At 57.8% G+C, this 57671-nt stretch carries 50 protein-coding genes (2 of these 50 only partly in view); 6 read left to right on the top strand and 44 right to left on the bottom strand.

The window, feature by feature from the left end:
• Positions 1-67, bottom strand: partial view of a bis(5'-nucleosyl)-tetraphosphatase (symmetrical) YqeK gene (gene yqeK, locus MWL89_RS06700; RefSeq protein ID WP_102378427.1) — the start only. Its footprint begins 578 nt before the window's first position; the window shows 67 of its 645 coding nt (coding positions 1-67); the start codon lies at positions 65-67; its stop codon lies off the left edge, out of view.
• Between the two features lie 113 nt (positions 68-180).
• The gene (locus tag MWL89_RS16310; protein WP_279611963.1) at positions 181-1635 is read right to left on the bottom strand and encodes a helix-turn-helix transcriptional regulator; all 1455 of its coding nucleotides are present in this window, start codon (positions 1633-1635) and stop codon (positions 181-183) included.
• 195 nt (positions 1636-1830) lie between these two features.
• On the opposite strand from MWL89_RS16310, the gene MWL89_RS06690 reads away from it, so the two are divergent.
• A complete protein-coding gene (locus tag MWL89_RS06690; protein ID WP_244412279.1) occupies positions 1831-3519 on the top strand; it encodes an FAD-dependent oxidoreductase in 1689 nt (562 codons plus the stop codon).
• A 51-nt stretch (positions 3520-3570) separates the two neighbouring features.
• On the opposite strand, the gene nadD is transcribed toward MWL89_RS06690, so the two are convergent.
• From nadD to MWL89_RS06605, 17 genes are all read right to left on the bottom strand, one after another.
• Positions 3571-4227 (bottom strand): nicotinate-nucleotide adenylyltransferase, encoded by a 657-nt coding sequence (gene nadD, locus MWL89_RS06685; protein ID WP_244412277.1) that lies wholly within the window; start codon positions 4225-4227, stop codon positions 3571-3573.
• A 1-nt stretch (position 4228) separates the two neighbouring features.
• Complete coding sequence (locus tag MWL89_RS06680; RefSeq protein WP_244412275.1) at positions 4229-5518, bottom strand: glutamate-5-semialdehyde dehydrogenase; 1290 nt, start codon at positions 5516-5518, stop codon at positions 4229-4231.
• Positions 5519-5532: 14 nt separating this feature from the next.
• A complete protein-coding gene (gene proB / locus MWL89_RS06675) occupies positions 5533-6648 on the bottom strand; it encodes a glutamate 5-kinase (protein WP_102378432.1) in 1116 nt (371 codons plus the stop codon).
• Between the two features lie 12 nt (positions 6649-6660).
• Positions 6661-8055, bottom strand: coding sequence for a GTPase ObgE (gene obgE, locus MWL89_RS06670; RefSeq protein WP_102378433.1), 1395 nt, complete (start codon positions 8053-8055; stop codon positions 6661-6663).
• A 128-nt stretch (positions 8056-8183) separates the two neighbouring features.
• The gene (gene rpmA, locus MWL89_RS06665; protein ID WP_102378434.1) at positions 8184-8435 is read right to left on the bottom strand and encodes a 50S ribosomal protein L27; all 252 of its coding nucleotides are present in this window, start codon (positions 8433-8435) and stop codon (positions 8184-8186) included.
• A gap of 19 nt (positions 8436-8454) precedes the next feature.
• Positions 8455-9024 carry a 50S ribosomal protein L21 gene (gene rplU, locus MWL89_RS06660; protein WP_102378435.1) on the bottom strand — a complete coding sequence of 190 codons (570 nt, stop codon included), beginning with the start codon at positions 9022-9024 and terminating at the stop codon, positions 8455-8457.
• 370 nt (positions 9025-9394) lie between these two features.
• Positions 9395-12016 carry a DNA polymerase I gene (polA, locus tag MWL89_RS06655; protein WP_244412274.1) on the bottom strand — a complete coding sequence of 874 codons (2622 nt, stop codon included), beginning with the start codon at positions 12014-12016 and terminating at the stop codon, positions 9395-9397.
• A 184-nt stretch (positions 12017-12200) separates the two neighbouring features.
• Positions 12201-12875 (bottom strand): winged helix family transcriptional regulator, encoded by a 675-nt coding sequence (locus tag MWL89_RS06650; RefSeq protein ID WP_102378437.1) that lies wholly within the window; start codon positions 12873-12875, stop codon positions 12201-12203.
• Between the two features lie 9 nt (positions 12876-12884).
• Positions 12885-14228, bottom strand: a complete 1344-nt coding sequence (locus tag MWL89_RS06645) for a glutamine synthetase family protein (protein ID WP_102378438.1) — start codon at positions 14226-14228, stop codon at positions 12885-12887.
• A gap of 585 nt (positions 14229-14813) precedes the next feature.
• Entirely contained in the window at positions 14814-15665 is an 852-nt protein-coding gene (locus tag MWL89_RS06640; RefSeq protein ID WP_244412273.1) for a MetQ/NlpA family ABC transporter substrate-binding protein, read from the bottom strand.
• Between the two features lie 116 nt (positions 15666-15781).
• Positions 15782-16459: a methionine ABC transporter permease gene (locus MWL89_RS06635; RefSeq protein ID WP_244412272.1), complete on the bottom strand. Its 678-nt coding sequence runs from the start codon at positions 16457-16459 to the stop codon at positions 15782-15784.
• Between the two features lies 1 nt (position 16460).
• Complete coding sequence (locus tag MWL89_RS06630) at positions 16461-17378, bottom strand: methionine ABC transporter ATP-binding protein (protein ID WP_102378441.1); 918 nt, start codon at positions 17376-17378, stop codon at positions 16461-16463.
• Between the two features lie 362 nt (positions 17379-17740).
• Positions 17741-18979: a LysR family transcriptional regulator gene (locus MWL89_RS06625; RefSeq protein ID WP_244412270.1), complete on the bottom strand. Its 1239-nt coding sequence runs from the start codon at positions 18977-18979 to the stop codon at positions 17741-17743.
• A 187-nt stretch (positions 18980-19166) separates the two neighbouring features.
• Entirely contained in the window at positions 19167-20579 is a 1413-nt protein-coding gene (locus MWL89_RS06620) for an SLC13 family permease (RefSeq protein ID WP_244412268.1), read from the bottom strand.
• 44 nt (positions 20580-20623) lie between these two features.
• Complete coding sequence (locus tag MWL89_RS06615; protein WP_244412266.1) at positions 20624-21439, bottom strand: 4Fe-4S dicluster domain-containing protein; 816 nt, start codon at positions 21437-21439, stop codon at positions 20624-20626.
• A gap of 5 nt (positions 21440-21444) precedes the next feature.
• Positions 21445-24054, bottom strand: a complete 2610-nt coding sequence (locus MWL89_RS06610; RefSeq protein WP_244412265.1) for a molybdopterin-dependent oxidoreductase — start codon at positions 24052-24054, stop codon at positions 21445-21447.
• A 45-nt stretch (positions 24055-24099) separates the two neighbouring features.
• A complete protein-coding gene (locus MWL89_RS06605; protein WP_102378446.1) occupies positions 24100-25398 on the bottom strand; it encodes an MFS transporter in 1299 nt (432 codons plus the stop codon).
• A 269-nt stretch (positions 25399-25667) separates the two neighbouring features.
• Here MWL89_RS06605 and MWL89_RS06600 point away from each other — a divergent pair, with 269 nt between their 5' ends.
• The 3 genes from MWL89_RS06600 to MWL89_RS06590 are packed head-to-tail and all read left to right on the top strand — an operon-like array spanning position 25668 to position 28784.
• On the top strand, positions 25668-26894 hold the full coding sequence (locus tag MWL89_RS06600) for a glycosyltransferase (RefSeq protein WP_244412263.1): 1227 nt from the start codon (positions 25668-25670) through the stop codon (positions 26892-26894).
• A gap of 52 nt (positions 26895-26946) precedes the next feature.
• Positions 26947-28182: a DegT/DnrJ/EryC1/StrS family aminotransferase gene (locus tag MWL89_RS06595; RefSeq protein ID WP_244412262.1), complete on the top strand. Its 1236-nt coding sequence runs from the start codon at positions 26947-26949 to the stop codon at positions 28180-28182.
• Positions 28182-28784 carry a sugar transferase gene (locus tag MWL89_RS06590; protein WP_244412260.1) on the top strand — a complete coding sequence of 201 codons (603 nt, stop codon included), beginning with the start codon at positions 28182-28184 and terminating at the stop codon, positions 28782-28784. Before MWL89_RS06595 ends, MWL89_RS06590 begins: the two co-directional genes overlap by 1 nt.
• Before the next feature lie 8 nt (positions 28785-28792).
• On the opposite strand, the gene eutH is transcribed toward MWL89_RS06590, so the two are convergent.
• The 12 genes from eutH to MWL89_RS06530 form a co-directional block, all read right to left on the bottom strand.
• Positions 28793-30046 carry an ethanolamine utilization protein EutH gene (gene eutH / locus MWL89_RS06585; RefSeq protein ID WP_102378450.1) on the bottom strand — a complete coding sequence of 418 codons (1254 nt, stop codon included), beginning with the start codon at positions 30044-30046 and terminating at the stop codon, positions 28793-28795.
• Positions 30047-30147: 101 nt separating this feature from the next.
• Positions 30148-31920 (bottom strand): NTP transferase domain-containing protein, encoded by a 1773-nt coding sequence (locus MWL89_RS06580; protein ID WP_102378451.1) that lies wholly within the window; start codon positions 31918-31920, stop codon positions 30148-30150.
• A 119-nt stretch (positions 31921-32039) separates the two neighbouring features.
• Entirely contained in the window at positions 32040-32936 is an 897-nt protein-coding gene (locus MWL89_RS06575; protein ID WP_102378452.1) for a sugar phosphate nucleotidyltransferase, read from the bottom strand.
• Entirely contained in the window at positions 32921-34519 is a 1599-nt protein-coding gene (locus MWL89_RS06570; protein WP_244412258.1) for an ABC transporter permease subunit, read from the bottom strand. Before MWL89_RS06570 ends, MWL89_RS06575 begins: the two co-directional genes overlap by 16 nt.
• 6 nt (positions 34520-34525) lie before the next feature.
• On the bottom strand, positions 34526-35290 hold the full coding sequence (locus MWL89_RS06565; protein WP_102378454.1) for an ABC transporter ATP-binding protein: 765 nt from the start codon (positions 35288-35290) through the stop codon (positions 34526-34528).
• 3 nt (positions 35291-35293) lie between these two features.
• Positions 35294-36298 carry an extracellular solute-binding protein gene (locus MWL89_RS06560; RefSeq protein WP_102378455.1) on the bottom strand — a complete coding sequence of 335 codons (1005 nt, stop codon included), beginning with the start codon at positions 36296-36298 and terminating at the stop codon, positions 35294-35296.
• 161 nt (positions 36299-36459) lie between these two features.
• Positions 36460-37596, bottom strand: coding sequence for a glycosyltransferase (locus MWL89_RS06555; protein WP_102378456.1), 1137 nt, complete (start codon positions 37594-37596; stop codon positions 36460-36462).
• Positions 37593-38906, bottom strand: a complete 1314-nt coding sequence (locus MWL89_RS06550) for a lipopolysaccharide biosynthesis protein (protein ID WP_244412256.1) — start codon at positions 38904-38906, stop codon at positions 37593-37595. Before MWL89_RS06550 ends, MWL89_RS06555 begins: the two co-directional genes overlap by 4 nt.
• A gap of 57 nt (positions 38907-38963) precedes the next feature.
• Positions 38964-39755, bottom strand: coding sequence for a LicD family protein (locus tag MWL89_RS06545; protein WP_102378457.1), 792 nt, complete (start codon positions 39753-39755; stop codon positions 38964-38966).
• Between the two features lie 13 nt (positions 39756-39768).
• A complete protein-coding gene (locus MWL89_RS06540; RefSeq protein WP_279611962.1) occupies positions 39769-40668 on the bottom strand; it encodes a LicD family protein in 900 nt (299 codons plus the stop codon).
• The gene (locus MWL89_RS06535) at positions 40619-40999 is read right to left on the bottom strand and encodes a DUF2304 domain-containing protein (protein ID WP_102378459.1); all 381 of its coding nucleotides are present in this window, start codon (positions 40997-40999) and stop codon (positions 40619-40621) included. The genes MWL89_RS06540 and MWL89_RS06535 overlap by 50 nt, the downstream gene beginning before the upstream one ends.
• 7 nt (positions 41000-41006) lie before the next feature.
• Positions 41007-41687 carry a glycosyltransferase gene (locus tag MWL89_RS06530; RefSeq protein ID WP_244412254.1) on the bottom strand — a complete coding sequence of 227 codons (681 nt, stop codon included), beginning with the start codon at positions 41685-41687 and terminating at the stop codon, positions 41007-41009.
• Between the two features lie 158 nt (positions 41688-41845).
• Between MWL89_RS06530 and MWL89_RS06525 the strand changes: the two genes are divergently transcribed.
• Positions 41846-43027, top strand: a complete 1182-nt coding sequence (locus tag MWL89_RS06525) for a glycosyltransferase family 4 protein (RefSeq protein ID WP_244412253.1) — start codon at positions 41846-41848, stop codon at positions 43025-43027.
• Between the two features lies 1 nt (position 43028).
• Here the strand turns inward: MWL89_RS06525 and MWL89_RS06520 are convergent, their stop codons facing one another.
• The 13 genes from MWL89_RS06520 to MWL89_RS06460 all read right to left on the bottom strand — a co-directional run bounded on the left by MWL89_RS06520 (position 43029) and on the right by MWL89_RS06460 (position 57392).
• Positions 43029-44342 carry a UDP-glucose dehydrogenase family protein gene (locus tag MWL89_RS06520; RefSeq protein WP_244412251.1) on the bottom strand — a complete coding sequence of 438 codons (1314 nt, stop codon included), beginning with the start codon at positions 44340-44342 and terminating at the stop codon, positions 43029-43031.
• The gene (locus tag MWL89_RS06515) at positions 44339-45556 is read right to left on the bottom strand and encodes a glycosyltransferase family 2 protein (protein ID WP_102378463.1); all 1218 of its coding nucleotides are present in this window, start codon (positions 45554-45556) and stop codon (positions 44339-44341) included. Before MWL89_RS06515 ends, MWL89_RS06520 begins: the two co-directional genes overlap by 4 nt.
• Positions 45557-45560: 4 nt before the next feature.
• Positions 45561-46694: a glycosyltransferase family 2 protein gene (locus tag MWL89_RS06510; protein WP_180995058.1), complete on the bottom strand. Its 1134-nt coding sequence runs from the start codon at positions 46692-46694 to the stop codon at positions 45561-45563.
• Positions 46681-47907, bottom strand: coding sequence for a glycosyltransferase family 2 protein (locus tag MWL89_RS06505; RefSeq protein ID WP_102378465.1), 1227 nt, complete (start codon positions 47905-47907; stop codon positions 46681-46683). Before MWL89_RS06505 ends, MWL89_RS06510 begins: the two co-directional genes overlap by 14 nt.
• Positions 47908-48020: 113 nt before the next feature.
• Entirely contained in the window at positions 48021-49154 is a 1134-nt protein-coding gene (locus MWL89_RS06500) for a glycosyltransferase (RefSeq protein ID WP_244412250.1), read from the bottom strand.
• Between the two features lies 1 nt (position 49155).
• Positions 49156-50148: a glycosyltransferase family 2 protein gene (locus MWL89_RS06495; protein WP_102378467.1), complete on the bottom strand. Its 993-nt coding sequence runs from the start codon at positions 50146-50148 to the stop codon at positions 49156-49158.
• A gap of 2 nt (positions 50149-50150) precedes the next feature.
• Positions 50151-51161, bottom strand: a complete 1011-nt coding sequence (locus MWL89_RS06490; protein WP_244412249.1) for a glycosyltransferase — start codon at positions 51159-51161, stop codon at positions 50151-50153.
• A gap of 1 nt (position 51162) precedes the next feature.
• Complete coding sequence (locus tag MWL89_RS06485) at positions 51163-51954, bottom strand: ABC transporter ATP-binding protein (RefSeq protein ID WP_102378469.1); 792 nt, start codon at positions 51952-51954, stop codon at positions 51163-51165.
• An 18-nt stretch (positions 51955-51972) separates the two neighbouring features.
• A complete protein-coding gene (locus MWL89_RS06480; protein ID WP_102378470.1) occupies positions 51973-52749 on the bottom strand; it encodes an ABC transporter permease in 777 nt (258 codons plus the stop codon).
• A 180-nt stretch (positions 52750-52929) separates the two neighbouring features.
• Positions 52930-54423, bottom strand: a complete 1494-nt coding sequence (locus MWL89_RS06475; protein WP_146040614.1) for a DUF2142 domain-containing protein — start codon at positions 54421-54423, stop codon at positions 52930-52932.
• Positions 54424-54543: 120 nt separating this feature from the next.
• A complete protein-coding gene (locus MWL89_RS06470) occupies positions 54544-55683 on the bottom strand; it encodes an HAD-IIIA family hydrolase (RefSeq protein ID WP_244412247.1) in 1140 nt (379 codons plus the stop codon).
• Between the two features lie 78 nt (positions 55684-55761).
• Positions 55762-56346 carry a D-sedoheptulose-7-phosphate isomerase gene (locus MWL89_RS06465; protein ID WP_244412246.1) on the bottom strand — a complete coding sequence of 195 codons (585 nt, stop codon included), beginning with the start codon at positions 56344-56346 and terminating at the stop codon, positions 55762-55764.
• A gap of 8 nt (positions 56347-56354) precedes the next feature.
• The gene (locus tag MWL89_RS06460; protein ID WP_244412245.1) at positions 56355-57392 is read right to left on the bottom strand and encodes a GHMP family kinase ATP-binding protein; all 1038 of its coding nucleotides are present in this window, start codon (positions 57390-57392) and stop codon (positions 56355-56357) included.
• Between the two features lie 163 nt (positions 57393-57555).
• Here MWL89_RS06460 and MWL89_RS06455 point away from each other — a divergent pair, with 163 nt between their 5' ends.
• Positions 57556-57671, top strand: partial view of a hypothetical protein gene (locus MWL89_RS06455; protein WP_244412244.1) — the 5' end (the start) only. 724 nt of this gene lie beyond the right edge of the window; 116 of the gene's 840 nt are visible here — the first part of the coding sequence; it begins with the start codon at positions 57556-57558; its stop codon lies beyond the right edge, outside the window.

Here is a 57671-nt window from a genome sequence, read left to right as displayed (position 1 = left end):
CAAGGCGCTGCCTCAGGCTCTTTTTCGCCTGTTCGTAAAACTCATCGGTCAGAGATTCTTCGGCCACGGGATCCTCCTTCCTCGCCGATCGCGCATCTGCCCAGTATCGGGCAATCGTGCGATTCCCGCAAGCAGGCTCACGACATGTTCGCAAGAATGTTCCCCGTTCGCAACCGCGTTTCAGTCAACGCGAGATTCGATATCCTCGCCTGCATCAACGACTGAAACGTCAAGCGATTCGATAGCATCGATCATTTCCTGTCGGCTCTCGACTCCTATCTTCTGGTAAATACGCGTGATATGGGTCTTTACGGTACTCCGCGCAATATAGAGCCGCTCGGCGATATGAGGTACGCTTCTCCCCCGAACCAAAAGGCTCAACACCTCCGCTTCCCGAGCCGAAAGAGCATACACGTCTATCGCCTTCTCGCATTGGCGCGCGAAAACGATAACTTCCGCCCGAGGATACTCAATCGAGGGATTCAGGTGCGCACGCTCGAATATGCCGTTTTTCTCCAGTATTACAGAAGCGCTCATGACGACGATGCAGGCGATTGCAAAGAGATAGATGAGGGTGTTCTCTTCGACTCCGAATACGTTCTGGGCAATGAAGATTATGCCGATCGAGAGCAGGGGAAGGCTGCTCTCGATCGCGCGGCACCAACCAAATACCCTGATAGGGTTTGCTTTCGTTTTGTTAGCGGCATCGGCAATCATGACAAAGCAAAACAAATCGAAGCAGGTAAACCCCGTAGATACGAAGGCTGGTCCTATGCTCCGCTCGAAGCTGAACACGATAATCAGGGCAACCCCGGCCATCACCATCGGCAGAACCAGTTTGTAGATATAGGAAAGGGAGAATGTCGATCCGAGAACCAGCGAGACGACGAGAAGCACGAAAACGACGGCAAAGCTCGCCATCGCAACAATCGAGCCCATCGGTTCACCGTACCCAAGTCGAGCTTGCGAGTTCAAGATCACTATCCAGGTAACAACACCGAACATGTAGAACACGAGAAGAACTCGCCATGTCGTGGAGATGAAGGAACGAGGATGCTCTAGATCGGTAGCCTTCGGAGCGGAAGATCGTTGAACCCTGAAAAGCAGAACCATCGATGCGGGGAGCAATAGGGAGATAAGCGCTACCCTCAGAAATCCCTCCGTCGCATCAACGGCAAGGTACGCTACGCAGGCTATGAGAAACGAAGCGAGCGTGAATACGGTTATGCGTACCGAACCGAGCGAGCTGAACTTCGATCCCCATACCACGATCACGCATGCGGCGCAGATCCTGCTGATCCCCCGATATCCGAAGAAAAACGCCTCACCGTACTCGGGAAGCCCCATCGACAGCGCATACACCGCAATTCCGCTGATTCCCGCAATAAAGGCAGCCGCGAGCGCAATCACCTTGAAACGTCTCGCGCGGAACAGCAGCAGGGCTATGGCTACGTACCCCGCAGTATTGCAAACCGACGAGACCACCGTCGATCCCCATAGGCTCCAGCCAGCGCCAATCGTTGAAACGGCTATGGGCTGAGCGTAGATATCGATCAGGTTCCATGCGTAGAACGAAGCGAGGCCAAAAATATAAAGCAAAGCGTTTCCGCTGATGAGAAGCTTATGAATTTCCATTCCTACCTTTTGGTGGACAGGAATGCCCTCATGTTTGGCCGTTTCGTAGGATGCCATTGTACGCACTCGCTTTCTATACTCGCTACGCCCGGTAAGCAGGGCGGGGGCAATGCGAAACGACTTTTTCGGCGACAAACGAAAGTATAGCACCGATCGCATTGCCCTCTCAGCTCATACTACAAGGAGGGTGGCACCATGAAACGAAACGAATCAGACAAGCCAAAGCACCGCAGCGCAAAGAGCATATCGCGCCGTGGGTTTGTCGGCGCAACCGCCATCGCGGCAATGTCACTTGCGGGAGGATTGTCGGGATGCTCGTCGCAAGCGAATTCGCAAGGAGGAGCATCCGAAACGCCAGTTAATGACAGCACCCAAACAAGCAGCTCCGGTTCGAACGAGACGTTGCTCCCCAATCCTTGCGGCTTGGAGTTTTCCCGACCGCAAGGATCCGAGGTGTCGTTCGTTTCGCAAGAAATCGACCCTAGCGAGATTACGGAAACCATCGAATGCGACGTAGTTGTTTGCGGGGCCGGCATCTCCGGATCGACGGTCGCCGCCTCAGCGGCTCAAAACGGGCTCAAGGTGGTTGTCCTCGAAAAAGGCAACACGTTTGCCGCCCGTGGAACCGAAATCGGGGCGATAGGCGACCGGGCGCACAAAGCAGCCGGGATTGAACTTGACGGCAATGATTTCCTCAACGATGCGCTCGAGACGGCGCATTTTCGCTGCGATCGCACCGTTTGGGAAACATGGGTCGAACGATCGGGCGAAGCGCTCGACTGGGGCATGGACACGGTAGGCGACGCATGCGGCGATTTTTATTGTACCAGCAACAATTCGGTATTCGCCGGAGTAACCACATGGGGGACCGGCGTACGCGTCGAAAAGGGCATCGCCTCATTCGTCGAAGCAATGGTGTCGTCAGCCGAGGAAGCTGGTGCCGAGTTCCGTTACCAAACCCCAGCGTGCAAACTCGCAAGCGATGATTCCGGCGCCGTCGCAGGAGTCGTTGCCAAGACATCCGACGGCTACGTTCAGTTCACCGCATCGAAAGGCGTCGTGCTCGCCACGGGCGGCTACGAGTACAACTGGGACATCATGAGCAAGACCATCCGCCCCCGCGATTTAGCTGTTTATGCCTGGATCAATCCGACGCTGACCAACACTGGCGACGGCCATCTTATGGGCCTCGAGGCGGGTGCCGCAGAAGACGACTACCCGCATATCCTCATGAACGATCCCGCTGGAGCGAAAACCGGCAACCGAGCAAACGGAGCCATGCTTGCGTTTCTGAGAGTGAACGAGAACGGAGAGCGCTTTGTGAACGAAAACCTTTCTTTCGAGTACATGTCAAACGCAATCATGTACCAGCCCGGAGCGCATGGATTCGTCATTATGTCCGGAGACATCCTCTCGGCGCTCGACAAAGCAAAAGGCGGCGCCCCCTGGACGCCCGAGGACATGTACGACTCGATCAAGGACGTGCTCATCGAAGGCGATTCCCTCGAAGACCTTGCAAGCAAGTGCGGTATTGATTACGAAAACCTCGAGAAGACCGTAGCCCGGTACAACGAACTATGCGAACTCGGAGAAGATGTCGATTTCGGCAAGAACCCAACCGCGCTTCTGCCCATCGAAGAGGGGCCCTACTATGCGGTTGACGAAAGCGGGTGCTGCCTCGTCAGCGTCAACGGACTGAGAACGAATGCTCGCGCGCAAGTCCTCGGCGTGGACGGTTCGGTCATCCCGAACCTCTACGCGCTCGGAAACGTCAGCGGGAGCATGTTCAACGGAACGTATCCGCATCACTTAAGCGCTGTCAGCCACGGGCGGTGCGTCACATGGGGTTACCTCGTGGGACGCGAGCTCGCCGGATTGGAATAAACCGGCACGATACGACGCAAGGGAAGCCCGGCCATCGTCGGGCTTCCCCATTCAGCTCCGGTAGAGCCCGTGCTCGGCGACGTAATCGAATACGGACTGCATGGTGAGGTAGCGAATGGACCTGCCATCGCGCACGCGAGCGCGCAGATCGCTCGAGGATATCGCGAGCGCCGTGATTTCGGTGTAGGACACCGAGAAATCGGACTGCTCGGCGAGGAAGCGCTTCTTCTCATCCGAGAGCGCGTACCCCGGCCTCGTCACGCCGATCAGCTTAGCAAGCTTGGCGATCTTTGAGCTTTCCCGCCACTTCACGATACTGAACACCGCATCGGCACCCGTAATGAAGTACAGCTCGACGTTGTCGGGATAGTGGGATCGAAGCTGCCTGAGAGTGTCGACCGTGTAGGTGTCGCCGCCCCGTTCGATCTCGATCGCGCTCGCATCGAACGCGGGGTTGCTGCGCACCGCAAGGCGGCACATCTCCAAACGGTCGGCCGCCGCGGTCACCTTCTGATTGCGCTTGAACACCGGGTTTCCCGCGGGAACGAAGATGACGGCGTCGAGGCCGTACGCCTCGCGCACCTGCTCCGCGCAAGCAAGATGTCCGATATGGATGGGGTCGAACGTGCCGCCCATGACACCGAGGCGAAACGTCTTCTCGGGATCGTCGAGTCCGAGCCCATCGAAGCGCTCTGATACGACCGCCATGCTACGCACGCACCTGCCCCGAGCCGTTGAGTACGTATTTGTACGAGGTAAGGGCCTCGAGTGCGAACGGGCCGCGCGCATGAAGCTTCTGCGTGGAAATGCCGATTTCGGCACCCATGCCGAACTCTCCCCCGTCAGTGAAAGCCGTCGAAGCGTTCACGTACACCGCCGCCGCATCGACGCCGGCCGTAAAGCGATTCGCAGCGTTCTCGTCGGTTGCGACGATGGCCTCAGAATGCATGGTTCCGTACCGGTTGATGTGCTCGATCGCCTCATCGACGCCCTCGACGCACTTAACCGCGATCTCAGGGGCTAAATACTCGGTCGCCCAATCGTCGTCGGTCGCCTCGACGAAACGTATCCCCGCGTCTGCTCGGCCGTCCGCATCCCGAAGCTGCACCGCGCAGTCGTACGACTCCCTGTCACAGTGCAGCAGCACGTTTTCGTTTGCCAAAGCAGTGAACAGTCCAGGCAGGAAATCGTGCGCGATCGAGCGATCCACGAGCAGCGTCTCAGCGGCGTTGCACACCCCGTAGCGGCGGCATTTCGCATTCAGCACGATAGCGCGGGCCATAGCCGAATCGGCCGATTCGTGCACGTATACGTGGCAGTTGCCCGTTCCCGTTTCGATGACGGGCACCTTGGAATGCTCGACGCAGTGCCGAATAAGGCCTGCTCCCCCGCGGGGAATGAGCACGTCGACGATACCGTGAAGTGCCATGAGCTCATCGGTTGCCGCACGGTCGGTCGTCTCTATCGCGCGGATGCAGTTTGCAGGCATGCCCGCACCGATCGCCGCATCATGGAGTACGTGCGCAATGATCGCATTGGAGCGGGCTGCAAGGGATCCGCCGCGAAGCACGCAGGCGTTGCCCGTTTTGATGCAGATGCCCGCAGCGTCAGCCGTCACGTTCGGACGCGCTTCGTATACCATGCCGACCACCCCGAGCGGTACGCTCACGCGCTTCAAATCGATGCCGCTTTCCAGTTCTCTCTGCATCTGCACCGCACCCAACGGATCCGGCAGGCGCATGAGATCCTCGAGCGCCGCCGCCATCGCCTCGATGCGCGAAGCGTCGAGCATGAGGCGATCGAGCAGGCTCTCGCTCGTATTCGCCCTGCGCGCCGCATCCATATCGGCTTCGTTCTCGGCCACGATCTCGCCTGTATGCTCGCGCAGCGCGCGAGCCATGGCATCGAGCGCGGCGTTGCGCTCGACTCCCGATGTCGTCGCGAGCTTCTGCGCGGCAGCCTTCGCCGCAAGGGCGATGTCGCGCACCGATTCCGCCATACACATCTGATCCGTCATTCGAACACCACCAATTCATCTCGATGAACCACCGGTTTATGGGAAAGACCGGCAAGCAACCGGTTCGCTTTGAGCGCCTGCTGGGACAGGCCCTGCGCAAGCTCGAGTTCGTCGCTTGAGGCCGACACCTTGCCGCGGGCGAACAGATGGCCCGCCACATCTTTGATATCCACGATGTCGCCCGCTTCGAAGCCCCCCTCGACCGCAGCGATGCCGACGGGAAGAAGAGAGCTGCCTCTTTCGATGAGCGCCGTTTTCGCACCCGCATCGACGATAAGCGCGCCGCGCGCGGAATCGCCGAGCGCAATCCAGAGCTTCTTAGGTGTGATCTCATGCGGCTTTTTCGCCGCCACGAATCTCGTCCCCACCGATTCGCCGCCGACGATGCGAGGCAGCGCTTCGGGCTCCCGCCCGTTGCAGATGACCATCTGGATACCCGCAACCATGAGCACGCGCGCCGCTTTGATCTTGGTTATCATCCCGCCGGACCCGACGGTGGTTCCCGCCTCGCCGGCAACGCCCATGATCGACTCGTCGATCTTCTCGACGCACTCGATGAGCTTCGCATCGCTGTTGAAATGCGGGTTCGCATCGTAGAGTCCGTCGATATCGGAGAGGATCACCATGAGGTCGGCATTGACCAGGCAGGCTACGAGCGCCGCGAGCGTGTCGTTATCGCCGAAACGTATCTGCTCGACCGACACCGTATCGTTCTCGTTCACGATCGGTACGACATCGAGTTCGAGCAGGCGCGACAGCGTATCGCGAGCATGGAGGTACGCGCTTCGATCGGCCGTATCGCGCCTGGTTAAAAGCACGATAGACGTCGTGATGCCGTAGGCCCGAAACGCCTCCGCGTACGCGGTTGAAAGAACGCTCTGCCCCACCGAAGCCGCCGCCTGCAAGCTCGGCATGTCGCTCGGCCGCCGCTTGATCCCGAGCGCCTCGAGTCCGCAGGCGATCGCGGCAGAGGTCACCACGATGGGCTGCCAGCCGCGTGCGCGCACGCGGGCAACTTGGTCGACGAGCGCGTTCATGAACTCGTAGTCGATCGAGCTTTCGCTTGTGGTCAGCGTCGACGATCCGATTTTTATGACGACTTTCCTACCCACGCAAACCGCATCCTAAATATCGAGGTCCCTGTATATATCTTCCGCGGTCTGCGCCGATTCGAACTCGAAGGAACGCCCGACGATCCGGATCTCGTCTCCGTCGACGGCGCCTGCGCGCTCGAGCGCCTTTTCAACGCCCGCCCGCTTGAGACGATGCTGGAGAAACGCGATCGCCTCGTCGTTTTCCCAGTCGGTCTGCACGACCATGCGCTCGATCATGGGGCCCTGCACGCGGAAGATGTTATCGGAGAGCTTGACCGCCTCGAAGCGCTTATCGCGCTCCTCCCGCCTATGCTCCCAGATATGATCGTACTGGATCTCGCCGGCAAGCTCCTCGCGAGCCGCTTCGCGCAAAGCATGGACCTTCGCCGCGATAGCCGCCTTGAGCTGCTCAACGCCCTCGCCGGTAAGCGCACTGATGCGGTACAGCTTCGGATCGACGGGGCTCGGGGCAAACTCATCGCCGCCCGCAGCCTCGATCGAATCAGCCCTCACCAGGTCCGCAAGCCGGTCGGCCGCCTCTTCGGTACCTGCAACGTCGATCTTGTTCGCAACAACGATACGCGGGCGCTTCGCAAGCTCGTCGGCGTATAAAGCGAGCTCCTCGTTGATGACGCGGTAGTCTTCGAGCGGATCGCGCCCCTCGTAGTCGCCCGTCAGATCGACCACGTGTACGATGAGCGCCGTACGCTCGATATGGCGGAGGAATTCATGGCCGAGCCCCTTGCCTTCGTGCGCGCCTTCGATGAGGCCGGGAATGTCGGCAACGACGAAACTGTAATCTCCGCTGCGCGCCACACCGAGATTGGGCACCAGCGTTGTGAACGGGTAATCCGCAACCTTCGGGCGCGCCGCGCTCAGCTTGGAGATGAGCGACGACTTGCCCGCAGACGGCATGCCTACGAGCGCAGCATCGGCCATGAGCTTCATCTCGAGCTCGATCCAACCCTCCTGGGCCGGCTCTCCGAGTTCGGCGAACGCAGGGGCACGACGGGTCGGCGTTACGAAGTGGATGTTGCCGCGACCGCCGATGCCGCCGCTCGCCACAACGACCCGCTCGCCATCGTGGGTAAGATCGGCGATCAATTCGCCCGTCTCCCGCGCATCTTCGAAGTATTCGCGGACGACAGTGCCCACCGGCACCTTGAGCACCAGGTCATCGCCGTTCGCGCCGTGCATCTTCGACCCTTTGCCATGCGTGCCGCGCGTCGCCTTGAAGTGGTGTTTGAAGCGGTAGTCGATGAGCGAGGAGACGCCGGCGTCGGCTTCGACGATCACATTGCCGCCGTGGCCGCCGTCGCCGCCGTCGGGACCGCCCTTGGGAACATGGGCCTCGCGGCGAAACGACATGCAGCCGGCGCCTCCGTTGCCGCCCTTTACGAATATACGTACCTTATCGATAAACATGGATGTGCTGTACTCCTCGGATGCGTGCGAATGCCTGCAGATGTTTCTTCCATTGTATATGAAAATGCCCCCTGCGAAGCAGGGGGCACAAAGTACACGGTCAATGTACGCTGCCGTTGCGCCTTGAGCTATGCGCCCGGACGGACGTGCACCTTGCGGCGATTGCCCTTGGTGAACTCGACGGTGCCGTCGCAGAGGGCGAACAGGGTGTCGTCCTTGCCGCGGCCCACGTTCTCACCGGGATGGAAATGGGTGCCGCGCTGACGAACGATGATGTTGCCGGCGGTCACGTTCTCGCCGCCGAACTTCTTGACGCCCAAACGCTGTGCGTGCGAATCGCGGCCGTTACGGGTAGATCCAAGACCTTTCTTGTGTGCCATGTCGAATCCTCCTCCTTACTTATTCAGCGTCTTCGGACTTGGCTGCGGTCTTCTTCGCTGCCGGTTTTTTCTCGGCTGCGGGCTTCTCGGCCGCGTCGTCTTTCTTAGCTGCGGTCTTCTTGGCCGCAGGCTTCTTTTCGGCAGTCGCCTTAGCTGCGGGCTTGCTTTCCGCCGCCGCGGTCTTCGCTGCCGTCTTCTTCTCTGCAGCGGGCTTCTCCTCGGCTTTCTTGGCGGGAGCCTCCTTCTTGGCTGCAGGCTTGTCGGCCTTGACATCCGCCTTAGCGGAGCCGACGGCCGCAATCTGAATGCGGGTCAGGTTCTGGCGATGGCCGCGCATCTTCTTGTAGTTCTTGCGCTTCTTGAACTTGAAGACGAGCTGCTTTTCACCCTTGAACTGTTCGAGCACGACAGCTTCGACCTTGGTCTTGGCAGCCTTGGCCGGATCGGCCTCGACCTTGTCGCCGTCGACGACGCAGATGGCCTCAAGCTCGACCTTTTTGCCCGGCTCGACTTCGAGTTTTTCAACTTCCAGAATGTCTCCGGGAGCAACTTTGTATTGCTTTCCACCGGTTTTCACAATAGCGTACATTAGTTATTTCTCCTTGAAATGTGTCAAAACGCAAGGCGATATCTTATCAGCCGCCAATGCCCAAGTCAATAAAACGAGCGGCATTTATTCCGAAGACCCACAAAACTCGGATGTCGAGCGAGATCTTGGCTTCCGCATCCCGCATAAGCCGTGAAAATACTGCCGTTTTGGGCGGTGCCTATCATACCAGGGGAAAACACTTGCGCACCGCAAGATGGCAAGCAGCACAATACTGACATGTTTTCGCAGTTCAAAGCAATCGGCGACACCGGGCGGAGAGCACCGTCCGGGCAAAGCCGCCGCAACGGGCGAACAGCCGTCAAGGCAGCGGGCGAAACCCGTGTCGCCGGATGCCGCCCACCGAAGGAGCTCAGTGGGCTTCGGCCCAGTTATCGCCGAAAGAAACGTCGACGTCGAGGGGAACCCTGAGCTCGGCTGCATGTTCCATGATATCCCGCACCATGGCCGACAGGGCCTCGATCTCGTCTTCGGGTACCGAGAAGTCCAGTTCGTCATGCACCTGCAAGAGGAGCTTCGCTTTGAAGCCGCCTTCCGCCAAGCGCCGCTCGACGCGGCTCATCGCCAGCTTGATGATATCGGCAGCCGAACCTTGCATGGGATGGTTCATGGCCGTGCGCTCGCCGAATCCGCGCTGCACTTGATTTCCCGAAGTGAGCTCGGGGATATGGCGCTTACGGCCGAACATCGTCACGGCGAAGCCCGTTTCCGTTGCATCCTTGATCGTTTGATCGAGGTAGGTCCGCACGCCCGGATACGCCGCGAAATAGCGCTCGATCATCTCCTTGGCCTCGGCATACGGGATATCAAGGCTCTGGGCGAGCCCGAACGCCTGCTGCCCGTACACGATACCGAAGTTGACGGCCTTAGCCCTGCTGCGAAGCTCTGGAGTGATCTCGTCGACGGGGATGTCGAATACGCGAGACGCGGTGCGGGCGTGAAAATCCTCACCCGAGCAAAACGCTTCGATGAGCCCCTCGTCACCCGAAAGGTGAGCCAAGAGCCTCAGCTCGATCTGCGAGTAGTCGGCCGAGAGGAACTTGTGCGCCGGATCGAGCGGCACGAAGCACTCGCGGATGTGCCTGCCGAATTCGGTACGCACCGGAATGTTCTGCAGGTTCGGATCGGACGACGAGAGGCGCCCCGTGGTCGTAACCGTCTGGTTGAACGACGTATGGAGCCGCCCGTCGCCGCCGCGCATCCGCGGCAGAGCATCGATGTAGGTCGACTTGATTTTGGCAAGTTCGCGATACCTGATGATGAGATCGGGAAGCTCGTGGACCTTGGCAAGCTCTTTGAGCACCGTTGCGTTCGTGGAATAGCCCCGCTGCGTCTTCTTCATCGGCGTAAGGCCGAGAACGTCGAACAGGATGTGGGCGAGCTGTTTCGGGGAGTCGATGTTGAACTCTTCGCCCGCAATGCGGTATATCTGCGCGGAAAGCTCGTCGAGATCCTCCTGCGTGCCGCTTCCGAGACGGTTGAGGCGCTCCACGTCGATCGCGGCACCAGTGCGCTCGACGATAGCGAGCACCGCAACGAGCGGGAAGTCGATCTCGCCGCACGCCTCCCAGCCCCCGTCCTCTTCGAGCGCCTTTTTCAAAGGCCCGATCAAGGCCCGTGCGGCGGCCGCGCTCATAGCGGCAGCCTGCTCGTCGTTCTCCGCTTCGGGCATAACACCGCCGCAGTACCCGTCAAGCAGGGCGTTATAGGTATACTCGCTAACCGACGAGTTCATAACGTAGGCAGCGAGCCCCAGGTCGAACGCATCCATCGCAAGCAGGTCCCGATCGTCGACGAGCCCTTTGGCGGAGGTGTCGGCGGGATAGACGTACTGCACGGTTTTCTTCACGTCGAGCGCCGCGAACGATCCCTCGCGTACGATGCGGGCAAACACCGCGAGCGCATCGTCCTGCTCGAACAACGCCGTTCCCCCCGACGTCCCGACAGCCAACGTCAACCCTGCGTCGAACAACGACGCCTGATCGCTCTCCTCGAAAGCGACGCCGACCCGCTCGCCCGCCCTCAGAGCCTCATCGACGAGGACAAGCGCTTCGCCCCCGCGCGTAATCGGCTCCCAGCTCAAATCAACCTGGCTGCGCCCGCCGCCTGCAAGGGCGAGCACCTTTTTCAGGTGAGCGTTGAAGCGCAGCGCGCCGAACGCCTCCGACACCTTCGCCTCGTCGAACGAGGGAAACGATACCGCTTCGAGGTCGAGCGGGAAATCGAGGTCGCGCACGATGGTCGCAACCTTGCGGCTCGCAAACGCCGCATCCTCGTTGTCGCGGAGGTTCTCGAGCTGTTTGCCGCGAAACTTATCGAGATTCGCGTACACCTCCTCGAGCGATCCGTACTGTTGCAGGATCTTCGAAGCGGTTTTCTCGCCGATGCCGGGCACGCCCGGAATGTTGTCGGACGGGTCGCCCTTGAGACCGAGGTAATCCGGTACCTGAGAAGGCTCGATGCCGTAGCGATCCACAACCTCTGCGGGCCCGTACACGGCAACGTCGGAAATGCCCTTCTTGGTGGTTACGATACGGGTGAGCTCGCTTGCCAGTTGATAGGCGTCCTTATCGCCCGTCACGAGCAGCGTCTCGAAGCCGAGAGCCTCGTCGCGCGACGCGATGGTTCCGAGGATGTCGTCGCCCTCCCAGCCTTTGACGCACACGACGGGGATGCCCATCGCATCGAGCAAGCCTTCGATCATAGGGAACTGCACCTTGAGGTCGTCGTCCATCGGCGGACGCTGCGCCTTGTACGCTTCGATTGCCTCCATGCGAAACGCCGGGCGGCCCTCGTCGAACGCGCAGACGATCGCATCGGGCTGCTCGGTTTCGACGAACTTCAGCAGCATGGAGATGAAGCCGAACACGGCATTGGTGGGCCTGCCGTCGGGGGCGTTCATGGTCGGGGGCACCGCATGATAGGCTCGGTGCATCAGCGAGTTTCCGTCGATGACGGCGATCTTTTTCGACATCTGTGCGTCCTCCGTTATCTTGTGTCCCGAGAAAGTATAGAACAGATTCGAATCGTGGCGATACCGCATTGCCGAAAAGAGCCGTGGATCACACGACCGCGTCGCTTACGGCGGCGTCGTTCGGCGGCAAGCCGATGGAGCCGCCAAGGCTGCGACAGATCGCGATACGCGGCCCCGACCGATCCTACATGGACCAAAGATAGCCCACCCCGCGTACCGTCTCGAGTCTTTGCGCCAGATCGGGGCCGAGCTTCGCCCTCACGCGCCGCACGTGCACGTCGACCGTTCGCGAGCCGCCGTAGTAATCGAAACCCCACACGCGCCGCAGGAGCGCGTCGCGCGAATAGGTGCGCCCCGGATGCGTGACGAGGAATGCAAGCAGCGCGTATTCGAGATACGTCAAATCGAGCGGCTCCCCGTTGACCTTTACCTGATAGGTTGCCAGATTGATGGTCATCGCATCGACGGCGATGTAATCCGACGTCGAGCTCTCGTTGCCCGGCCATAGAAGCTGACGGATGCGCGCCGAGCACTCGTCGGGGCTCGCTCCGTGCACGACGAAATCGCTCTTCACCTGAACGGGAAGCCGAAACTCCGAGAGCTGATCCTCGTTGACGATCGCCAAAAGCGATCCGCAGCCGTCCTCAAGCAACGTCGACTCGGCACGCGATACGTTTTGCAGCGCATCGCCGCGCGCCTCGAACACAACGAGATCGCATCCGGGATGCTGTTCGAGCAACCGCTTGAACTGCACCGACGACCCAGCCGCCACATCGACATCGAGAGCCGAAAGCACCGCTTGGAATTTGTGGGCGTTATCGAGGCTGTCCGCGATAAATATGACCTGTTTTCTCTGCATGCGCGCCTCCTATAGGGCAGCCAGATAGCGATCGCGCTCCCATTGGGTCACGTTGCGCTGATAGCTGTTCCACTCTTCGCGCTTCGCTTCGACCAGGTATCCGTGGATGTGTTCGCCAAGCACTTCGCGCATGAAGTCGGACGACGCGAACAGCTCGACGGCTTCGCCGAGGCTGTCGGGTAACGTCGCGAAACCGAGCTTGCGCAGCTCCTGGCGCGAGAGCCGGAACAGATCGCGATCCTCGGTCGGAGGCTGCAGCTCGAGCTCGTCTTCAATGCCCTTGAGTCCCGCCGCAAGCATCGCGGCGAAGGCAAGGTAGGGGTTAGCAGCGGGATCGGGGCTCCTCAACTCGATGCGGCACGCGCTTTCCTTACCGGGTTTGTAGCCGGGAATGCGCACGAGCGTAGAGCGGTTTCGCTGCGCCCACGAGATATAGAGGGGCGCTTCCCCGCCATCGACCAAGCGTTTGTACGAGTTCACGTACTGGTTCGTAATGGCGCAGAACTCGGGGGCGTATTTCAAAAGGCCCGCGATATAGTGCTTGGCCACCTTCGACAGATTGTAGCCCTGCGCGTCGTCGGGATCGAAGAAGGCGTTGTTGCCGTCCATGTCGAACAGGCTTTGGTGCACATGCATGCCGCTTCCCGCTTCGCCGGCCATCGGCTTGGGCATGAACGAAGCGTGGACGCCGTGCTTCATCGCGATCTCCTTCACGACGAGCTTGTAGGTCATGACGGCGTCGGCCATGGAAAGGGCATCGGAGTAACGCAGATCGATCTCGTGCTGGGAGGGGCCGTTCTCATGATGGGAGTACTCGACGGGAATGCCCATCTTCTCGAGCGTGAGCACGGTATCGCGGCGCAGATCGCTCGCCGAATCAAGGCAGGTCAAATCGAAGTATCCGCCGCGGTCGAGCACTTCGGTGCCTTCCGAATCCTTGAAATAGTAGTATTCGAGCTCGGGGCCTACGTTGAACGCGTAACCCATCTGGGCGGCCTGATCGACGACCCGCTTGAGCACGCTGCGCGTATCGCCCTCGAACGCCTCGCCCGAAGGCGTCTTGATCGTGCAGAACATACGTGCAACGGCATTCGAGTCGGGGCGCCACGGAAGCACCTGGAACGTCGAGGCTTCGGGAAAGGCGAGCATGTCGGACTCCTGCGTACGGCAGAAGCCCTCGACGCAACTGCCGTCGAAACCCATCCCCTCGGCAAACGCGTTCTCGAGCTCGCTTGGAATAACGGCGAACGATTTCATCGTACCGAGCACATCGGTGAACCAGAAGCGGACGAAATGGACGTCGCGGCTCTTGATGGTTTTGAGCACGAAATCCTGATCGGGGTTTGTCGCCATGGTTGCCTTCTTTCGGTCGCGGTACGGCGCGTCGCCAAAGTACGATGCTGCTTTCTGTGGTGATTCCATTATAGCGAGGATCGTTTCGAGCGTGTTACCGGGAAATCCCGTGAACTGCTCGCTACAGTAAATAAAGCCCGGCAACAGGCGATGCACGCTATTCGTTGATGTACGCCGAAGCGGCGGCGGGCCGCCCTTGCGCACGGAAATGCCGGGGGTCGGTACAGTTTTTTTCGTTTCTGCGTGTAAAAACCGCGGGAAACGACCCGCGAGCGCGGCAGCTAGCGCACTTCGTCGACGCCGCTTCTGCGTTTCGCCTGATGGCTCGATCGAGCATCCTGCCGCGATCATCGATCACCGCCTTTTCGCAACGCAGAAACGAAAATAACTGCACCCAGGTGGCAGTTTCTCGTGCGCGGCTCGTTCGGCGCGCGCTCCCGTGCGCACGCGCTGCTTTCGCCGAGGGAAGCGGGGCCGTGCGCGCCGAAAAGAATCCATTCCGGAAACGATTCGGCCCGGGCCGCTGCCAAGGCGGGCCGGGCCGAACCGAGGTTAGGCTATTCCCGGTCGAAAACCGAGAAGCGCCTAGAACGTTGCGACAACCGCCCCGTTGTAGGTGGCGTCGATGTACTGCTTGACCGTATCGCTCTGAAGCGCCTTCACGAGCGCTTGGATCTTCTCGGAGCTCTCCTCGCCCGAGCGCACGGCGACCACGTTGACGTACTTCTCGGCAGCTTCGGAATCCGTTTCCTCGCTCGCAATGGCGGTCGAAGGATCGAGGCCGGCGCCGATAGCGTAGTTGCCGTTGATGACGGCCAGATCGACGTCGTCGAGCGTGCGCGGAAGCGCTGCGGCTTCAGCTTCGATGATCTCGATGTTCTTCGGGTTTTCGGCGATATCGTTCTTCGTCGCCGTCAGGCCGGCGCCGTCCTTGAGCTTGATGAGGCCCTCATCCTGAAGCAGAAGAAGAGCGCGCGCCTCGTTGGTCGCATCGTTGGGCACGGCGATCTTCGCACCGTCGGCAAGCGCATCGAAGCTCGCGCTCTTGCCGGGATAGACGCACAGAGGCTCGAAGTGAATGCCGCCCGCAGAGGCAAGATCGGTGCCGCGCTCGGCATTGAAGTCTTCGAGGTAGGTGATGTGCTGGAAGTAGTTCGCATCGAGCTCGCCATCGGACAGCGCGGTGTTCGGCGTAACGTAATCGGAGAATTCCTGGATCTCGAGCGTATAGCCTTCATCGGCTAGCTGGGCCTTGATCTGCTCGAGGATTTCGGCATGGGGTGCCGGAGAAGCCCCGACCTTGATAACCTTGTCGTCTGCAGAGCCGTTCGAGGCGGAATCCCCCGAACCGTTCGATCCGCAGCCGGCAAGCACCCCAAGCGTTACGCATGCCAATGCGGCAGCAAGGCCGATCTTTACAACATTTTTCAGTTTCATGGTATAACCCTTCCCTTTTCAAAAAAACGGTACACGAATGCTGTGTACGAATCTCGGATTCTAGTACATGTACGAAGTAAAACCCAGTCTGACGACGGACGATAACGGTGAACGCGCTATCTGCTCCGCTTGTCGACACGACGAACGACCACGTTCATGATGCTTTGGATGATCTGAACGAGCACGATGCAGATGAGGACTGCGGCGATCATGACTTCGACTTCATAGCGCTGGTAGCCGTACCTGACCGCCACGTCGCCCAAGCCGCCGGCGCCGATCATGCCCGCAATAGCCGAATAGCCCAGAAGCGTAATGAGGGAGATCGCCGCCCCGCGAAGCAGCGAAGGCACGCTTTCCTTGAGGTACACCTTCATGACGATCTGCCAAATATTCGCGCCGAAGCTTTGAGCCGCTTCGATGAGCCCGCTATCGACTTCCGCCAAGCTCTGCTCCACCATGCGCGCCATGAACGGAATCGCCGCGACGGCGAGCGGAAAGATCGCGCCGGCAACGCCGAGCGACGTGCCCATAACGATACGGGTTGCAGGAATGAGCACGACGATGAAGATGACGAACGGAATGGAGCGCCCGATGTTGACGATCCATCCGAGCACCGCGTTGAGGACACGATGCGGGCGCAGACCCCCGGGGGCAGAAACGAGCAGCAGTACGCCGATCGGGATGCCCACCAGATAGGCGACCGCCGTCGGAACGAGCATCATCAGGATGGTGTTCCACGTCTCCTGAGCAAGCATGACCCCGTAATCGGCGAAGAACCCCTGAAGCCACTCCATGCTACTTCACCCGCCTTCCGGCAGGTTTGCCCTCGGACGTCGAGGCGTGAACCTCGGGCCTCCCCGCGTTGACGAACGGATTCGAAGCCGCATCGATCGCGTCGGCGAGAATCGTCGAGGCGGATCTCCCGCGCGCGTCGGTTCCGGACGCCGACGTCCCGGCAGACCCGTCGAAATCGCCGGGCAGGTAGTCGCTTCCCAAGAGCTCGCGGGTTACCGCGCTTTGCGGGTTCGAGAACACGGCGGCGGTTTCGCCCGTTTCCACGATGCGGCCCTTGTCGATGACCGCAATCTTGTTGCATATCTTTTCGGCTACGGCAAGCGAATGCGTAATCACCACCATCGTCACCCCGAGCTCCTCGTTGATGTCCTTCAGGAGCTTGAGGATCGATATGGTCGTACGCGTGTCAAGCGCGCTCGTTGCCTCGTCGCAGAGCATGACGCGCGGGTTGTTCGCAAGGGCGCGGGCTATGGCAACGCGCTGTTGCTGGCCGCCCGAGAGCTGACTCGGATAGCTCTTCGCCTTCTCGGTCAAGCCGACCAGCTCCAAAAGCTCGTACGCGCGCTTCTCGCGATGCTCCCGCTTCTCGTGGACGAGCTCGAGCGGAAACGTCACGTTCTTCAGAACCGTGCGCTGCTGGAACAGGCTGAAGTTCTGGAATATCATGCCGATCGAGCTGCGCAGCTCGAGCAGCTGCTTGCCTGAATAGCCCGTCACGTCTTCGCCGTCGATGACGATACGGCCCGACGTGGGTCTCTCGAGCAGGTTGATGCAGCGAACAAGCGTCGATTTGCCCGCACCGGATTCACCGATGATGCCGAAAATATCGCCATCCTCGATCGTCAGATCGACGTCGATCAACGCATGGTGCTTCGATGCGCCATCGTATGTTTTAGACAGATGCTCTATCTGGATCATTGTTCAGATTACCTCGTACAGAATAACTAACATGATATGCGGCCGTACATGGTTGAGATATGGCCGCGTGAAGCTAGGCCTGAGTGTCCGCGCGCACGCCGACGAACCCAGGCTTGGGCATGCACATCATCATGCTATGTACGAATTCGAAATTCATAACGGGTCAATATTAGACGAAGCTCTCGGGATGTCAAGCGTTAAACCGCAATTCGGAGCGATCCGACCTGATCTGGAACCGATATCGGAAGCAATCGAGACGGCGAAGCGACCCGCAGCGGGGAAAGGCATTCGGCTTATCCCGGCACCATGCCCGCCCGACGAACCTTGAGCCACGAGCCTGCGGCCCGATATCTCGAATCCGCTCAGGATCGCTTCCCCACCTCTACGATTCCAAGCAACTGGTTTTGCGAATGAATGCCGAGCTTCTTGTAAATGCTGTAGATATGGCTTTTGGCTGTGGCAGTCGATATGTAGAGCTTGTCGGCTATCGCCATGGCCGTATCGCCTTCGGCCAAGCACTCGAACACATCGCGCTCGCGCGGAGATATCCCGAACCGGTCTTCGATGGCGTTGAGCGATTCGGCATCCGAGCGCTCGTCGAACGTCCCGTCCGGGCGGTACACGGTCAAATCGCTCGTGATCAGCGTCATGTACTGGGAGTTGGAGAAAGCGAGGTAATACGAGTTGAGCTTGGAGAAGAAATCTTTGATGAACAGGCTGTCGAGCACCTCGGGACGGGCGGCAAACCCGATTTCCAGATAGTACGGATCCTTCATGGGAACGGTGGCTAAATCGTTGTCGCGCATGATGTTGAGCGGGTCGAGCAGCTTGTAAAACGCAGGTACCACCGAGATGGCCTCGTCGGCAGCGACCACCTTGAAGCGAAAGGAGTTGTCGCTCGTAACCATCGATATCGCGTCGCTTCCGAATTTCGATTCCACAACGCGCCGAATGTCTCCCTTCGGCACGATCAACCGCTTCGACAGGATATCGGCTCTCGACAATGCCGGCCGCTTGGCGAGATCGGACCCCTTCGAAACCAGCACCTCATCGTAGGAATGCAGGTACGGCTGGTATTTGAACCCCTGCTGCTGCAAAGAGCGGACGAAGTGCGCGTTTCGCTCCTCGTCGATGCTGAACAGGCACAGCAACCCGATGACGGGATCGCCCTCATCCGACGACAAGAGCTTTTCCACCACCTCGTCGTTGTCGCACTGAAAGTACCGGGCACGCGCGGAGACCTCGTCGAAGCTGTCTACCAACGGGCCGAAGAACGCGGAATCGAAGCACACGTTGTTCAGGTAGGCGACCACCCCATCGTCTTCGCCGCGTTGCTCGTCCGCACTGAGTTCGGCGACGCATGCGAGCATGTCCGCTTGCGCACGCAGCATTTCGCTGGCATACGGCAACAGCGCCTCGCCGTAGCGGTTCAGCACCATTTTGTTCGACGTGCGCCGAAACAGCTTGCAACCCAACTCGGTTTCCAGAACCCCGAGCGACCGGCTCATCCCCTGCGAAGATATGAAATTGATATTGGCCGCAGCCGAAATGGACCCGTGCCGAGCAACGTCGACAAAGTACTTCAGATAGTTCGTCTGCATGACAACCCCCTGAGAGCCGCTATCCGCACGCGAAGGGTTTGCACCGAGAAGCCTTCGTCGAAGGCAGGCAAGCAGCTCGCGCGCAGATGCCCCGATGCCCGATTGCGATTATAACCGCAATCGGGCATGAAACAACACCTCGGACCGATATCCCGCCTACGCGGGCCACCCTGAAAGCCCGAAGGCTTTACGGAAGGCCGAGCAAGCCGGCGGTCATCGGAGTGATGGTCACCGTGATGACGACCATCACCAAACTGGGAGCCCAGCCGACTTTCACCATGTCGCCGAAACTGAAGTACTTGCGGTCGCTCGAGTAGGACAGCAGCGGCACGCCGTCGAGCGGGAGCATGAGCGCAATGGCAGACCAGAAACCGACCATGGCACACGTTGCGGCAATGGAGCCTCCCATGCTTGCCACGATGGTCGCAAACGGTACGGCGATAAGGCCGGCGCATGCGGGACCTGCGGGAATAACGTTATGCAGAAGGCAGCCAAGCACAGACAGCGCGATGAGCGTAACGATGGGCGGCCATGCGGTCATCGGCGCCATCACGACGCTCACAAGCCAAGCGGTGGCGCCCGTGCCCATCAGCGCGGCCACCAAAACGTTGACAGCCATCATGAGCAGCATCATGCCCCAAGGCGAATCTTCCAAAAAGTGATTGAACTTGATGGCTTCGACGCCGGGGAAGAACATGAGGCCAAGGGCGAGCAGGCTGACGACCGTGATGTCGATAGCGGTGACCCAAGAGCTTGCGATCCAGATAACCATGGTGACCAGCATAACGACCAAGCCGGCAATCTCGTGGCGAGGCAGCTTTCCCAACGAGGAAGCGCGCTTGATGCCGGTATCGACCGCCTCCTGGCTCAAGGCTTCGGGCTTGAAGATCTTGATGAGCGCGAACCAGCCGGCCGGAATGGTGATAAGGGCGAGCGGCACGCCGAAGGCCATCCATTGAACGAAACTGATGTGCACGCCGAAATTCTGCTCGATCAGCGACATGGCCAACACGTTGATGATGCAGCCGGAAGGAGTCATGGCACCGCCCAGAGCGGCAGCCCACGGAATGCCGATCGCTATGCACTTGGCAAAAGCGGATTTACCGCCCGTGGGGGTGTTGTTGGCATCGAGTACCGCATACGCGATGGGCAACATGACAGCCGTCAGCGGCAAGTTGTCCATAAGCGTAGAGATGAGCGCCGTGCCAACCATAAAACCCAGCAGAACGCGCGAAGAGTTCGTGCCGGCCCACCTGAGGATAACACCCGTCAAACGCACGGCGAACGAAGACCGAGCAACGAAGCATGCGAATGCGAAACAGCACAGGTAGAAGATGATCGCATTGTTTATCGAGGCCGTCCAAGCATCCGCTGCGGGTAGAATGCCCAGCAGGGGAGCCAGACCGACCATAGCCCACCCCGTTATCGCGATGGGCATGACCTCGGTAACCCAGAACACGATCGCCACCACGAAAATGCCCAGCGACATCTTCCCAGCCCAGCTCAATCCCTCTGGTGTTGGGGTCACACCAAGCGCCACGAGCACGATGACTCCCAGTGCGATAATCCCGAAGCGGATAACCGCCGATTTCTCCTTCATTTCTTCCCCTTCGATCGTTTGCCAATGAAAGCTGTTGGGAGACGCTAGCGCAGCATGTCCACGAATACGTCATCGAGCACAACGTCTCGATCGGCGCAGTCGGCATCGAATTCGACCGCATCGTAGCCCGGCGCCTCTATGCGTACGCGATATGACGCTTTCTCGCACTCGCAATAGCGAAAATCACCGAACTCGTCGGTCTCCACCTGCGCAACAACCTCGCCATCCGCATCGAAGATGGTTACGGGTACGCCGATGATCACCTCGTTCTCACCGCGATTCGCCACCGTGCCGGCAATCCAGCGCTTCGGACGGTTGACGTAGTACACATGCGAGCCCAGGCCTTCCAGACGCTCGTCCGCAGCACCCGCGGCAATCTCGTCGGCGAAGTCCTCGATATCGCCCCAACGCAGTGCATCGGTCGCGCAAGCATCGACACAGCGCGGCTGCGACCAGCCACTATCCAGCAAATGCGCGCAACCCGTGCACTTCTGGGCAACTTGGGCGTCGCCGTTGAAGTACACCATGCCCAGAGGGCAAGCCTCGGCAAGGTCGCGGCGTCCACGCGCCTTTTCGGGGTCGATGACCACCAATCCGTCTTCGCGACGATAAACCGCTTCGGGTGCCAACCCGATCAGGGGACACGCGTCGCAATGCCCGCAGAACGTGGGCGTATACGCCACGCGCACGACCGGCACGCGACCGCGCTCCTCCTCGTCCACGCGGCACCAAAACTGCCCGGTCTGGGGCTGCGCGAGGGCGATAGGAGCCCAATCGTTTTCGCAATGTTCGTCCTTGCAAGCAAGCTGGCAGTTGTAGCAGCCGTTGCACCTGTTCAGATCAACTATCAGTGCCTTCATACCCGTTATGCCCCCTCGATGTAATCACGTACGTCCTGGCCGTAGGAAGCGTCGTAGTACCGGTTCCTGTTGAATTCTTCGGGATACTTCGCGGCGAGCTCGAACACGTCGACCTTCTCCACGCCCACCAAATAGCCGCTTGTCACTTCACCGTCAGCGTTTTTCGATGTCGTCGCCGTCGGGCAGATGAGGTTAATGGCGCCTCCGCGATCGAGTCCGCCCACGCCCGACACGATAACGTCGGAGTTTGCGCCGTGATCCATGTATACGACTTCGGGACGAATGCGCTCGGTCACGCGAACGCCGCCCAGCACGCTGCCGCGCTCGTTGTACACCTTCACCACATCGCCGTCGGCCACACCCACGCTCGCCGCGTCAGTCGGATGCATCCACAGCGGCTCGTATGCATAGCCGTCAGGGCCGATGACCTTGCACGTTTGAATCTCGCGCAACCATTCGACATCGTCGAACTCCGCATGCACGCGCCAACGCGGATGGTTCGACACAATGAGGAACGGGTATTTTTTCGCACGATCGGAGCTGCGGCGGTCATCATGGCCGTCGCCCGATTCGCGCCAATGCGCAACCGGACCGCGCAGCTCGTCGTCGGGAAACATCGTCGCCAACGACTGCGAGTAGAATTCGATCAAGCCCGTCGGCGTCTCGAGCGGATTAGCTGCCGGATCCTCCGCAAACGGGGCCAGGCCGACCGGCTGGTCTTCCCACCCCTCTTCGGTGGGAATCAATTGGTAGCCTCGCTTTTTGAACGCCTCGAAGTCGCGATCTTCCTCGGGAATGCCGCAAGCTTCGTAGCCCTCCTTCACCTGCTGTTCGATGGTTTTGCCCTTCGTCATGCGCTGCACGACGCCCTCGTACACCCCGCCGAATTTTTCGAGCGCTCGGCCGATCTCCTGCACGGCGATCCAATCCGACTTCGCCTCCCCAACCGCATCGATTGCGGCCTCCTCAAACGTGACGGCGCTCCATTGCCCGGAGTCGTTGTCGGTACCGAAATCGCTGACCTCGAACTTCGTGCAGATAGGCAGTACGATATCGGCAAAACGGGCGTCGTCTTCAAACCACGGGGCCTGCACCAGATAGAACTCCAGATTCTCGCTCTTCAGGGCATCCTGGAACTCGTAGCCGCCGTTGAGGCTGGTCGTGAATGCCGGGTTGTCCGACCACAACATCTTCACGCCCGCATCGCCCTCGAGCGGGAATCGGAAGTGCTTGAACTGGTCTGCGCGCGGATCGGCAGCCGTCCCGTGCCCGTACCACTCCAGCTTCTCGCCGCGCAGAGCCTTGTGAATATGCACCTTCGGAACGAAACTGTCGCCGCCCTGGCCGATGAGGGGGCCGTTGTAGCAGGCTGCCGTGTTGGGGATAACCTTCGAAAGGGGCAGCGGGCTGCACGACGACATGCCGAACAGAACCCATTCGATGTACTTGATGGAAATGCGGCCCGGTTTGCCCACGCCCTGCATGGCCAGCAGATACACTTCCAAGCGAGCGGGCTCGTGGGCGAACGCCGCACGGATAAACGAGCCGCCGTTGCAGTGCGCGATGGAGACCGCATGGCTCGCCCAGTAACGAGCGAGCGCCTTGATGCGGTACGCGGGAATTCCGCAGATGGGCTCGGCCCATTCAGGCGACTTAGGTACGCCGTCTTCATTGCCGAGCACGTAGTACTCGAACCAGTCGAAGCCGTCGGAGTGCGTTTCGATGTATTCGCGATCGTACGTGTTCTCGGTCATCCACACATACGCGATAGCCAGCTGCAGCGCGGCATCGGTATTCGGAAACACGGGGAACCATTTGTCGGCGTGCACGACAGCCGTGTAGTTGCAATCGGGAGCGATGGCGATGTTTTTGATGCCGCAGTCCTCGAACCAAAACGCCATGCGAGAAGCCATCTGGCCGCCCCAGCCCCACGTGGTGGTCTCGAGATCGCACCCCCAGTACAGAAGCGCATCGCAATGCTGCGCGATATCCTGAGCAGTATTCGTAGAATGGGTGTTCTGCCCGACGGGATCCATGCCCCACGCATGTTTCGCCCCCCAGTACCAGCCCTCCCAGCTGTCGGGGTTGCGGTTCTGGATGGTGAAGCCGCCGCATTCCCCCAAAAGACGCGTCATGCAGCCGTGCGGAGTATTGATCGCCTTGCTCTCGCCGTGGCCGTCCGCTTGGCAAAGGATGGAATTCGGGCCGTATTCGTCGTGCACGCGCTTTATTTCTTTTGCGATGATCTCGCATGCCTCGTCCCAGCTGATACGCTCGTACTTGCTGGTACCGCGCATCTCCGGATGCCGATCGCCCCCCGGATTCCAGTCGACGCGCTTCATCGGATACGGAATGCGGTTCTTGGAATACGTGCGCCGCTTGTACACCAGCGGAAACGGTGGCGTATACGACTTCATTCCCGGCTCGAGCGTCTTGCCGCCGCGACCGGTGATGGTCCAGTAATTAAGCTCTTCTTTCGTATAGTCGTTTTCAAAGTGAACGGGGCGAATGCGCGCAAGCCTGCCATCCAGCACATCGGCGGCGACGATGTTCGCACCTCCCCCGAACGACTCCAACCCGAGGTTGTGCACGACGGTTTTCTCGGAAATTATCAACGTCTGATCCCTTTCTCTCTTCTCTCGTTCGCTTTCGATGTAAGGCTATTGCTCGAGACGAGCGCGTTCTTCGGCTCGCACCTCGGAAATCTTTCTGTCGGACTTGACGAACACGATGACGGCTGCAGCGGCAAGCACGGCGAGCGGCGCCAAAACGAACTGCGCGTTCGCCTGCCACCCCGCGTTCGCAACGATGGGCGAAACGATGTAGCCGCCCACAACCTGCGCCACGCCCGTGGCAAACGCCATGGTGGCCAGCACGAGATCGGTTTTTTTCGGTTCGGGGACAAGCACCGGGGCAATGGCACGGGTTCCCGTGGGCACAAGCGCGCCGCACAAACCCATGAGGATGCTTGCAATCCAGGGGCCCGTCATGTCGGTACCGGGGGTAAAGTAGAAGAACGCCATGCACAGGGCCACCAGAAGATAACCGCCGGCGATCATCCACTTGCGAAAGTTAAGCCTGTCGGCAACCACGCCGAACGCGATGCCGAGCGGTATGGAAATGATAGCCGTCCAATTGGGAAGCATGGCCGAATCGAATACGCTCAGGCCTTTGACGTTCTGCAGGAACGTCGGATACAAAGTGTTGATGTTCGCAACGTAGTCGAACACCCATACGAAAAAGAACGCGCACACCACGAAACCGGCCAGCATGTAGTTGCGGCCCGGCTTTTTGCGGCGGGTGGGATCACCGTCGACCAACTCGTTTTCAGGAATGGCGGGCATCTTACAGCAAGCCAGCAGCCACACGATGGATACGATTTCCATGGCGATGGAAACGTACCAGATGGGTCTCCACGAGAACGCAAGCGCGGCCCCGCCGGCAGCATCGAAGATCATCGGAGCCGTAAAGAACGCGATAACCACGCCAACGGGCGTCCACTGCGACCAGACGCCCATGCACAGACCCTGATCCTTCAAGGGAAACAGACGGGGCATGATGTTGGGGCCGATGACGCAAATCAAGCCGTAGGCTACGCCCTCGAGCGTGCGTCCCACCAAGAACAACGCCGTATCGGGCGCGAATACGCAGATGAGAGAACCGACCAGCTGCAACACCGACGTAACGACGATGGAGAATTTTACACCCAGGCGCTGCATGACGAACATGCCGGGAAAGGCCAGCAGCATACCGGCAATGGAGAACACGCCCATGATCTGGCTGAGCATCTCAACGGACATTCCCAAATCGGCACCGATGAACTGGATAGCAGGTGCGGCTTTGAACTGGTTGAACGTCGCAGTAAAGCCGAGGAAGAACAACGCAGCGAAGCACAGCCAACGCTCCGTCGAGTCGAGCTGGCGACTCTGCACGCCATAACGAGAAACGGATGATGCCATAAATCCCCCTAACCTGATGAATGCCTGGCCGACCCGTTCGGCCACACCCAATCGAGCAACGGCGCAACTCGGCCGTTTCAAGAACAATTCTGACAGGCAGCCAGCCTCGGGAACATAAACAAGCAGGTATGCAGACCCGCAACGATTTGTTGACCGCTCATACTTGCGAGAGTCCCGACACCCGATCCCGGCCCTTACCGCCGTCGCACCCGATAACGCGTTTTAGGATCGGAGGCGAAGATGGGGTGCATCTGTGTATAATGGTTCGGATGAACAGCACAAGGAAAAAAATAGCGGTCGTGACCATGGGGGTGAAGCTCGGCGACGAGACGCGGGGCTACACCCGATTCCGTTTTCTTTCGGAACTGCTCGTCCGCGAGGGGTTCGAAGTCGACCTCATCACCTCGAGCTTCCAGCATTGGGACAAAGCCCCCCGAGACACGTCTCGCAGCTGCTATCGCGACCTCCCTTATTCGATCGTTTTCATCGACGAGCCGGGGTACAAGAAGAACCTCGACCTCTCGCGCATCAAAAGCCATGCGGTCGCAGCGAAGAACCTCCGGTCTCATTTCGACGAGCACGGATCCGAATACGCGCTCGTCTACGCGGAGATCCCGCCCAACGACGTGGCGCGCGTATGCGCGGAGTACGCCCACGAACAGGGAATTCCCTTTGTGGCGGACATCAACGATCTATGGCCCGAAGCCATGCGCATGGTTGTCAACGTGCCCCTCGTGAGCGATATCGCCTTCTATCCGTTCGCCCGCGATGCAAAACGCGTGTACACCCTGCTTTCGGGAGCTGTCGGCACCTCCGACGAGTATGCGATGCGTCCCGCCCAAGACCGCTCGGAGCCGTACCCGAAAACCACCGTATATGTGGGAAACGTACTTGCCGACTTCGACGCAGGCGTCGCCGAGCATCGAAGCGAAATCGAGAAACCCGAAGGCGAAGTATGGATCGTTTACGCGGGCACGCTCGGAGCGAGCTATGACCTTTCCACGCTCATCGAAGCGGCATCTCTGCTCGAAAAGACGGGCGTTGCCGCCCGCGTGAAGATTCTCGGCGACGGCCCCGATCGCAAAAAACTCGAGGAGCTCGCCTCCGAGCTCGCAGCGCCTGTCGACTTCCTCGGATACATGGACTACCCCCATATGGCGGCCTACCTCGATGCGTCCGACATCACCGTGAACTCGCTCGTAAAATCAGCCGTCCAGAGCATCGTGACCAAGATCGGCGATTACCTTGCAAGCGGACATCCCCTGATCAACACCGGCACGAGCCCTGAGTTCAGAAATCTCGTCAGCGAAAGCGGTTTCGGCGTGAACGTCGAGGCCGAAAACGCCGAAGCGCTTGCCGAAGCAATCGAAAGGCTTGCGGTCAATCCGAGCCTTCGTAAGATCATGGGCGCGAAAGCGCGCGCGGTTGCCGAAAGCGAATTCGATCAATCCCGCTCTTACCTGCGCATCGTCGACATGATCCGCAAGCTGATTTGATTTCTTTGCGCAAGCGCACCGCAAAGGCCCGCTTGCCCTATAATGAATGCCCATGGACGACAAGCGAAACATAGCATTCTCCCCGCCCGATATCGGCCAGGCCGAAATCGACGCCGTCGCCGACGCGATGCGCTCGGGCTGGATAACCACCGGACCGAAGACGAAGGAGCTCGAGCGAAAGCTCACCGAGTTCACGGGAGCCGCAGGCGTCGCTTGCCTCTCTTCGGCGACCGCTGCGCTCGAATGCGCCCTGCGGGCGCTGGGGATCGGCGAGGGAGACGAGGTTATCACTTCGGCGTACACCTACACCGCCTCATGCTCCCCCATCTGCCACGTGGGAGCCACCCCCGTGCTCGTCGACACCGCACCCGGCTCGTTCGAAATGAACTACGCCGAACTCGGCGACCTCATCACCGAACGCACGAAGGCGATCGTTCCTGTCGATATCGCCGGAAGGATGTGCGACTACGATCGCATCGAGGGGGTGCTTGCAACAAAACGGGTGCTCTGGAAGCCGGAAAACGACCTCCAGCGCCTCTTCGACCGCGTCATCATCGTCGCCGACGCGGCCCACTCGCTCGGAGCCGACTACCACGGCAGAAAGAGCGGCTCGGTCGCCGATTTCACGACGTTCTCGTTTCATGCCGTCAAAAACTTCACCACAGCCGAGGGAGGCGCTCTCGCCTGGCGCGATGCCGGTTTCGATTCAGATGAGTTCTACCGGGGAATCATGCTGCAATCGCTTCACGGACAGACGAAGGATGCGCTGGCGAAAACGCAGGCTTCCGCCTGGGAGTACGACATCGCCTTCCCGGGCTGGAAATGCAACATGACCGACATCCAAGCCGCAATCGGCCTCGTACAGCTCGAGCGCTACCCCGCCCTGCTCGCCCGCAGGCGCGAGATCATCGCCCGCTACGAAAAGGGCCTCGCCGACACCGATGCGATCCTGCTCGGGCATTACGGCGGCTGGGCTAATTCAAGCGGCCATCTCATGCTCGTGCGGATGCCGAGAAAAAGCGAGGCGTTCCGCAACGCGGTCATCGAGGTCATGGCCGAAGACGGCGTCGCGACGAACGTGCACTACAAACCGCTCCCCCTGTTCACCGCCTACCGCACGCTCGGGTTCGACATCGCCGACTACCCGAACGCCTACAGGCAGTACTGCTGCGAGATCACGCTGCCGCTTCATACGAAGCTTTCCGACGACGACGTCGACTACGTGGTCGCCTCGTTCAAACGCGCCCTCATCGAGGCGGATAGCAGAGTTTTGCAGGAGTCCGATTGATGTACGCCCGCTTCGGCAAGAGGCTGCTCGATATCCTGATCGGAATCGTCGCTTTACCCTTCGTTGCCATCATACTGCTCATCGTAGCCCCGTTCATCCACTTCGAGGACAAGGGGCCCGTCTTCTACAACGCTCCGCGCATTGGCAAAGGCGGCCGCGAATTCAAGATGTACAAGCTGCGCTCCATGAAGGTGAATGCACCCGACCTCACGATGCCCGACGGCTCGACCTACAACGGCGCCGACGATCCGCGCATGACCCGTATGGGTACGTTCATGCGCAAAACGAGCATCGACGAACTGCCCCAAATCCTCAACGTGATCAAAGGCGATATGAGCCTGATCGGCCCCCGCCCCGATCTCGAGAGGGAAACCGAGCTCTACGAAGGCGACGAGCGCGAGAAGCTCCTCGTAAGGCCGGGCATCACCGGATACGCCGCCGTGAGCGGCCGCAACTCGCTGCCTTGGCATGACCGGCTTGCGCTCGACGTCTACTACGTGCGCAACATCTCGTTCGCGCTCGATGCGAAGATATTCTTCAAGACGTTCGCGGTCGTCTTCGCCCGCGAAGGCGTCTTCGTCGACGAAGACAAGAACGCCTGAACCCCGGCCTATGCCGTTTCGGGAGCAGCCTCGAGAGCGCGGTTTTCGGCCTCTTCCGCATCGAGGAGCTTGTCCTCGGCTTCGAGCTGCTCTGCTTTCTTGACCGCGAGCAGCATGGCAAACGCGATCGCGCATATCCCCGCCGAGAGCTTGCCGATGAGCACCGGCACGATCATCGAAGGCTGGAAGTTGGCAGTGAAGGAAAGATGGTCACCGAACAGAAACGCACAGCAGACCGCGAAGGCAAGCGTGATCACCTTATCGCGCGCCTTGAGGTCCTTGACCATGGCGAGCAGCGCAAGCACGTTTGCCGATGCAGCGAGCAGCCCGGTTGTCGCATCCGAGCTCAATCCGAAAACCCCACCTATTTTCGCAAGAGGCTTGGCAAGATACCTCCTGATAAGGTACACCATCGGAAACGCCCCGCACAGCATCATGCCGATTGCACCCGATACCTCGAGAGCCCTGAATATATCCTCTTCGTCAGCGATGATCGGATCGAATCCGAACGAGCCGAAAACAGTCGTAAACACGCCGGTAAAGTATTCGATGACAGCCAGCACGAACACGAGTTTGAGCACGCTTTCGAGTACGCGCCCAAATACGATGAAGCCTTTGATCATGGCATCCGGCGCAAACCGCAGCCCCAGGGCAAGGGCGACGCAGATGATGATGAGGGGAACAAGGTTCAATCCTATTTGTGCGAAACTCAAAGCAAGCTGATACGTCGCTTCGGAGTTGGTCGAAACAACCTCGCGAATAACGGGGTTCGCAACGGCGATGATGACGCTTCCCACCAGCACGCCGATCGGAATGGCCAAAAGCCCGCTCATAACGCCGAGGGCCAGGTACTTGCGATCTTTTTTCTGCAGCATCTTCAAAGCAACGGGAATGGTGAACACGATGGTCGCACCGGCCATATACCCCGTGATCATAGCCATCATCCAGCTCTCACGCGTTTGCGCAAGGGCGTCGGCGAGCTGATAGCCCCCCATATCGACGGCGATGAACGTTGTGGCCGCCATCGCAGGATCGGCGCCGAGCGCCCCGTACACCGGACCGAATACCGAACTCACGAATGCAGTCAAATACGGTGCAGCAGCCATGATGCCTGCGACGGGCAAAAAGATAGGCCCGATGGAATCGATGCCCGCCACAAACTGCTGCCCAAGCTCGCTTTCGGGCTTGATTACCGACGCAACGGCACCTGCAAAGGCACATGCCATGATGATGTAGACCACGATGGTCCCGAACAGTTCCATATTGCTTCCCTCTCTCGCATGCCGCGGCGGCGGCAGAACAAACTAAAGCCGTTGATGCATGTATGCTAGAAGACGATCCCGCGATGCCCGTCCAGAGCTGCCTACAAAGCCGCCTCGTAAAGCCCGATGGCATACCTGCCATACGTCTTCGCGGCGCGATACCACAGGTAGAGCCATTCCCCCACGGGATCGCCCGACGACTCTTTGTAAAGAGCCCAGACAAACCAGTAGTACGCACTTATCGCCGTATATGCGAGACAATGGCGCATCTCCGCTTCCGTCGGCTTCCCTTTGAAATACTCGGAAATCACGCCTCTCGCTTCATCGAGCGTGTAATCGGAACAGCAGATAAACGTACCGAGATCACTCGCGTAATCGGACATAGCCGAGTATTCCCAATCGATAAGGTACATGAAGTCGTCGCGGACGAGGAAGTTCGGATTGTAGAAATCGTTGTGGCACAAGCAAGGCTCAACTCGATCCGACTTCACGAACCGATCGAGAGCATGCGCTCGATCGGACAGCTCATCGAAATCGGGGAACGACGGATATGCCCGCTCTCCGAGCAGAACAACGATTTCCTGCGCCTTCTCGTACACATCAAAGTACCACTCGGACTTCTCTCCGCTTCCATGAAGCCTGCGTGCAAGAGCTAATCCTCTCTCAACATGCGAAGGATTGTGGTAGTCGAAATCTACGCAATCAGGCAGATACCGAGACAGCTTCCACCCCTTGCGAGGATCTTCGTATATGAACGTATCGTCGATGCCGAGCCTTTTGGCGACCTCCTGCGAATACGCTTCGCTTTCCCGGTTGATGATCTCAGCGGTTCCTGCGCCGGGATGTCGGTAGACGTACAGCCCGCCAAGGCACCCAAATCGAAACGAGAGGTTGGTGAGGCCCTCTTTAAGCGGAGCAATATCGACTATATCGATACGCTCGCACTCGAGAACGCTGCATATGTTGTCAAGAATCTCCGAATCGACGTTGTCGATAAAATCATGATCGAAGTCCCTCAGATCATCAAGGGAGTCGAACTCGAAAATAACACCGGGCTCGAAGGGGCGCATAACCATATCGAGATCTTTGATATGGTCGATGTAAATGTCCTCCCAAAGCTTTCCTGCGGTTTCGGGTTTTCCATAATCATCTTCCAAGAACCTCTTGAAGCGGTTTGAAAAATCCCGATCGAAATACACATGCCCAAGCATGCCGTAGGAATCGACGCCACCCACCGTAACCTTGACGATCCGGTTCCCCGGTCCGACCGTCAAGCAGTATTCGTCGGTCTCGCCTTCAAAATACTGGGCCGAATAGTACGCCTGATACTCGTACGGAGAAAAGACGTTCTCGGTGAAGTAGTCATCGGAAGAGCAGATGTACGTATTGCCAAGCTGCTCCTTCACCAGCATCAACGTAGAGTTGTTGTTTCTCGTCACGTAGTCGTCGTTCACTTTGATGGTAACGCCGAACGTATCCTCTAGATAGAAAAACGCTTCTTTCATGTACCCGACAACCACCGTTATGTCGTCTATGCCGGCCTCTTGGAGCTGACGTATCTGCCGCTCGATGAGCACCTCCCCCCGAACCTTTAAAACCCCTTTGGGCTTATCGTAGGAAATAGGGGCAAACCGCGACGAGAAACCCGCCGCCATGATGATCGCGTTATCGACGCGATACGGCTCCAATGCGGCAAATCCCGCAGGCGTAACCTCGTAAGATTTATCGAGAAGCCCCGCATCCAGAAGATTCTTGCACGCCGCGTTGGCCGTTCCAAGCGACGCGCCGATCGCTTCGGCGATATCGCGCTGCGACCCGACCTCGCGCAAAGCGCACGTCGAAAGAATCGAAAATTCGTTCTTCAGTAACTGCATGAAATATCCCTATCGTATTAAGCGTTCACAATAAGATATTTTACGATAATTTTGAACAATATTTACCAATAATTGATAAATATTTGTTCAATTCATATAAACTGTATTAATAATTGAACCTATGATACATAGGCGGCATCGATTTCCTGGAGTTCTCGGAATGTATCTATCTCGGCGATATCGTCAAACGAGCATTCCCTGATGCGCACGGTATAGTGCTCCGAGAAGTACCTCAACGCAACCTCGTCCCAATAACGCTCTTTACCGCCCGGCATTTCATAGGTTGCAACGATATCTCGAGAGAGCTTTTTCCCGTCCTCTGCAGTCCAGTACGAAATCCCGAACATATGATGGCAATCAACTCCCCCAACCGTCAGGTTGGTGATGACGCCGCGCTTCGTTTCGAAGCACCAATCATCGGTAACCTCTACGGGAACGCCGAGATAGTTGGAATCGTACTGGTACTTGGAAACGAGCTTGGGATTCGAAAGCAAAAGATCGGATTCGAGCACATAGGCGTTCTCGAGAAGGTCTTTAGCCGCCAAAGCAGACGATATGTTGTTTGCTTCGTTGTACTGGGGATTCTCTATGAATCGAATGTTCGGGTACTGATAGAGAAGCTGATCGAACTGCTCGGCAAGATAGCCGCGAACAACGTATACCTCCTCGATACCGGCCGCGTACACCGCATCGAGAAGCGAATCGATAATGCGTCGGCCATGCACGCGAATAAGGGGCTTGGGGGTATTGAGCGTAATGGGAACGAGCCTCGTGCCAAACCCGGCCGCAACAAGCACAGCCCGTTTTACCCGATACGGCTCCAACTCCTCGAGCCCACGCGAAGTAAGCGCAGCTTCATCGATAAGGTTGCGCTCGACAAGCTCCGACACAACCTTGTTTACCGTTCCAACCGAAAAGCCAACCGCTGCCGCAATCTCCCTTTGAGTCATGGGCGAATCGCTCGCCTCGAGGGTTGATAGTATCTTGAACTCTTTATACTCTAGCGAACCGCGCATTCCTGCCTGCTCCTTATTGCCCTTTTAATACCCGCCATTATCAGTTTAAGCACAACGTTCGTGCCGAGAATCATCAGAGAAACAAACGCCGTGCATTCGGTAAGCCGTTGCGCATCAAGGTCGGTGATGAGCAGCGCAAGCGGCATATCGAGCGTCGTGGCCAAAAACGCCACCGCCGAAATGGTCACCATGCAGTTAACGAAAAAGTACGAAAACATTTCAACGATGGTCTCGGACGTCTGAGGAATGAGAACATCCTTCAGAATGCTCGCCCGACTGATCCCCATGGTCGAGCCGACGGCTTCGAGATTTTCATTTACCTTGCCGAGCGAATTGTAGGCCATGAGGTACGGCGACGCAAAGAAGTGCACCAGATTTGCAAGAATGAGTATCGCAAACGTGCCATAGATGAAGGTCCCCTTGAAGAACAGCACATAAGACAAGCCGAGAACGATGCCGGGGATGGCGAGCGTTGTTATGGCAACGAGATGCAGGATCTTCGCCGAGCGACCCTTTATCCGCGCCGTAATATAGCCGGCGAAATAAGCAAGCAGCGTACCGATCACCGATACCGCAAGGGCGATCAGCAACGAGTTCACCCAATAGTCGCCAGCGTTCATATTGAAGGATCGCCCGACGTTTGCAAAGGTAAACGATAGGTCGATCGGATACTTGGTCACGAACGACACGATTGCAAACGAGCAGAGCGGCAGCAGAATGAACAAGGACATGCCCAAGCTCATCAAGTAGCCGAACGCATCGCGTACCCGGTTTTTCGCAATGGCAAACCCCCTTGATACAAAAGAGAGCTTTCCCTTGTCGGCATTGAGCATATCGACGAGAAACGCTACCACGGCGGGAATGAGCAGTACGAAACCGATAGCAACACCGGTATCAAAATTCATCAGACCAATGACCTCCTGATACATGAGTACCGGAAGCGTCGTGCATTTGCCTCCCACCATAAGAGGAACGCCGTAATCGGTTACCACGAGCGTGAACGTGGCGAACACGGCCGATATGAGGGGCTTGCGAAGATACGGCAACGTGATGCTCAGAAACTGGTGCGTCTTGGGAATACCGAGAATATCCGCCGCCTCGTAAGGCAGCGCGTCCTCGTATTTGAGCACATCGTAAACAATAAGGAAAGCCGAGGGAAACGAATAGAGCACCGAACCCATAACGATGCCCCAGAACCCGTAGATGGACCCGTCAAGGGAAAACAGGTTCGTGATGATGCCGTTCGAGCCGAAAAGAAACACCAAACCCATTCCATGGGCGAGCGACGGAATGAGCATCGGCAGCGTCATGAGCACGCCGATCGCCGCCTTCCCGCGAATATTGGTGCGGCAGAGCACCCAGGCCATGGCGATCGCCAGCCCGACCGCGATAACCGTCGACGTCAACGCCACCGCAACCGAGTTGATGCATGCGGTAATAAACTGTTCGGTACCGAAAACCGCCTGGGCTCCGGGGTTCGCGAGGTTCGCAAACAGCCCCAGCAACGGCAGGATAGCCGCAAACAAAAAGAAAAGCGCAAGCACAATGCGCGTTACCGTGAGCCTTGCCTTTCCTCCTCCCACGATATCCTACGCCTCCATGAATCGCGCGAGAGAATCCATCTTGATGCGAAGGTTCTCGACCACGAAATCGGACACGTACTTGTCAGCCGGATTCGCTATGATCTCCTCGGGAGTCGCCAGCTGGTGGATCCTTCCTTCGCCCATCACCATAACGCGATCGGACAAAGCGAACGCCTCTTCCTGATCATGGGTGATATATATCATCGTCGTGCCAAACTCACGCTGAATGCGCTTGAGCTCGCCGCGCAGCGATAACCTTGTTTCCACATCGAGAGCGCTCATGGGCTCGTCGAACAGAATAATGTCCGGATTGAGCGCCAGCGTACGCGCAATGCTCACCCGTTGCTGCTGGCCTCCGGATAGCTGGTGGATCTTTTTGTCGAGGTGCTCCGAAAGCCCCAACTGATCGAGTACCGCGGTAGCGACTTCACGACGCCGAGACTTGAGTTCGGCATTGAACCTGAGCGCATACTCGACATTGCCTAAAACCGTCATGTTCTCGAAGAGTGCATAGTCCTGGAATACAATGCCCATATGCCGCTCATCCGGCCTTGCGCGCGTGATGTCCATCCCGTCAAGCGATACCGTACCCTCGTCAGGGGCAAGTAGACCGATGAGAATCCTCAGCGTAGTCGTTTTACCGCACCCCGACGGGCCGAGAATCGAAAGGAATTCTCCGTCATACACATCGAAATCAAGACCGTGAAGCGTATCGGACCCATCGAATCGCTTGGTAAGTCCCCTAATGGACAGCTTGGTCGTTTCGCTCATGGTTCAGTACTTCCACCTCTCTAGGAGCCGCTTCTTCTCGTCGATATCGAAAATGCCCGTCATATCGGCGTACTCGGCATCGGTTGGATAGTTCTCGATGGAGGTATCCTGCTCAACAAATACCCGATCGGGAACAAACTCCTGCTTATCGAGCAATATCCCCTTCTCGTACATCCAATCCATAACAGCTCGAACAGCCGGCTTGCCTTCCTTGCCCTCGATCACGGCAACTCCGTTCATCGTCCAAGGAGACCCCTCTTCGAATTCGACTATCTCGATCGGAACGCCTTGGTTGATCTCGGAAACAGCCTGATACGTAAGCCCCATGCCAATAAGCGCCTCGCCCTGGACGAGCGCGTTGACAGGACCCGAACCCGAAGAGGTGAACTGGTAAACGTTTTCCGCAAGAGCATCGAAATAGGCGAACGCCTCATCCTCTCCCCGTTCGTTCACGAGGCTTTTCACAAAATTGTAGCCAGTACCCGATGATTTGGGGTTCGGCATGCAGATGAGCCCTTTGTACTGGGGATCGAGCAGATCGTCATACGATTGCGGCACCGAAAGCCCGCGCGACTCAAGAGCCTCTGCGTTCACGGCGATACAGGCGCTCTCTCGCCTGAACGGAAGATATTTGCCCGTTCCGTCAAGGAGGTCGTCCTCGAATACGCTGAAATCGTAATCAAGGGGAGCAAGAACATCCTCGATCTGGCGAAGATACCCTCCCTCAAGCATGAGAATGATGTCCGCCTCGCTCTGAACGCCCTCGTTCTTGATGCGGGCGGCACCAGATCCCGTCGAGACGTAATGCAATCGGATATCGTACTCCGAAAGATCCTCGTGCATGGCGGCGAGCAGGAGCTCGTTGGCTTCGCCCTCCCCGCATGAGTAAATGACGACCGTGTTCTCGTTAGCCGAGCCACAACCTGGCAACAGCATAGAAGCGGCGAACAGGCAACCGACGGCTATCGCCCCTCGACGGGTTATGGATCGCCCGGAATAACGACGCATTTCAAAACCCTGTTCTGTACATGTTTGAATAAGCATGCCAGTAAGTGTAGCGTGAACGTTCAATTATGTAAAGGAAAAGTCAAATCTGAACATGATAGGGAGCTAAAACCTGCACATCCCTTCGAAGGAAGCCGACAGGCTGCGGCCTCGCGAACACGGAGCTACCGTATGGCGCCGCAGCCTCCCCCGCTCTCGACAACCGATCGGTAGAACCGCTCGAGCCACCGAGCCGATTCCCCGATGCCGAACCCCCGCTCGCCAACCTCCGCAACATGATCGTGTCGCGCGTTCGCTTCGCGAAGAAGGGCAACGACCTCTAACGCCCACGCATCCGCACCGGCATCGAGCGGCATGCGCTTTGCCGAATCGACGAGCATTGCAGCCTGCGGCACACCCGTCGATGCCACAACGGGAAGGCCGGTCGCCTGCGCTTCGATAACGGCTATGGCCAACCCCTCCTTGAACGACGGGAACACGAATGCATCGAACGCCTTGAGCAGACCCGGCACGTCCTCCCTCACACCGAAAAAATCGACTGCATCCGCTATGCCGAGCTCGCATGCCTCCCGCTCGATCTCCTCGGCAAGGGAACCCCGGCCAACGCATGCGAGCCGCGCGCGCGGAAGTTCTTTTCTCACCCCCGAGAACACCTGCAACAAAAACCGATGGTTCTTTACCGGATCGAGCCTCCCCACGTGGCCTACGAGCGGTATCTCTTCATCGTAGCCGTACGCCTTCTTGCATGCCTTATGCATGGCGTCGTCGCAACGGTATAGATCAAGGTCTATTCCGTTTTTAAGGATGCTGAAGTTCGGGCCTTCCGTAACAAAGCGACCGAACCGATCACGGCCGGCCTCCTGCGAGCAGGCCATAAAGTAATCGGCAACGTACCGAGTTGGATACGAGAGGGCGCGAAACGCTATCTCGGAAAGGCTCACGGGGTATTTCTGGGCATGGCTATGGGCTATCGCGAAGCGATCCGCCCGTCTTGCCTCCGACAAATAGAGCGCCGCGCTACTCCCGATATGGCCATGGACGATCGGATGCTCGCCGTGCTCTGCAAAGAACGCGCGGAACGCCTTTCGATACGCGCGCGCGTTCGTCCCCTTGAACCTCGGAACACGAAAGATCCGTCCGCCCAGCGCTTCTATTTCCGCGTCGTAATCGCACGCCCTCTCTTCATGCACGACGAAGTCGAACTGTATAAGGGAGCGGTCGATCGCCCGGTACAGGTTCATGATCATCGTTTCGGCGCCGCCTCGGTCCATCGCGCCGATCACATGCAGGACCCTGATCATCGCCGTGTCGCCTCCCTTGGATCCGACTCAGCCCCATCATCCGTTTGCTCGGCGGCGATGCCCTTTTCCACGGCGGATCCACCATCCCCGATCCCCGCACGAGACCTCCTCACAAGCGCCACCAGGAGCACCGCAACACCGACAAGGCACGCGGCGGCACCGGCAAAGCTCACGCCGTTCATGCCCCACAAGTTCACGCACAGAAAGCTCAGCGGAATCACGACTGCGAACGCCGCCACGTTGCCGAGGAAGTTCGCTTTGAAATCACGCAGAGCTATGAGCAAATCGCCGAAAAACCAAAGATAGGCCGTCATGATCGTCGAGAGGATGATAGGCTGCAACAGGTAAACGTAAGGAGCGATACTCTCGCCGTATAGCAGCTGAAGAACCCATGAACCGAAAAATTCAAGTGCAACCGAGCAAACGATCCCCACGCACGCAACGCCTGCGACGGTTTTGAGGAGCAAGAGTCTGAATCCCGCCCTGTCGCCACCGAAGAATAGTTTCGGGAATATATCCAGAAGGGGGCCGTACAGATAGACAGCGCCCATCTGTATGACGAGCGCAGGCGCGGCAACCGCTTGGTATATGCCGAGCGCCTCGTCTCCAACCGCCCAGAAGAGGTATTGCTTCGGCACCATGAAAATGGCGCTCGCCGCCACCGAGGCGAGGACCGCCGGGAACAACGTTTTAAAGAAGAACAGGGCCTTCTTTCGACCGATACCGATCCTGAGCTTCTCGAATTGGCTAGCCTTCGGGATATCGAACAAGAACAGAACGCCAAGGGAAAGCACCGTCATCGCGATGATGGCGATATCGAGGCTGCTCGTAGCCAAATAAGCCCCAACAAAACCCGCAAGAAGAGCCACCCCCTGTGCAATGAACGATTTGCCAATGTAGTCCATCCGGCGGTTCTGCTGGTCGAGCCCGTGCAATATGTCGATCAGAAGTCCAACCGACTTGTAGATGAAAAAGAGGGCAATGGTAAGGAGCGCCTGCGGGTTCGTAAGACACGAGTACGCCATGCAGGCAACGAACGCAATCCCAAGCGTTATGCAGCGAAAGCCAAAGTACTCCCCTAGCTCGTTTTCCCGCTTGATGTCGGAAATCTGATACGTACCCATCTTGTAGTTGGCGAACGTACCGAACGTCCCGACGACCGTCATAGCAATGCCGAGCAAGCCGCTGTCGGCAAAACCGCCCATCCTCACAATCAGGACGGTCATGAGCCACTGGCAGCCAAGGTAAGCCAGCGATCCGACCGAATTCCAGATCATGTTCGCTTTGATCGACAATTGCTTAACGCTCATCGTTGCACCCTTTTGCAAAGCTGTCCGAACGGGCCCGAAGCGGATCCAATAGCGTCGTCACAGGGCATACGCCTCGAATACATGCACGTCCCTGTCTTCCTCCGCGGGAGGTGTGCGCCAATCGCCATACGTTTTCGTCAGGTATTCCTCATAGCTTTTCGGAATGAAGTAGCGGCGATCCTCGAACGGCACTTCAAGCGGCTCGAACCATGCTTTGGGAAGCAGCGTGCCGGCAACGTACTCCCCAATGATGTCACCGTAGAAATCGGTCTCGCGCGCACATGCGTTGCGCGCGTTCTCGTCGATCTTCCGAGCGGCAGCATAGGGATCCATACGCGAGAAGAACGGATGGGCGATGCGCTTCACCAACTTCACGAACGGACTCGAACCCACCGACGGGTCCGCCACCATCAGGCTTCGCACGAGCGCGAGCCGCGTTCCCCGCACATACGCCCTATCGCGAGCGTTGGGGGCTTCATCAAGCGGGAAAATATCGACCCATACCCCTGTCGCATAGGTTTTTTGCACGAAATTCTCGTATACCTTCGTCGTCTTGTCGACCACCTTTACGAACGGGTAGATTCCGCTTTTGTCACGGTATGTCGCAAGGCCGAAGCGATCGGATGCTTTCGCTGCATCGAACTCCGCGATCAAACGCTCGTAGTCCGCTCGGGGCATCAAGATGTCCATATCGTCGTCCCATGGTATGAAACCGCCGTGACGCACAGCGCCAAGGCAGCTGCCGTATGCGAGAAAGTACGAAAGGCCCTTCTCTCTGCAAATGCGATCGATTTCATCCATGATTTCGAGCTCGATGCGCTTCATGTCATCGGTGGTGATTCGCTCCATCCTCGTCCTTCCGTCAAACCGAAGCATGCGCATCGATGGCGCCGCTGCCAAAATCGAGAACAAGGGGCGCGTGGTTCGTTCTCAGCTCCACGGGGGGTATTTCCCTATACGTCGGACCGTACCACGTCTCAAGATACGTTTTAGAATCATGGGGTATGGGCAGCGCAATTCCCTCGAACTCGCAGATAGCGGGAGGCAAAAGCGTCTCGATCGCGAACGGCGGATCGGGAGGATACGACATGGCGGCATAGCAGCCAGCCACCCCCCCTCCCTCGGCAGCTCGCGCTGACTCGTCGAAGGATCGGGCGATCCTCTCCGGCTCGAACAGCATCCGGCATATCCGGTGAGCAACAGCACAGGCGGCTCGCTCGAAAGACCCGAGCAGACCCCCATGAGGCACCTGCACGCTCTTCGCGTGATAAAGATACGACACACGCTGCCAAAACGTGCAGCGTGAAAACTGCTTCTTTCTGGCTTTTCCATCGGGAAAAACAGGGTCATACGGAAACACGTCGACGAATATGCCCTGATCGAATGAGGCCTCGATCGTCTCTTGCGTGTAAAACTTCGTTCCCCGTTTCCAGACCTTGGCAAAAAGAGGAGCGTAGCCCGGGGTAACGCCCGGAATGCCGATCTCGTATTCATCGCCAAGATCCTCTTTCGCCGCTTGGAGGAATCGCTCGTAATCGTCTCGGAGCATGCCGATGTCGATATCATCGTCCCACGGTATGAAACCGCCGTGACGTACCGCGCCCAAGGCGGTACCGGAATCAAGAAAATAGACAATATCGCGAGCGGCGCACAGCTCGTCGATTCGTTTGAGTATCGCAAGCTCTTCAAGCTGCAGAGCTCTCAGCACTTCGTCATCGTACGTCATTATCGACGCTTTCCCGCTTCGTCTTATAGCGCTCATGCCGATCCTTGTCGCGCAAGGCTATCTCCTGAGCAAGAACGTCAAGTCTCTCCCTCAAGCTGGAAACCTCGACGGTGAGAGTAAAGCATTTGATAAGCAGAAGAGCGATGACGCAGAGGAAGATAAAATTCGAAGGCGACTCGATGCCGATGAGACCCGAGAAGAAGAATACAACCGAGGGGAACACCGCCGCGATAACCAACGCCACGGCGAAAAGGAGCCAGAATACGGAATTAGCAACGCTCATCTCGGTTTTCTTCAGCTTGCGAAGCACGAACGCAAAGACGACAATCGCGCCGAGAACAAGGACGATACGATAGTTAATGCTCATAGGCGCATCACCTGAGCCACTGTACGATCAGAATCGACACGAACGCGCGTGCCATGTACATAATCGATTTCGAGAAGCTCAGATAGCTTTCGCCCGTCTCGCGATCCCTCATCTCCACCTGGACCTCCACGACCTTAAACCCCTTGCGAATGAGGTTGGCGAGCGTATCGGGCTCGGGACCGAAATCGTAGCGCTTCACGAACTCGGCCATCGCCCTTCGGTTGTACATGCGCATACCCGACGTTGGATCAGAAAGCCTCTTGCCCGTTGTGAGTCTGATGAGAAACGATATGAGGGCCGAACCGGCCATGCGAGCAGAAACGTCTTTTTTCTTCGTTACGAACCGCGAGCCGATGACGATATCGGCACCCGACTGCTCCATCGCTTCGAGCAGGGGCTTGATGTATTCGGGACGATGCTGTCCGTCGGCATCGAACTGGATGGCGCAATCGTATCCTTGGCGGTCGGCATACTTCATGCCCGCCTGGAAGCCGCTCGACAAACCGACGTTCACGGGAAGATCGAGAAAGTTATAGCCCTCTCGGCGGCACAGATCGCCCGTCCCGTCCGTTGACCCGTCGTTGATGACGAGGATATCGACATCGGGTGCAACCCGATCGAGCTCTCGTATCGTTTCGACAATACAGTCCTGCTCGTTGTAGGCAGGTATGATCGCAAGTAGTTTCATGGCTCCATTATAGTCTACGTACCCGATGCCTCACCGCGCAGAACAGCATCTGCACGAATAGCATCGCACCATCCGCAAAGAAGAACAAGTATAATGCTTGTCGGCGCTCGTGGCGAACGAACGCGCCCTGAACCCGATCAACTGCACAGGAGGAACCCGTGCCAACCGAGACAAAGCCCTGTATCTGCATCTTCTCGACGCTGTACTCGCCAGCCGTCGGCGGAGTCGAAACCTATACGGGCAACCTGGCACGCGCGATTGCCGATCTCGGGTACCGCGTCATCATCGTCACATCGAACACCCACGATGCCGCCCCAAGGGAAAACGACGGAACCATCGAAATCGTCAGGTTGCCGTGTCTGCCGCTTTTGGGTGGACGCTACCCCGTGCCGCGCGCAGATCGTTCGTTCAAGGAGCTGTGGTCGTGGCTCGGACAACAGCAGATCGACTACATCATAGTGAACACGCGATTCTACCTGCTGTCGAATCGCGGTCTCCGCTTTTCCCGAGAACGCGGCATCACCCCGATTCTCATCGAGCACGGGTCCGCGCATCTCACCATGGGAAACCCCCTGATCGACAAAGGCGTTGCATTCGTCGAACACGCGCTGACAAGCATCGGCAAGCGCTACCGCGCATCGTACTGGGCGGTATCGGCAAAATCGAGCGCTTGGCTCAAGCACTTCGGCATAGCGTCGCAGGGAGAACTGTCGAACTCGATCGATGCCGACGCGTACTGCGCGCAGGCAAGCAAGCGGTCGTACAAGGACGAGCTCGGCTTATCCGCCAGCGATTTCGTCGTCGCATTCGTCGGACGACTTGTGCCGGAAAAGGGGGTAAAGGAACTCGCCCAGGCCTCCCGCCTGCTCGAAGACAGAACCGACATATCGTTCATCGTCGCCGGAGACGGCCCCCTGAGCGAAGCGGCGTCGCAGCAGGCATCAAGCAGGATGCACCTTCTCGGTCGCCTCGATCCCCCCGACATCGCGGCTCTGCTCGCGCAATCCGACATTCTCTGCCTCCCCTCGCGCTCCGAGGGATTCGCAACTTCGCTGCTCGAGGCGGCGGCATGCTGCACGACCGCCGTCGCCACCGATGTCGGAGGCGGAAGAGAACTGATGCCCGACGAAGCTTACGGCACCATAATCCCGAACGCAGAGCCTCAGACAATCGCGGATGCCATTCGCCGAGCAGCCGATCACCCCGGGCAAACCGCCGACAAAGGCCGACTGCTGGGAAAACTCGTACGAACCGATTATTCCTGGGAAAAAACAGCGAGAAGGGCAATCTCCGCATGCGAGAGGGCTCAGCGGGAAGCGGCCGGCGAAGCGACGGAATAGCCTATTCGACGACAGGCCTTCCTATCGAAACATAGCGCACGCTGGTGCCCCGAAACGCATCGAGGGAATACATGTTGCGTCCGTCGTATATCTCGGGAGTACCCATGAGGCTTCGATACTGATCGGCAGTGATCGAAGCGAACTCTTCCCACTCGGTAAGGATGAACGCCATATCGGAATCCCGCAATGCCTCGTACGGATCTCCAGCGTATTCGAGAACGCCCAAAGATGCCGGATAGCGCCCCTCGAACGCAGGCATGCCGCACGGATCGTACAGCACCGTTTGCGCACCTTCGTCAAGAAGCATGCGCACTACGTCAAGAGACGGAGCGTCTCGAAGATCGTCGGTATCGGGCTTGAACGTGAGACCGAGCACCGCAATCCGCTTGCCCGCAAGAGATCCGTAACGCTCCTTGGCTTTCGCTACGAGCATCGTCTTTTGGGCGGTATTCACCTCGATGGCCGCCTTGATCGTCTTGATTTCGTGCCCGTGGCACGTGCTCAGCCAATGGAGGGCCTTCGTATCTTTGGGAAAGCACGAGCCGCCGTAACCGATACCCGCCCGTAAAAACTTATCGCCGATACGGGGATCTGCCCCCATACCCGCAGCAACGCGCTCGATATCGGCGCCGACCACATCGCACAGGTTGGCTATCTCGTTGATATAGGATATTTTGAGTGCCAGAAAATCGTTGCTCGCGTACTTGACCAACTCGGCGCTGCGGAGATCCATGACCATCACCGGGGCATCGAACGGCTGATACAGAGCACGCATGAGATCAGCGGCGTCGTCGTCCTGAACACCGACAACGATGCGGGCGGGATACAGCATGTCGCGTAGCGCAGTTCCCTGCGAGAGGAATTCGGGGTTCGATACCACGTTGAACCGTCGACCCGGGGCAGAGCCCGCTATATCGTCGAAATAGGCCTGGATGCGATCATTCGTCCCCGGCGGAACGGTTGACTTGACGACAACGATGCATCCCCGCTCTCTACTTTCGGCTATCTGGTCGCACGCCTGCATGACATACGACAGCTCGGCAGAACCGTCGGCTTTCTCGGGCGTCGGCACTGCAACGAAGATAACATCGGCGCTCTCGTACGCTTTGCGATAATCGGCAGTGAACTCGAGATTGCACGACGATTTCGCCATAAGTTCCTCGAGGCCCGGCTCGAACAGCGGCGATGCACCGCCTCTCAGCAACGAAATCTTGCACTCGTCGATATCGAGACCGATTACGCGATGGCCCTTCGAAGCGAAAACAACTGCAGCGACAAGGCCTACGTACCCGGTTCCGCATACGGTGATGTTCATCCTGATTCCTTCTTCGACAATACGTCTTTTATCGCACAGGGAACGGCCATGACCCTCCGCCCGACCGCATACGTATGCGAGTCCAGCACCTCTTGCTTTTCGCGCTGAAGCCGATCGATCGCCTCGTCGCGCCACGCTAGCTCGCCGTTCAACGCAGCAGTATGCTCGCGCAACCAGGCAACATCGCTCTTCAAGTGAGCGACTTCGGATGCGAGCAGCAAACCCCTGCACTGCGCTCCAAGGCGATCGGTCTGCAAGATTTCGGCCGCCGTTCGCTCCCTCTCATCGAAATAGAACCCCCTTGAGGCGTCCAGGGGCAACTTTGGCGCAAGCCGCTCTCCCATCTCTCTCACAAGCCCGTTGCGTGCGTCGTCTTCAAGCGTCTCAAGGTTCCACAGGGAGAAGTTGAGACACCAATTGACATAGCTCCGCTCGAAAATGTCGTACATATCGCGGTCTTCGAGTCCCTCGCCGATGGCTATAGCAGCTTTGATCGCATTGGCCCACGATTTGCTCCTCGTGCGTTCAAGCGATGCGGCATTGTTCGTTCGATGCATGACAAGCGGCTCGTCGACAAACGCAATAGCATCCGCAAGCATGAGCGCCATGAATACGAAATACGCGTCGTTCGTGGTCCGCAGATCCTGGAATGCCAGATCGTGCTCCCGAACAAAAGCGGATCGAAACAGCTTGTCCCACGGCCAACCGACGCAAAAACGGAACATGACATCCCGAAGCGAACGTCCCGAATACACCTTGGCGGGATCGACGAAAAGCAAGCTGAAGTCGATTGGTTTGACTTCTTCGGTTATATCGTCGAAATAATTCGAGCGGCATATTGCAACATCGGCACTCGTTTCGATGGCCCGCGCAACCAAGCTTTCAATCATGCTCGGCTCGAAAAAATCATCTGCGTCGAGAAACGCCGCATATTCGCCGCGGGCGTGAGCGAACCCATGGTTTCGAGCTACGCCCGCATAGCGATTCTCTTGAGTGAGAACCGTTATGCGGGCGTCTCCTGCCGCATGTAGGCGTATCCGATCAAGCGTATCGTCGCTCGAACCATCGTCTACGACGATGATTTCAAGATTAGCGTACGTTTGGGCTTCGATGCTTGCCAGGCATCGATCGATGTACGAACCCACGTTGTATGCGGGAACGATTACCGATACGAGCGGAAACTCCGCTCCCGGCGATTGACCGTCATCAACCATGCTGCTACCTATCTTCCCCAAGTCTCCTCGCAACGATCTTCAGAGTTTCCGCAAGCCCATCGTACTTCGCGTGAAAGCGGAACAATGCAAGAGAGCCGCCGCTCTGCGCCTTATTATAAGCCGCCTGCTTTTCGATTTGGAAGTTGTATTCGGCACAATACGCTTGCGGGTCGGCCATAATCTTATTGACAGCCGTCCACTCCTCGGGCCAGAACAGCGATTCGTCAAGCTCGCCTTTGGCGGATGCCTCCCGATATTCGGCCGCATAGCGTTCGAGAAACGGCATTTGGAACTCGGGGGCCAAAAGCGAGAAGGCGAAGTTCAGGTTGTGCATCTTCTTGTAATGGAACACCCCGATGAAGCGTTGCTCAAGCGCGGGATGAGCAGCCAGAAAGTCTCTGATCCACGCATACTCGTCGGGCATGCAGAACACTTTGTTGTTCTGGTTGATCGACGACGCCGCATTGTCCTGGCGGTAGCAGTAAAATGCCTCGGGCACCGCGTATATCCGCTTCGCCCAGCAAAACGTCTGGAACCAAAACCCATTATCCTGGTATGAGGCGCCGGGGCTTTCATGGTGCCTTATGTTGTGCTCGCGGATAAAATCGGTGCGGTAGATGCCGGTCCAGTTAAGCATCTGCATATTGAACACGTCGAGATTATCGGCAGGGTTCATGACCGTATTGTAGTACTCGCTGTGCGGAGTCAGCTTCTCCTCCCAGAATACGCGTTCGCCGTTTGCGCCCGTCTTGAACTTCGTGAAGTCGGAGCGAACGAAATCGACGTTGTTTTCTTCTGCGGCCGCATAGAGCTTTTCGTACATGGTTGGAAGAATGTAGTCGTCGGATTCAACGATGCCGATGTACTCGCCCGTCGCCATGTCCATTCCCTTGTTCATGCTATGGCCGTAGCCGCCATTGGGTTTGTCTATGATCACGATGCGCGAATCGCGCGCGGCGTAGGACTTGATAACATCGAGCGTGCCATCCGTCGATCCGTCGTTGACGCAAATCGCTTCTATGTTCTCCAAGGTTTGCCCCAAGACGCTATCGAGCACCTCAGGGAGGTATGCCTCGACGTTGTAGCAAGGAATCACAATCGAAACAGCTGGCCGTACGGCCCCTTTACCCTCGCTCATAACCCGTCTTCCTCCTTGTCGTATCGGTCCGTTCCGCCTCTCGGGCATCCGCAAACAAAAGAAGTGCGCCGCGGTCCTTCGCAAGTCGCTTCTCGTCCCGCTCCTCGCCCTTGATCTTATCGATGGCCCAGTAGACCACATCGCCTATAGCGGATTTGAACCCCCTCTTCTGAGCTTCAGCGAAAAACGCCGTCACGTAGCTGAGGCGGGGATGCTTCTCATTCTCGCGCGGGTTGCAAGGCGCATTTCCCCCGAGCTCCGCGAGAAGGCTTTCGTATCGTTCGATGCAGTCGGGCATGAGAGTAAAATACGCTGTTCCATGATACGAAAGCTCGATCTCGGGAAATCCGCCGCCTGCCAGCTTCTCGATGAGTTCGCGGCGAACCGGCCCCTCGGGAAGCGTTTCGATATTCCAAAGAGTGTAGTCGAAAGCCCAATTGAGAAAACCCCACGACATTCGCTCGTAGCGAACGGGGTCTTCCTTCAGCTTTTCTTTTAGCAGGCATATCCCCCGATAAAACTCAGTCGGATTGGCGGTGCGGGTGTTTGACACCGACCCCGTGCGGTTGACGCGATGTCTGATGAGCACTTCATCGAAAAAGCTCATTCGCTCAGCTAGCACGAGCGAGAGAAACACAAAATACAGATCCTCGCTATTGCTCATAGCGGGAAATCTGAGACTATGCGCTTCTATGAACGAACGCCGATACAGCTTATCCCAAGGCCACCCGATAAACGCCATGAGAACGTAGTCGTACATGTCCGAACACGAAAACGGGTCCTTTGCGGGAATCTGTTCGACCTTGGCTGTCCACGGAGCTTTCGAAACGGTTTTCGTACGATGATCGTACTCCGCCGAGCGGCACACGACAACATCGGCTGCCGTATCGATAGCCCGGCCGTGAAGCTTCTCGATCATCTCGCGGTCGTACAGGTCATCGGAATCGAGCAGCATAACGTATTCGCCGGTAGCCAGATCGAGGCCCCTATTGCGAGACTGCGCTGGACCAGCGTTTTCCTGGGTGTAGACAGAAACCCGATCATCGTCGGAGGCATATGCTTCGAGAATCTCAAGCGACTTGTCCGTCGATCCGTCGTCAATGCAGATAACCTCGAGGTCGCGATACGTCTGCTCAAGCACGGAGTCCATGGTTTCCCGCAGGCACGACTCCATGTTGTACACCGTAAGGACTACCGAAACTCTATCCGCCACACCAACTCCTCAAATCAACATCGCTACGTCTGAGCGGGAATCGTATTTCCCGTTGACGTATGATCTTAACAATACAAGGGGAACCTAGCCAACGAAAACGGGCAAAGAAACGCCTATTTCACCTTTTCAGCATCACGCCCCGAGGCCTTCTGCCTCGAGAAGCCCCCAAGGGCCCTGCATGCGCCAGCCAGCCCCTGTGCTCTCAACCGAACAGCGAACTCCCGAGCAAGATGGCGCATATAAGGCCATGATGACAGCTTTGGAGTATCGGTCCTCCCGATCTGCTCGAGGTAAAAGCGCTTTTTCGCAGGAGAGAGCTTGGGGTGGCCGAGCACGAGATCCTCCCTCATCGTGAGAAGGGCATCGCGTATGCCCGCCTTGATGCGAGGGCTCTCCCAACCCCCTTGCGCAATGATATCGTCGATGTAGTTGAAACCCCGTTGGTAATGAGCCTGCCACACGAGTGGGTCGTCCACCCCGCAAGCGGCAATGCCTTGAGTCATGTCCTCCCACCTGGCCAAAGGCATGGCAAGCCGCTCCTCGTCAACGGGCCTCCCCTTGCCCCCTGAAAGCTCGTTGCGATAGCAATAATGCATTGCATCGAGGTATACGATACGTTCAGCCTGGCAGAGGGTATCGACGAGAAACGGATTATCGGCCCAGCCGGCACCAGGATAAGAGTGAAAGCGGATACCCCGTTGCGATAGGAACTCGCGCCGATACAACGCGGACCATATCGCGGGGTGCCCTTCGAGCAATTCGGGGAGCTCATCGACGGTATGAACCGTGCGCGAGGTAGGAAGCCGTTTATACAGATACCCCGAAACGATACGTTCAACTGACGGATCGTCCCAATCGATCACATCGAACCACGCTTCCTTCGCCACGTCGATCTTCCCGGAAAACGAATCGACGAATGCGAGCAGGTCCTCGTACATGGTTGGCAAGAGATAGTCATCCGGCTCGACGATGGCAACGTACTCCCCCCGCGCAAGGTCAATTCCGCGATTGCACGTCGCACCGTAGCCTTCGTTTTCCTTGTCGACAACGCGCAATCGCCCGTCACGGGCCGCATGATGCTTCATGATAGCGAGGGAATCGTCGGTCGAACCATCGTTCAGGCAGATGATTTCCATATCGTTCATCGTTTGCGCACGAACGCTGCTCAGGCACTGATCGAGAAAAGCGCCTACGTTGTACACGGGAACGATAACCGATATGCGGGGAGCCTTGCGCGACGTATCCATGCTAGCGCCCCATGATCGCATCAAGCCTGGCTGCGTCGACGCCGAGATAATGCATACCGAGAGCCTGCCGATATCGCGCAGCGGTTAAGGCGGCAAATGCGGGGTATTCGCGCTTGAGCCACAAGCGAAACTCTTTCGCACGTGAAGCGCCCCGCCGCCTGTCCTTGTCGAATATGAGCAGCACCTTGTAGTGGGTATTGATGAGCAGCTGGGTTTTCCTCACCAGGTACTCGTGAATAGGTGCGCTGAAACCATCGGTTTCCGAGAATCGCAGCAACTCCTTCACGACCGTTTCGTGATGTGAATACCGCTTCACCCAATTCTCGGCAGCAACGCTTTGGTTCGCGTTGCCAACAAGATACTGGTAGATCTCAAGGGGAATAAACGTAACCGTATCGGCAAAACAAGTTGCTTTGACGATGTATTCGTAGTCGACGTAGAAGATGCCCTCGAGTATGCTGATGCCATGCTCTCGCAACAGGGAGGTCTTCACCGTCAGCGTATGAATGGCTATGAACGATTCCGTATCATGCAGATTGCATATGTCGGCAAACTGCAATTCTTTGTCCACCTCGATATACGCTGGCAACTCCACGAGGCTACCGCTCATCGAGCCCATATCGACCTCGCGTTTCTCGTCGACAACGATATCGGAATCGATGGAGCGAAGCCTATCGAGCAAGGTGGCAAGATTGTCGGTGTCGACCCAGTCGTCTCCGTCCACAATGCGGAAATACGTTCCTGCCGCATGGGCGATACCGGCGTTGATGCCCGACCCATGACCGCCGTTCTCTTTATCGATGAGCCTGAAGATCGTCGGATGGGACTCGACGTAGCGCAAGGCGATCTCCTTGGTCGAATCGGTCGAGCCGTCGTTGACGATAAGAACCTCGAGATCGTCTGCAAACCGGTCATCCGCAAGAGAACCGAGACCTCGCTCAAGGTACGCTTCGACGTTGTAGCAGGGCATGGCGATGGTGAGAAGCTTTCCCATGGCTAACTATCCCCCTTCCGGCCAAGCCGCGAAAGGGTGTCGTACGCCTTGAATTCGTACCGCACGAGCGACGGGCAATGCCTGAGCTGCCAAGCCACCGCCCTCTTTCCGAAAGACAGGGGGGATTCCATAAGACGGCGATAGTTTTTCTCGAAGTCGTCGAACAACCGGGTCACCGTACCGTCTTCGTCGAGCGCCGGATCGACGACTCCGAACCGAGCCCATTTGACGAGAAGCGAAAACGAGCTTTTCGCCGCACGATCTTCGGCGAGCTTCAACACGCGGTCGCTGCCGAGCGCACGCGCAAGTTCGACCATGAGGCGATCCGCCTCGATGAGATCGAGACCCCGCCTGTCGAGACCGCCGTTCGAGATGCTTCCGATATTTTGGAAGTAGAAGTATTCGATGCGATTCGAAACGGCAACTTGTTTTGCATTCGGAAGAAGCTTGAAGTTGGCGACACGGTCCTCACACGTCTTGCCGACGGGAAAGCACTCGGGGCCGCATGCGTCGAACAGACTGCGACGATACAAACGGTTCCACACCGCATAGCGCTCATCGAAAAGCATTTCGGCGAGCGCCTCCTCCGCAGTCAAGGTTCGCACGCACTCGTTCGGGTTATCAACCTGCCGCTCACCCGAACAGAGCACGTATTGAATCTGAGCTACGTCGCTTTCGGTTTCCGTTGCGACGCGATGCAGGGTCTCGAACATAGTGGGGGCGATCCAGTCGTCAGAATCGACGAAGCCGATGAATTCCCCGATCGTTGCAGCCACCCCGTCGTTACGCGCCGCGGACAGGCCCTCGGTTCGCACATGACGCAAAACCCTCGCCCACGGATGCCGCTGCGCAAAAGCATCGCACAACGCCGCAGAGCCGTCGGTCGAACCGTCGTCAACGAGAATGACCTCCTTGTCTTGGAACGTTTGCCGCTCAAGCGACGCCAAGCACCGAGGCAGAAAGCTTCCGGTGTTGTACACGGGTACTACAATGCTGACGGCAGGCGCAGACATGCTATTCCCTCATCGACCGATAAGCGGCGCATACCTCTTCGACCGTACCGTTCATACGCAGATGGCCCTTCTCGATCCAGATGGCTTTCTCGCACACCCGCTCCACCTGCTCGATGCTATGGGACACGAACAGGACCGTCGTGTTGTGCTTCTCGATAAGCTCGCCGATCCGCTTCTCGCACTTCTCCTGGAAGAACATATCACCGACCGAAAGCGCCTCGTCGACGATAAGGATATCGGGCACGATGACCGTAGCCACCGAAAAGGCGACGCGGGCGATCATACCCGACGAATAGTTTTTCATGGGAAGATCGAGGAATTCGCGTACTTCGGCAAAATCGACGATTTCCTCGAAATGCTCGTCGATATAGCTTTTGCGATAGCCGAGAAGCGCGCCGTTGAGGTAGATGTTCTCGCGCGCGGAGAGCTCCATATCGAAACCCGCCCCAAGCTCGATGAGCGGTGCGATGTTTCCGTTTATGCTGCAAGCACCCTTCGTCGGCTCGAGCACCCCGGCAACGATCTTGAGCATGGTCGATTTGCCGGATCCGTTCGTGCCGACGATTCCGTACACGTCGCCTTTATGCACCTCGAAGCTCACGGTATCGAGCGCGATGAATTCTTTGAAGAAAAGCTCGCGGCGTGCAAAGGCGATGAAGAACTCTTTAAGGCTGTTGAGTTGCTGGCTCGCCATGTTGAACACCATGGTAACCGCATCGACCTTTACGGCAAGATCGAGCTCGTCCATTTCCTTGGAGCCGAGCGGGCGGGCTAGGTTCTTGTTTTTCTTCATATCGACAACCCCACACGGTTAGACATAGAGGATGAATTTCTTCTGCGACCGGTTAAACACGGCAACGCCGACCACCAGCGTGATAGCCCCCATCGCAAAGCAAACGAGGTTCATCTCAAGGCTCGGCGTTTGAGCCCACAGAGCAATCTCGCGAAAATACGTCACGTACTGGTACATGGGATTGAACTCCATGATCGCAATCATAAATTCAGGCAGCCTCTGGATGGGATAGAACAAAGGTGTGGCATAGGTCCAAGCGGTGATTACGACGCCCCACAGGTGAATGACATCGCGGAAGAACACCGTAAGCGTAGCAAGAATGAGGGCGAGCCCCGTGCAGAACATGATCATATAGACGAGCAGCAGCGGCAGGAACAGAATATTCCACGTTGGCGCCACCTGGAAAAACAACATGACGATGACAACCGCAATGAGCGATATGACGAAATTCACGAGTTCGAAAATAACCTTCTCGAGAGGGAACACCATCTTGTTGATACGAATCTTCTTAATGAGCGATGCCGACTCGATGATCGACATCATGCCGCCGTTCGTTGCCGCAGCCATAAAGTTGAACAGCGTCGTCCCAAGAATGAGATAGAGCGGGAAGTTCTCGATATCGCCCCGAAACACGAACGAGAACACCGCCGAAAGCACGATCATCATGAGCAAGGGGTTGAGAATGGACCATAGCACGCCCAGAACACTGCGACGGTACTTGAGTTTAAAGTCCTTCGAGACAAGCGATGAGAGGACGAAACCATCCCGTTTGAAATTGAGGTGCCTCGTATTCATATATGCTGCAAGCCTTCGCTTTCATCCAGTTCATGCAAACGAATAACCAATCAATCATAGCATGCAAGCCTGCGACCCGAGAAGGTCTCCACGACTCCCACGCAAAGCGGCCGCCAACGCCCAAATACGCCCGTGCATCGTGTTGCATGCGGGCATCGGCGCACTTCGGAGCCGATCCGCTTACATAAAGAAGCGGATCACATACGCAAGCGAAAACACGTTCACAAGGACCATCGCAATGCCGAAAAAGAGGTTCGGAAGCCTCGCTGCCGGCGTTTTCTCCCTCAATACGAGCGCGCACAGCACAAGGAAAACCGGGGGAATAAAGTAGCGACCCTGCATCCAGGTAACGGCTGTAGGTCCCGCAAGCGCCTCCCATAACGCCAAGAACAACAAAAGCGATTCGATTGCGCCGAGAGCGATCAGGACAACCCGCTCCCATGGCCTGAAGAGATCCTTCCGCTCGCCGAAGCTCGCAAGGAACGCCACGAGCAGCACCGCGAGATACACGACCCAGGCGAAAGGAACCCTCACGGTCACCGTGGCATCGGCGCCGTTCATATAGGGCCATCCAAGGTTCCCGCCCGCAAACTGCCAGAGAATCGTCCCGCCTTCCTGCGCAATCGTCGCGCCGAGCGAACCGAAGAAAGCATCGAAGCTAAACGACGAAAGCACGCGCTCGAGCATCGCCGAATACCCGATCATGTAAACGAACACCGCAGCAAGCACCATGAACAACGCCGCTGCGAAAGGGAGCACCCATCTGATTTTTCGGCTTTCAATCCTCGGATACAGAATGACGGCTGCACATATCAGAGGAAGGTAGGCATATTTGCACAGCGCGACCAGCAACGCCAATCCGAGAAGAACGACCCACTCCCGCTTCGGAAGCGGATCGCACTGGCCGAAGCGCATGGCAAGCACCTGCACGATGAAACAGAGCGCCGCGATGTTGCAGAGCGCATCGGCCGAACACGACGCCTCCTGCTGAAGCAACATCGGATTCAAGAGAAAAACGAATGCAAGTTTTTTACCGAAGGGCATCTTGCAAAGCATCCAGTAGCCCGCGAACAGGTACAGCATCGCGTTGATCAAACGGGCGGCGAATATGAGAACGTATGCGTTGATGCCCAGCGGAACGCCAATAAGCGTCGCGAGCGAAGGAAGCAGATAGTTAATGCTCGAATACGCGGCAGCGCAGTTTTCCGTCTCGCGTGTAAGCGAGTAGTCGAACGGTATGTCGAAACACGCCTGAAGCCCCGAGTACGGCCCGATCCACGCCTCTGCATCCCTTAGCTGCTCCGGAACCGTGAGGGGGCACACCCCCGAGCGATTGTCGAACACCCTGTTGATGTGAGTAAACTCGTCTGGTACGGCAAACGGCATCATGAACAGGGCAAAACCTATTAAGAGCGGAGGAGCCACAAGCAGAAAAATCGTCTCGATTTTTCGCACCGAACGGCTCCAGAGCCCAACCAACGCGGCGAGGGCAGCAAGGCACCCCATCGCCGCCCATCCCGTTTGCCATGTAAGCCATCCCGACTCGTAATGAGCGCAGACGCTTGCAAGCATCCCGGATTCGCCCGCAAAAAGGGCGCCAAGGTACACGGCGAACAATGCATAGAAAGAGCGGTTCTCTTTCCACGCGGAAGCTAGTTGAGTGGTTGATGACATCGATTTTCCCCATATACTGCGAAACGAAACGAGCTGCCGCGCATGGCGGTGCGAAACCGCATGATAGCACACGAACGGCTGAGGGAATATTTCATGATGAATTCCATAAGACCATCGTGCCTACGCGCCGACGAGCACACCCCTCACACCGCAAGCCGCTGCGGCCTGAAGATCGGTTTCCTTATCGCCGTACAGAACGCAGCATTCGGGATCGGCCTCGAAGTCGAACAAGGCCTTCTCGACCATGCCGCCCGCCGGCTTCCTGCAGGAGCACGGGCCGGTAACGGCGGGATGATGCGGGCAAAAATAGAACGCATCCACGCCGGCACCGAGCGCATCGAGCTTTTCGTTGAGTATGCGGTGCAGTCTATGCATGTCCTCTTCGGCATAAAGGCCCTTGGCGATGCCCGCTTGATTGGTGACCACGACGATACGGTACCCTTTGCGTCGGTAGGAGCGCATAAGGTCGACCGTCGAGGGGATGAGTGCAAGCTTTTCCGGCTCGTACAAATGTCCCGTATCGACGTTGATCGTTCCATCACGATCGAAAAACGCTATGCGGGTGCCACGGGGAACCAGATCGAAAAATACCGTCTGCGCGCGCTCGTAGTCTTCGGGTATCCCGATATCGAGAAAGAGCCCGCCGCTCTCGCAAGCGACAAACGCACCGTCCGAAACGAACCGCTCGAAATAGTCGTGCTCAATCGAGAAGGCGGGCGGCATCGCGGCAAGCGCGCTTCTCTTCAGGGCGTAAACCCCACCGTTGACAAGGCCTTCTTCACAATACGACTTCTCCGCGAACGAGCTGATGATCCCGCCCACGACCGTAAGAGACCCATAGCGGTCAAAGCGCTTCAACCGTCTAACGGCAAGCGCGGCGACAGCCTGCGGGCGAGCGCAAAGGGCTTCGTACAGAGCCCGATACCCAACGCGGAACAGCGAATCTCCGTTCAGTACGATAACGACATCTTCGGAGCACATCCCGAGCGCCTGCTTGATTGCTCCCCCGGTTCCAAGCGGAGCATCTTCAACCGAATAGATAAGGCGCATACCCTTATACGTCGAACCGAAATACTCGCTGATCCGGTTATGGAGATACCCTACGGCCAATACAACCGATTCGCATCCCTGGGAGAACAACTCATCGAGCACGAAGCGCAGAAACGGCCTTCCGCATACCGGAGCCATAGGTTTGGGCACGTCGGAGACAACATCGGCGAGTCTCGTACCGAATCCCCCCGCGAGGACGACAGCTTCCATGAGCGCTACTCCTCGAAGAACTCTGCTTCGAGGGCCAAACAAAGCGCATGGTAGAAAGGCAGGTGGAGCTCCTGAACCTTAAAGGCTTCGCGTTCGGGAACGAGCACGCAGGCGTCGGCTGCAGCGGAAAGCCTGCCACCGTCCCCTCCCGACAAGGCCACCACGCCGACCCCCCCGGGCCTTCGCTACGGCGCACGCCGCAAGTACGTTTTCAGAGTTACCCGACGTACTGATAGCCAGAAGCGCATCGCCTGCTGCGCCCAGCACATACACCTGCTGAGCGAACGAGTATTGCGGAACGCGATCGTTGGAGAAAGCCGTAAGCAATGCGGAGCTCTCCGTCAGCGTTACGGCCGGAAGACCCCCTTGCAGCGAATCGGCAAGCCTTTGACCGTCGATCCCGAGGGGAGCAGCCGCCCTCGCAATCGCAAGCGCCTCGTCGGACGGTACGGCCCGCTCTAAACAGAAGCCCTTCATGAGCTCGCCGACGATATGGGAGCAATCGGCAGCCGAGCCGCCGTTGCCGCAAAGCATAAGCTTACCGCCGCAGCGAAACGTTCTGACGAGCATCTCGAACGACTCGACTATGCCCGCCTCGCACACACGCAAACGCGGATGGCGCTCGTAGAGTTCGGCGAAGATCGCCGCCGACCGTTCGTTCATATCGCTCCTTAGTAGAGGGTCCACGCCTGGGCGCCCCGCTCGTAAAACGAGACGCTTTCGGCACGACCCCGCCCATCGTAGCCGTTCAAAGCCTCCATAAGCCCGTACCTTTTCGCGGGATCGCAGAATATCATCATGAATCCGCCGCCCCCAGCTCCCGAAATCTTGGCCGCCTTGCCGCCATGCATCATAACGAGATCGTACAACTGCTCGATATGTGAGCTTGATACGTAATGGGACGTCTTCTTCTTCGCCTGCCATCCCCTGTTCACGCATTCAGCCAAACCGTCGAAGTCGGCACGGAGCAAGCACGATTTCATCTCGTAGGCCGCATCTTTCAGTTCCGCCATGCCTTCGATCGTATGGCGATCCTCTCGCTCGGACAGCGCTATCTGCTCATCGATGATCTTCGCGCTTTCCCTCGATACGCCGGTATAGTACAGTACGATAGAGCTTTCGAGCTCGTTGAGCACCCAATTCTTCACACGCAACGGGTTCACCATGACGGTACCGTCGGAGTGGAACTCGACGTAATTGAAACCGCCGAACGTTGCGGCGTACTGATCCTGCATACCGCCCGAAAGGGCCAGATCGTTCCGCTCGACATCGTAGGCGAGCTGCGCCATCTCGTAATCGTCGATGGGTAAGTTCAGCAACTCGGCATACGCCTTGATCATGGCTACGACCATGGTCGAAGACGAACCGAGACCCGAACCGGCTGGAGCGTCGCAATACGTCGTCATCGTAAGCGGCAAAGGCTCGCCCGCTCGGTATTCGGATACGATGCGGTTGTATACGCCCTTATGGAGCCTGAGGCCGGAATCGGAATCGATCCTCGGCACCGCTTTGCACTCGAATCGCTCATGCATGTCGACGGCGTCGAATACGACCGTATCATCGCTGCGCGGTTCAACGATGCAGTGCGCATACTTTCGGATCGTAGCGTTGAGCACCGCCCCGCCGCACGTTCTGAAATAGCTCTCGATATCGGTTCCTCCCCCAGCAAGCCCAAGGCGCAAGGGTGCTTTGGAGCGGATTTTTGTCATCTCTCATCCATTCTGCTTGTCCAACCGGATCGCGGCGTTGCGCTTCCCTACGGAAACCATGCAGAAACGATACCGCATAGGGAAAACGGAAGAGCTGCTATTTTTGTCAATGTATAATATCATCAGAATCCAATGCAGCCCAATCGGCACCGAAAGGAGCACCATGCTGTTCGACCGACTCCGATCGAATTCGAAACGACCCGAAAACGGACCCCGCGTCATCGTAACCCTCACCTCCTACCCGCCGCGCATGCAGCATGTCGGCAGGAGCCTCGAAAC

The organism is Raoultibacter timonensis, assembly GCF_022845715.1.
Classification (GTDB): Bacteria; Actinomycetota; Coriobacteriia; order Coriobacteriales; family Eggerthellaceae; genus Raoultibacter; species Raoultibacter timonensis.
The sequence above is the reverse complement of the archived record's forward strand: the minus strand, read 5'-3'. Positions and strand labels throughout refer to the sequence as shown.

Bases quoted from the DNA above. Each gene is read 5' to 3' on its own strand.
- MWL89_RS16310 (WP_279611963.1), bottom strand. From the start codon at position 1,635: ATGGAAATTCATAAGCTTCTCATCAGCGGAAACGCTTTGCTTTATATT.
- MWL89_RS06690 (WP_244412279.1), top strand. From the start codon at position 1,831: ATGAAACGAAACGAATCAGACAAGCCAAAGCACCGCAGCGCAAAGAGC.
- nadD (WP_244412277.1), bottom strand. From the start codon at position 4,227: ATGGCGGTCGTATCAGAGCGCTTCGATGGGCTCGGACTCGACGATCCC.
- MWL89_RS06680 (WP_244412275.1), bottom strand. From the start codon at position 5,518: ATGGCGGAATCGGTGCGCGACATCGCCCTTGCGGCGAAGGCTGCCGCG.
- obgE (WP_102378433.1), bottom strand. From the start codon at position 8,055: ATGTTTATCGATAAGGTACGTATATTCGTAAAGGGCGGCAACGGAGGC.
- rpmA (WP_102378434.1), bottom strand. From the start codon at position 8,435: ATGGCACACAAGAAAGGTCTTGGATCTACCCGTAACGGCCGCGATTCG.
- rplU (WP_102378435.1), bottom strand. From the start codon at position 9,024: ATGTACGCTATTGTGAAAACCGGTGGAAAGCAATACAAAGTTGCTCCC.
- polA (WP_244412274.1), bottom strand. From the start codon at position 12,016: ATGTCGAAAAAGATCGCCGTCATCGACGGAAACTCGCTGATGCACCGA.
- MWL89_RS06650 (WP_102378437.1), bottom strand. From the start codon at position 12,875: ATGCAGAGAAAACAGGTCATATTTATCGCGGACAGCCTCGATAACGCC.
- MWL89_RS06645 (WP_102378438.1), bottom strand. From the start codon at position 14,228: ATGGCGACAAACCCCGATCAGGATTTCGTGCTCAAAACCATCAAGAGC.
- MWL89_RS06640 (WP_244412273.1), bottom strand. From the start codon at position 15,665: ATGAAACTGAAAAATGTTGTAAAGATCGGCCTTGCTGCCGCATTGGCA.
- MWL89_RS06635 (WP_244412272.1), bottom strand. From the start codon at position 16,459: ATGGAGTGGCTTCAGGGGTTCTTCGCCGATTACGGGGTCATGCTTGCT.
- MWL89_RS06630 (WP_102378441.1), bottom strand. From the start codon at position 17,378: ATGATCCAGATAGAGCATCTGTCTAAAACATACGATGGCGCATCGAAG.
- MWL89_RS06625 (WP_244412270.1), bottom strand. From the start codon at position 18,979: ATGCAGACGAACTATCTGAAGTACTTTGTCGACGTTGCTCGGCACGGG.
- MWL89_RS06620 (WP_244412268.1), bottom strand. From the start codon at position 20,579: ATGAAGGAGAAATCGGCGGTTATCCGCTTCGGGATTATCGCACTGGGA.
- MWL89_RS06615 (WP_244412266.1), bottom strand. From the start codon at position 21,439: ATGAAGGCACTGATAGTTGATCTGAACAGGTGCAACGGCTGCTACAAC.
- MWL89_RS06605 (WP_102378446.1), bottom strand. From the start codon at position 25,398: ATGGCATCATCCGTTTCTCGTTATGGCGTGCAGAGTCGCCAGCTCGAC.
- MWL89_RS06600 (WP_244412263.1), top strand. From the start codon at position 25,668: ATGAACAGCACAAGGAAAAAAATAGCGGTCGTGACCATGGGGGTGAAG.
- MWL89_RS06595 (WP_244412262.1), top strand. From the start codon at position 26,947: ATGGACGACAAGCGAAACATAGCATTCTCCCCGCCCGATATCGGCCAG.
- MWL89_RS06590 (WP_244412260.1), top strand. From the start codon at position 28,182: ATGTACGCCCGCTTCGGCAAGAGGCTGCTCGATATCCTGATCGGAATC.
- eutH (WP_102378450.1), bottom strand. From the start codon at position 30,046: ATGGAACTGTTCGGGACCATCGTGGTCTACATCATCATGGCATGTGCC.
- MWL89_RS06580 (WP_102378451.1), bottom strand. From the start codon at position 31,920: ATGCAGTTACTGAAGAACGAATTTTCGATTCTTTCGACGTGCGCTTTG.
- MWL89_RS06575 (WP_102378452.1), bottom strand. From the start codon at position 32,936: ATGCGCGGTTCGCTAGAGTATAAAGAGTTCAAGATACTATCAACCCTC.
- MWL89_RS06565 (WP_102378454.1), bottom strand. From the start codon at position 35,290: ATGAGCGAAACGACCAAGCTGTCCATTAGGGGACTTACCAAGCGATTC.
- MWL89_RS06560 (WP_102378455.1), bottom strand. From the start codon at position 36,298: ATGCGTCGTTATTCCGGGCGATCCATAACCCGTCGAGGGGCGATAGCC.
- MWL89_RS06555 (WP_102378456.1), bottom strand. From the start codon at position 37,596: ATGATCAGGGTCCTGCATGTGATCGGCGCGATGGACCGAGGCGGCGCC.
- MWL89_RS06550 (WP_244412256.1), bottom strand. From the start codon at position 38,906: ATGAGCGTTAAGCAATTGTCGATCAAAGCGAACATGATCTGGAATTCG.
- MWL89_RS06545 (WP_102378457.1), bottom strand. From the start codon at position 39,755: ATGGAGCGAATCACCACCGATGACATGAAGCGCATCGAGCTCGAAATC.
- MWL89_RS06540 (WP_279611962.1), bottom strand. From the start codon at position 40,668: ATGAGCGCTATAAGACGAAGCGGGAAAGCGTCGATAATGACGTACGAT.
- MWL89_RS06535 (WP_102378459.1), bottom strand. From the start codon at position 40,999: ATGAGCATTAACTATCGTATCGTCCTTGTTCTCGGCGCGATTGTCGTC.
- MWL89_RS06530 (WP_244412254.1), bottom strand. From the start codon at position 41,687: ATGAAACTACTTGCGATCATACCTGCCTACAACGAGCAGGACTGTATT.
- MWL89_RS06520 (WP_244412251.1), bottom strand. From the start codon at position 44,342: ATGAACATCACCGTATGCGGAACCGGGTACGTAGGCCTTGTCGCTGCA.
- MWL89_RS06515 (WP_102378463.1), bottom strand. From the start codon at position 45,556: ATGGTTGATGACGGTCAATCGCCGGGAGCGGAGTTTCCGCTCGTATCG.
- MWL89_RS06510 (WP_180995058.1), bottom strand. From the start codon at position 46,694: ATGAGCGAGGGTAAAGGGGCCGTACGGCCAGCTGTTTCGATTGTGATT.
- MWL89_RS06500 (WP_244412250.1), bottom strand. From the start codon at position 49,154: ATGGATACGTCGCGCAAGGCTCCCCGCATATCGGTTATCGTTCCCGTG.
- MWL89_RS06495 (WP_102378467.1), bottom strand. From the start codon at position 50,148: ATGGGAAAGCTTCTCACCATCGCCATGCCCTGCTACAACGTCGAAGCG.
- MWL89_RS06490 (WP_244412249.1), bottom strand. From the start codon at position 51,161: ATGTCTGCGCCTGCCGTCAGCATTGTAGTACCCGTGTACAACACCGGA.
- MWL89_RS06485 (WP_102378469.1), bottom strand. From the start codon at position 51,954: ATGAAGAAAAACAAGAACCTAGCCCGCCCGCTCGGCTCCAAGGAAATG.
- MWL89_RS06480 (WP_102378470.1), bottom strand. From the start codon at position 52,749: ATGAATACGAGGCACCTCAATTTCAAACGGGATGGTTTCGTCCTCTCA.
- MWL89_RS06475 (WP_146040614.1), bottom strand. From the start codon at position 54,423: ATGTCATCAACCACTCAACTAGCTTCCGCGTGGAAAGAGAACCGCTCT.
- MWL89_RS06470 (WP_244412247.1), bottom strand. From the start codon at position 55,683: ATGGAAGCTGTCGTCCTCGCGGGGGGATTCGGTACGAGACTCGCCGAT.
- MWL89_RS06465 (WP_244412246.1), bottom strand. From the start codon at position 56,346: ATGAACGAACGGTCGGCGGCGATCTTCGCCGAACTCTACGAGCGCCAT.
- MWL89_RS06460 (WP_244412245.1), bottom strand. From the start codon at position 57,392: ATGACAAAAATCCGCTCCAAAGCACCCTTGCGCCTTGGGCTTGCTGGG.